Here is a 54,010-nt window from a genome sequence, read left to right on the forward strand (position 1 = left end):
GACTTCATATAGTTAGTCTCAACATCCGCGGATTTAATCGCATATAGATTATATGTATTCCATGGGATAGCTTTCTCTATGGAGTAGGTCTTATCATCTAAAACAATAATATCTTTAACGTTTAAAAGTTCATCACAATACATCTGAAAATCTGCTATTATATCTTCACCAAATGTATATTTAATAGCTTTAATATCCATCGGTTGCACATTTACTCTATAGCTATTTCCATCTTTTTTATAACCTTCTACTAGTTGTCCTATATTATTTTTCACTTTAGTTTTGATAGTAGTTTCTATAGTTTTATTTTTAAAAAATATCATATCATTCACCTCTACTAATAAAGCCTAATAAAAGGTCTAGGAAGTAATAATTTAACTTCTTCACTTATAAAAGAATTGGAGTTACTATTAAAACTAATAGATTGTCCTCCCTGAGAAATAGAGCTAATATTAGATATTCCATTATTAACTTCAATCATATTTTTATAGTTATCTATTATTACTTTAATTGCCATAATATAATTAGATTTAATATAATCATCTGTCCATTTTTCTTTACCTACAACATTCAAGTAATTTTTAATAGAATTTATTGCTATTGTTTCTAATTCTAAATCGGTGTACATTTTATCAATCTCCTCTCATATAAAAGATAGGGTAGAGGAGATTATTCCCCTACCTTTACTAATTATGTATTAAGCTTCAGTCGTTACTATTTTTACACACTTAGTTGCATCAGCAAGATATGCTACATAGTGATGAGTTCCATACCAAGTTGATTTTGCATGACCTGCATCTCTGTCTTCTTCAATGTTTGTAGCTTTCTTTAATTTAATTCCTAATGCTCCTGCTTTCACAATTACATTAGTAAATTTATTAGTTACCTTTTTAACTTTTCCTGATACAACGATTTGACATCCTGCTATTTCACCGATAACACCTGTCATAACTACTTTGTCTCCCATTTCACTTGCTCTTATAAACATTGGGTCTTTTAACATAGCAGTCTTTTGTTCTGGTGATATAAATAATACCTTTGCTTCGTCATCTTCTTCACCGAATAAACCTACACCGTCTACAATGTCATCATAAGTTAATTTTGCAACACATGTTTTAGTTAAACTAGCTGTTTTTAAAGCTGTATAACAATCACTGTCAATTCCATCAAGTATAGATTTTTCTAGTTGAGACTTTCCTTCATTTACAACTTCCTGTCCTCTTCTTCCAACTTCTTCATCAGTTAATGTAAATCCATTACCTGCTTTTACAACTTTTACGTCTTGAGAAGTCATTGTTAAGTCTGAAGTTGGAATTTGTCCACCCTCGGCTACCTTAACTGCTTCACCAATATATCCATATTTTTCAACGGTTATAGTATCCCCTGCTTGTCCTTGTAGAGTTGTATCTACTTTAGCTAAAGGAGCGAATTTTAATTTATTTGGAAGTGATGCTCCTATTACTTCACCTAATACTTTGTTATTAATTAATGTATTTGCCATATTATAATTACCTACCTTTTTAATTTTATAGTAGTTATTTTTCTTTAACGTCTAATTCAAACTTTTAAAAAGACATAAAGAAAGACAATTAATTGTGTATATATCATTTCAACACTCCTAATTGCCTACTTCATTATTTCTTCATATTGTTCAGGATTTTCATTTGCAAATTTCTGTTGTTCAATAAATCCCATATTTAATAATTCATCTTTAGTAATAGTTTTAATGTTTAAGTCTTTGTTGTTTTTAGGCTTATAACTAGCATTATTCAATCTTTCATTTACCTTCAAATTAGTATTACTAGATATTATATCAGTAAAGAACTCTATATTTTTAGTAATATCTTCTTCATTTTCAGATAAGATAAATTTCATTAGTCTAGTATCTAAACCTTTTTCACTTAAAGTATCTTTATATTTAGATTCTAAGTCTTTCATTTTCATTTGTTTTTCCATAGCTTCATACTTCTTTTGAATTTCTTCTAATGCTATTTGCTCTGGAGTTTTACCTTCATTTGATTTAGACTTTATAGCTTCATCAATTAGTTTTTGAAGGTTGTTTTCTTTAAAAGTATTAACACCTTTAGATACTGCTCTATCTTTTTCAGATGTCCAATATCCTTTTATAGTTGGATTCTCTTGCAAGAGTTTTGTAAAGTCTTCTAATGCTATTTCATTAACATTAAAGTCCTTAGCTAAAGACTTTATTTCTTCATGTTCTTTTAAAGTATCAAGCACTTCTGCTTCATCCTCTAAACTTTCTATTAACTTTAATAATTCATTTTTCTTCATTTTATAAAATCTCCTTTCGCCCTCCTAGTATTCCACCTAGAAAGTATTAATTTTTTACATAAAAATAGACCCTTTAAAGGTCTTGTTCTAATTTCCATTCTTGATAAGTTTTATAATCTATTTTCTCTTTAGTCTTGTTATCTAATCTCCTCGATGGTCTATAATTTGCACTAGGTAAACTAATATAACAACATCTACATCCAATATGAGTATCATCAATCGGCATAGGTCTACTATCATCATCAACTCTAAAAACTTTTCCGTCTAAACTAGCATCATAATCTTCTGTCTTATCATCTAGTGTAGCTGACCACATAACATATTCAATATTATGCTCCTTTTGAAATTCTTCATTGACTTGATTCATGACTCTGCTAGTTTCATTTTGAACTAACCTTTTAGTGTTATAGCCATTGCTATTAAATTTAGTTTTAATTACCTTCTCAATTTCATTCAGATTTATTTCTCCATTCAAGAACTTCTTAATTTCTACTCTTAGAGCTTTAGCAACTTTGTTTTTATTATCCCAAATTCTATCACTGTAATTTTTGCCCTTAATAGTTTTTTTAATTATCCTATTAAGTGTTTTATTAGTGACTTTTTTAAGTTTAAAATCAAGTCCTAAAGATAATGTATAGGAATTAGAATAATATTTATCTAATCCTATAGAAATTAATATATTCTTGGCTTTAGATATTTCATCTTTTGTTTGAGCTTTAAATATATCACTTATAATATTATTTAGATTCTTACTAAGTTTAATTTTTTCATGGCTGCTTAAATCTAATATATTATCTGCTACAGTATAAGTTAATATTATTTTACCTATTTCTGATAATAAAGTATCTCTGTCTTTCCTTTGTGTATTTAGAATTTTATTAATTTCATTATCTGATATGTTATATAATTCTTTATTAAATTCTTCAGTTAGATTAATATAAAATTGTTGGTCTTTACTTATTCCTTTTTTCATTTTTTAATATCCTTTTTAATTCTATATAATGGATACAATAATTTATCAATCCTCTAAAGAACTTCTTAAAATTTTTCAATTATATCAACTCCTCATTTTCATCTATATTATCTAGGTCAATCTGACCACTCTCTAAGATATCATTAATCTTTTTCTGATACTCTGCTATTAACACATCTTCTTCAAGCTTCCTTATTAACTCTTCTCTACCATTAGTAACATTTGATAACCTCTCTAATCCAGTCTGAATAGACAGTTTACCATTAAGTTGACTTACTATCTGAGCAGTTTCCACATCATTGCTAGGCAAGTTTAATTGTGGCATTATAATAACATCTTTATAGTTATAATTAGCACCGTTAGAAATATTAAGATATTTAAATAGAAACTTCAATCTAGTTCTTATACAGTTTACAAGACATTGGTTTTGAGTTGTAATTTTAATTCTCAAACAGTTCATTCTTGTAGCTAACATAGTACCAGAAGTATTAGATTGAATTTGAGTCTGATTATCTATGTGTTGAGCCACTCTATAAATATCTTCCTTGATAATATTTCTATATGTATTGTAGAAGTCAGATGATATATTCTTTACTAAAAATCCAACATCACCCTTTTCAGGTACTTGTAATATACCCATTTCTTTCATCTTTCTAGCATCTTCATCCTCTATATCTGTACCTATCATTTTCAAATAAGCTAATCTAGTATCACCTATTTCATTACTCCAATCGGACATTAATAACTCATAATTGTCTTGTAGAGATTTGATATTGTGATATAAAGTGTCACTTATACCATTGGGTAATGGTGCTATTCCAACACTACACTTTTTAAATATATGAGGAGTAGGCTCTTCCACCTCTTTAAAATCTTCATCAAAATGATATATATATTCATCATCTATAACGTCCATATATAAAGTATCATCCAAATCTTTATAATAAAAGTACATAAACATCTCAACTTCATTGGCTTGGTTTTTATAAGCTATAGAATTTAAAGGGGTATATGTACTAATCTTAAATTCTCTTTCCTCGTTCTCACCTTCTATATAATATAATTCATAGGCTTCAGAAAAAGTTAGCATAGTATCAGCTAGTTCAGTATCTAGTATTTCATTATAAACATTATTGTTTATCTCTTTTATCATTTCATTATTACCACTTTTACTACTATAAGTTATTGGCATTCCTACCATAAATGATACTTCTTCAGCAATGAATGTTTTAATATAGTTATCTTGCAACACTCTGTTACTTCTATCGGTTTTAACATAATCATTTACAATATCTGTTTTTCCTATCTTATAATTTTGCATCTTTTGATATATTTTTTGATTATCTTTATATTTCTTGTACATCTTTTCAGCAATTTCTTTATTATATAACATTTACTTCACCTCCTATTTTTTTGCATTAAAAAAGACAACTTCTATGTAATAAAGTTATCTTACTAATAGTTTTTATTTTATCTAGTCTTTGTACACATTCAGCCAAGCAATCTGGCATATCATCGTGTACACTCTTAGCACCTACATATTCTTTAATTTGTTCTATTGCTTCAGTATCCTCTTCATTGAAAATAACTTGTCCTAGATTGACTTCTCCACAAATTCCATCAATCTTATCAAATTTATTTGACCTCTGCATAGTATTTTCAAATTCTATTTTTCTATTTTTTAAACTTATATCTTCTGAAATTCCTTCTTTAATTTTATCTACATCAAACCCCATATATAAGTTTTTCTCTATCCAAACATATGATATATCTGGATAATCTTTTAATATCTCTATAGTTTTCTTTATATATTCATCTCTATCTAGTCTACCTATTATAGCTTTTCTAATATATTTTATATTTGTATCACTTTTAGAACCTACACAAAATGCACTATAGTCAGCTTTGTTAGATTTACTATTGGCAGGGTCAATACATAGAATTGTTGTCTTAAAATTGTGGTTTTCTATTTCTTCTGCACTTTCAGTGATTAATGTTTTAAATCTTCTTTCACCTTGACAAGATGTATCACCTTGTACCTCTTGTTTAAATGAAATTGGATTCTCATAATAACTTATTGCATAATCTAAACAATCCCAATATTCACTCCATAGTAAAGGATATTGCATTTCTTCTTTATGTTGAAAATAAAATTCTTTAGCATAATCAAGTGCATTTTCTCCATATTCTTTTTTATTAAATAAGATATTATGAAATTCTAACCATAAACCACTATTAAATAATTTATCTACACTATCAACTAAAACACCCTTTTCATGTCTTACTCTCCATGTAGGTAAATTTTTAAGTCTACTATAAAAACAATCATTGTTCTGTACCGTTCCCACTGCAACCATAGTACAGTTGCCCTTCTGAATAGCATATTTAACATCATCATTAAATCTTTTCCACTTCTTATCTCTTTGGTCTTGTGTAGCTATTTCATCATCTTTTTGGTAATCATCTAGTAGTAATAATTCTATTCTATGGTTAGCATAAGATTTACCTCTTAATGTGGATGAAGCAGATATAGATTGAATCATTGTGTGATTGGTTAATTCTACTTTTTCAGCATTAACAGTACACTTTTTTATATCATAGAGCTTTCCAAAAGATTTTTCTATTCTATCATTACCATCTAAAGCTATCTTTATATTTCTAATAAATGTTTCTGCTGTATCTCCTACTGCACTGGCTATAACAGTATAAGTCTTATACTTATATACACTACACCAAATCGCTAAAGCTAATGATATAAATGTACTTTTACCAGTACCTCTAGGAAGTAGATATTCTAATTTATCATAATTATTTTTTAATACAGCTTCTTCTATCTCTTTCCATATTTCTCTATGTATTATTGCTATTTCTGCTTTATCTTCTCCTACGTATATATTATGTAAGAAGTACATGCAGAAAAATTCTAATGACTTTGAGCCTAATATATATGCGTATCCATTTTGATTAAATAGATTTTGATTGTGATTATTTAGTATTATCTTAGTTTTTTTTAAAGCCTCCTCGGATTCATAGCCTTCTTCTTCTATTAAAAATTTATATGTATAATCTGCTATTAATCTAATTCCATAGTCTTCTTCTGTTTTATATTCTTTACCTTTATATTTAATCACGGCTACTCCTCCTCTCATTTAATTTTTGCATTAAAAAAGAACCTATATAAATAGGCTCTCTACTTGAATAGTTTAAATAAATCCCAAATACTAAAGGTAGTCTTTCTATATACTTTATTGTACATAGCTTTCTTAGGATTTCTAATCCATCCCATACCTTTTTTACCGTAGCCTGGTATAATAGCTTTCTTGACTTTTCTTTTTAATTGACCTGTAGTTCTGGCTTTAATTGACTTCTTTATAGATGGTTTTCTCATTCCAATTTTCATTATTATTTCCCCTCATATTCTTTTTTATATCTATAATATGTCGGCTTAGTTATTCCTAATAATCTCATGCACTCAGTTGGTTTAATATCACCAGTAAGAACTCTTTTATATTCTTTACTAAATTTATTAAAATCTAAAGCTCTTGGTCTACCATAATCCGACCATTCGTTACGAGCTTTTTTAGCTTCAATTCCTTCACGTTGTCTTTTAGACCTTTTCTCCATTTCTGCATGAGCAAATGAAGCATACATTTCCAAAAGCATATTATTTATAGTTTCCATCATCATTTTAGACATATTATTATCATTAGGTAATTCAATTAATGTAGTTGGTATTTCCAAAACCATTAATCTAATACCCCTTGATTGCATATCCCTAATTTCATTTAATGTAATTTGCTTATTTCTACCAAGTCTATCTAATTCAGTAACTATTAATGATACTTCATTACCTTGGTTAATTTGAAATAGCATTTCTTCTTTCATGCTTTTGTATCCTGGTCTTGAAAAGTTTTTTCCAGTACATTGGTCAGTAAAAATTGAATGATGAAGACTAATTTTTCTATCTTGTATAAAATCATTTATTGACTTTATACCTCTATCTAAATGCTGGTCTGCGGTTGACGTTCTATGATAAGCAAAGTATAGCATTTTAACACCTCCTTGAGTTTTAAAAATTATAAAAAATTTTATGTAGCTAACCACCACAAATTACAAGGGGTATATTTTAGAAGTACACCCCTCTATCTTTTCTTTCTACCCTTATTCTACTCTTGAGGTATCAAAATGTCAACATATACTTTCGATACTTTTTAAATTGTTTTTACCCTTTATGAATGGCTTAATTAGGTTATCATTTTATAGTATCATTAAGTATACATTATGATACTAATATTAAACTAAGCACCTTTAGTCTTTGGTCTAGGAATAATAATGTTATCTTCTTCTATCTCTGCCAACACATCATCCATATTTTTAATCTCTGTTTCTTTATTACTATCACCATTAGATTGCTCTATCTTAGTTGTAGTGTTACCTAATCTTCTATCTACTATATACTTATTAGCTTCAAATCTCTTTGGATTGTCTTTGTCATTAGCTATCTCAGCTATATTTCTAATAGCCATATCTAAGTATATTGATAATTTATTCTGTGCTTCTGTCATTCTATTATCATTAAAAACCTCTGTACGTCTTTGCAGTTCTGCCTTAAATTCACCACTATTATTTAACCAATTATAAACTGTCTTTGATGCTACTCCTACCTGCTTTGCAATCTTCTCTTTGCTAAGGTTTCCCATGATTAATAAATCTATAACTTCATTTTGTTTTTCTGTTAATGCCATTATTATCACCTCCATTTTGCTTACAAATTTACAATACAATTTCATCTATTCTATATACTATATATAGTATATAAACCCGTATTAACCACAATATATAGTATACATATTATCTATTAAACAATAATTATTATTGCTAAAAAATAAATAACACAAAAGAACCTACTAACATAACATTAATAAGCTCTATCTACTATTTATTCTATTATATTTACCCACACTCTCAAAATGCTTTTATCCTTATCATTATAAGTTATCACATTATGCTTTCTAAACTTATTATTAAACCTCTTAACCTCATCTAATGCTCTTATGTACTCAATATCATTACTATAAAAATATTCATGTTTATATGTCTTATTAATCTCACTCATATATTCACCTCAACATCACAAGTAATGAATCCATGATTATCAGCATTATAATATACAATATTATCCTCACCAAATTCAGTTTTAAATACTTCTATGTCACTCCAATACTTTTTCCAATCAGTATCATTAATAAATGTATAAACATGATGATAATACTTTCTTACCTTCATTTTAATATACCTCTATTTTTTAATATACTTTTTAAATCATCTATTTTACTATAAATGTGATACTTCTCCTTTTCCAAGTAACTAATTTTTCTTTCATATTTATAAATAGTATCTTGTAAATTACTTCTATCTACCATCCACATAACAACTATAATAAACATAATTACTATACTAAGTAACAATAATCCTAATTCCATCATTTTTACACTCCTTATACACTTTTTCTTTTTCTAGCTTGTCTACATCTATAGCATCTCTTGGGTTCTGGAAATCCTTTTTCTTCGTACCACTTCTGTTCATAATCTGCAAATATAAATACATATCCACATTCCTTACATTTTATTTCTTTGCCTACTAATTCTTTTTTATTTTCCATATCTATCTACTCACTTTCTTTTTATTATTTTTAAGATAATTTTCATGCTTTTCTTTTCTCTTAACACTTTTACTTTTAAATTCTTTTTTAAATTTTATATTCTTGCCTTCTAATTTTAACTCTAGGTCTAATAATCTTAGTTTCTGGTCTATATCTAAATATTTATAATTACGTCTTAGCTCTCTAATATTCTTCAGGAGAAAATAATATTTATTATTTATCATTTTATCAATTCCTTTTCTAATATATTTCTACTATTATTCCAACTATGTTTTTGTTCTTATCTTCTATCTCAAGGCTATGTACGTGGTCGTTTCCATATTTATTTTTTAATATGTTTATGTCATGAACTATCATCCAATAATCCTGACTTCCATTGACTTCATAATTATAGTGCTTGTACTTATCAGATTCACATTTACTCATTAGCATTTCCATTTACCTATGCTTGGAGTTATAATATTAATGCTTCTTATACGTTCTTCTTCTAGCTGAATATCATCGCACATAGTTGCTATATTTTCTAAAATACTAGCCTTTTCATCTTTTATATTTCTAGTCATCTCTTTACCATCCTTCGTTTTAATTTTAATTTTGGTTGACATATCTTCTCTTTTCACATTCTCTATAGTGTCCATATTATCTACTATCCATAATCCCATTTCTTCTTTAGTTGTGAACTCTTTTATCTCTCTACTCTTGTCTTTATAAATTATTCTTATATATTCCATTTTTCTATACCTCCATGTACTTCTTTAATTTTTCTGCAAACCCACATAATCTCTTAAAATATAAATCAAACACTTCTTCATCTTCATTCTCCAGTGCATCTATAGTTTTTTCAGTCAAACTGTTCAAATCTGGAATCAAATTTGCTAAAATTCTATTATTATGTAAATAACTTTCTAAACAATTCTTTGCTTCTCTATATGTAATTTCTTTATTATTCATTTTTTTATCCTCTTACTTTCTTTTTTAATTTATCTGTTATTTTATCTATATATTCCATTCCAATAAATCCTAGCTTTACTACTGCAAGTATTCCACAGGCTTCTATAAATACTAGTGCTATAAACATCACAAAAGTTAATATGTTTACTATTATCTCTATCATTTTTCTATACCTCTCTTTCTATAATCTTGCTCTATGTATTAAATCCTTAATTTCTCTTTCTGTTTCTAGCCACTTTGTATAATCTAAATACACTTCTCTATATCCTCTGGTGCAATCCACATAATCTGCTATTACATCTCCATATTTAGTATCATTTTCATTAGCCATCCATAAAACTGTATTAGTATCTTTATCTAATATAGGTCTTATATCTACTCCAAAATATTTTAAAAATGTTGCCTTTTTATTACTCTTAAATTTAATCATTTCTTTCACCTCTTTTTTATTATTTGATTTTCATTAGTAATTGAGAATTAAAAAATATTATAAATCCTCATTGCACATAGCTTTATATTTACACTTATAATAATCTAATCCTTCCCAAGTCTGCCATAAATCTTCTACATCTTCATCCCATTTTTCCATGTCTAAATTTTCTGCAATATTAAGCTTTGGATTATAACGTTGTATAAGATTATATTCGACTAAGTATGCGGTTTCTCGGTCACTACACAATATGTACTCTATTCGGTCTAACTCTAATAAGCTAAACCATTCTTTTAACTTTATAACATTTATCACATTACCACTCATGTAGTTGGCTATTCTAGTCTTTAAGTTTGATGTACTGCCAACTCTAAGTATTTCTAATCCATCTAAACCAACTAACCTATAGACACAAATAAACGCATCCTTATTATTGTATTCCTTCCATTTTTCCTTATTTTCTTCATAGTAATTCTTAAAGTATTTTCTTTTTTTCTCTTTAAACTCTGGATTATCTTTATTTCTTTCGTACCATTCATTTTTTCTTTTTTTCATTTTCTTTCTTTCTACACCTCTTTCTAAATTAATAAAAGAGTGTAATTAATTTTACACTCTTAAATAACACTAATATAGTTTATATACTCATATTTTTCTGTAAATACAACATAGCATTGTCCTAGTAAACAACTATCCACATCCATAACAAATTTACAGAATAAACCTTTATCATTATACTTCTCTAATTCTCCAATAGTATCTAGTATTATATTTTTTATATCTTTAAATTCTGGATTATCTAAACTTTTTTTATTATTGTTAATACATTCTTCTATAGTTTCTACTTTAAAGAAGTCATCTCCAAAATCTAAGTTTAATATATAATACAAATATTTTTCAAGTTGCTCCCTTGCAGTCATATTTTTCCAACTCTCCGTATAATAATCTTTATCCATTCCTTTTATGTATTCTTGCATTGTTAACATATATGTATTCCTTCTTTCTACTTCAATTCTTCCTCAATAGTTCCATTATAAAAATCTATTACATACCATCCATCTAGTTCATTATAAATTCTCATGATACATTCTTCGTCGTTGTATACATGAAATTCTTTGATATCTTTTAAACAAAATTCTAAATCTCCATTTGTTAACAAACCATTTAATATGTATATATCCTCAGTTTCATTTTCTTCTAACATATCTACAACTACCTTCTCTAACGTAGATGCTTTATAAGTAGTATACATTTCATTTTTTAACACATATTTAATAAGCTCTATGTACTCTTTTATTTCTAAATACTCTCTATCTCTCCATGTTAATAATTTAATTTTAACAACATCATAATTATAATTACTATTATTATAATAAATGTGAAATTCAGCTACATTATCACTGTCAACTAACCAATCAACTTTTCTTCTTAGTTCTAAAGATAAATTATCAGCGATTTCTTTAGTTATTAGCATATTGTCAATCCCCTTTTTATTTTTCTCCATCCTTACATTTAAGTTCATTTCTTTAATGGCTTTTTCTGCAATAGTCTTTCCGTCTACTTTACAACTTAATACAAATACTTCTTTTTCCATTCTTTACATCCTTCTTTCTTCTCATTTAATTTATTTTTTTATATAATAAAAGACTCTGCATTAGAGCCTTAAATATCGGTTGAAAGGTGAGGATTTTTTAGAGAAACCCTTCAAAAACTCATGAGCAATCTAGCACAATTACAACTTTTTATAGTAGGTTGTTACTACTGTCAAGTGTATTATTAAAAGCACAGTTATTAAAAACTGTATAATACATACATGTTTATATATGCAATTTACAATCTTTAAAAATCTGCACAATAAAAGGACTCCTTGCATTGGAATCCTCATGAGGTATCTTTATATATTTAATCCTAATTTTATTTCATTTAAATCCATAAGTGCTTCTTCTTTACTGCAATACCCTAATTCAAAAGCCTTATTAATAAAATTTAAGGCTGATTCATATTTTCCTAATTTAGTTAAACATCTAGACTTTAAATAATAAAGTTCACCTATTATTTTATTATTTGATTTATCTGCATTTTCAATAGCTTTTTCTATAGCACTTAAAGCTCTATCATAATCTTTTGCTATTTGAAAATTAAATTTTGACCAATTCAAGAATACTTTATAACATATTTCATTATCATTTTGGTTATTTCTTATCAAATCTGTTGATAGACAATCCATATAATAATTAAACTCATAAGCTAATATAGGAATTATACTATTTCTCTTTAATCTGTCATCAGTTTGTAAATATTCTTTCATTAAGTATTCTATATTCTTTTCCATTTTATCCATCTCTCTCACCACCTCTCACAAATTAACATTTCTACAAACAACTCACATTTCCCTTTAATTTGTCGAAAACTATTTTTATGAAAAGTATTGAACTTTACTTTTATATGATATATAATATAGTTAGGTAATTATGTTTTAAGTTAAATAAAAAATAAAATTATAAAGAGGAAGGATTTTGCCTTCCCCTAGTTGATATTTTTTACATTGTTCCAACAAACAATTATAGTTATAATTATAATAACTATTACTATATAGTAGAGAAGATTTCAATTTACTATCTACTCTCTTCCCTATTAAAGCATAATGACCTATGTGCCTCAAATCGTTACTACCACTATGTTTAAGCCACTTTTTTCTCTTGAGAATCTCCCCCTTTCACAAACATATCCAACAACTTTTTACCGTATGTACTAAACAATATTTCTAAGGTTAAAGACTCTATTCCACTTTTCTTTTTAACCTTCCCATTTTTCTTAACAGTATTAAGACATCTCTTTAATATTCCTGTCATGTCGGCTTTTGTTATCTTAATCTTCTTTAAAGTATCTATAGTTTCTTCTTTTACATAGTTAATATTTTTACCTCTATCTTTATAAGATAATTCCTCATTTGCCTTATAGCTATTTATAGTGTCATTTAAATCTTTTAGTAAATCTACAACCATATTAATGATATTTTCATTTGCACTATGCTTACTCTTTTTAATTAACTGTATTACTTGCACAGTACCTACTTTTTTCTTATTATTAACAGTATCAATTTCTGCTTCTAGCCAATCCATAGGTGTATCCATTTCTACATATATTCTATCTTTCCATTCTTCATATTTTTTATCCATATCTTTAAGCAGCTTAATTAATTCCTTATCCTTTTTATCAATCTTCTGCATTGTAATACCTTTTTCTATTGCATATTTTTCTATGGTTTCTTTATATAGTTTTCTCTTATAGTTTTTATTAACTTTATTCTTAGCTTTCTTACTTTCATTATCTCCCACATATTTAAAGAATCTTGGTTTTAATCTTCTGCTATCTAATTTACTTATTTGTTTACGTTTCTGAGAAATTAGAATTTTAAAATCAATCATTTCACCTTGTCTATAGATATTAATAACTTCAATCTCATTTTGTAATTCTAGGATTTTGATATTATCACCATTTGCTTCTTTAATTTCTCTTATTTGCTTTAATATTGGCTTTCTTAATTGTCTTCTATCTTTTAATATTTCTTTTCTTAATTTTTGTAATTCTTCTTTTAATATCTCTATATCTTTTCTAAGACCTCTTATTTCATTTTCATCAACCATAGATAAATCAGCTTTCATATTTTCTAATTCCTTAGGTACATCTAAATCCTCAAACTGTTTCTTAGCTTTATCAATTTCGACATTAGAGATAGAGGTTAATTTACTGCTCCTATTATACAATTCATTAATATATTCATTATCATAACTTTTATTATAAATTAAGTGATTCATTAGACTATTTATTTCTTGGCTAAGATTAACTACTCCACCAATATAATTTTGACTTATTATATGGTCTATTTTAGCCATATTTGTACCATTCATAACCGCTAAATTATCACCAGTATTTTTAATTCTATTAACAGATATAGGGGTTATGAATTCATCTCCATCTGTTTCTTTCTTTATTCTCTTACAAGCATTTAATATAATAGGTTCTTTAGTTAATAGTATGGAATCAATGTCAAAGTCCATGCCTGAGTATGTAGATAAAATAGGATATTTTATACTATTTATAAATACTATGTTGTTGGTACATTTGAAATAAGTTTCTAGTTCATCTATCTTTCTATTAACTTGTACACTTACCGAACCACTATTAGTATGCGGGTTTCTAAATCCAACAACTTCATCACCATCTTCAAATCTAGCACAGTATAATTCATCATTCTTTAGGCTTAGGCTATCACCATTAAACTCTCCTACTGTAGAATACAATAATTCCAATGGATTACCACAGGCAATACAGTAATCACCTTCAATCTTAACTTTACCTTTTCTTAAAGTGTTTATATAACTATTTATAAAGTTCCTTCTATAATCTTTAAATACCTGAGTATGCTGAAAATCATTATTTCTTTTAACCAACTCTACAAATGCACTATTTACATCTATACTTTTATCTACTTCCAAATCTTCATTTTCATCTTCTGTAGGATTTAAATAATTATCTTCTGTAGGACTATTAACCTCAGCCATAAAAAATTCTAAGTCATTTTTAAGTCTATTAATATATTCTATTTCTGGTTTAACTAATTGTTTCATTTCATCCTTTTTATATGGAATTGTGTTGTTCATCTGATAGCTAAGCCTTTGATATCTCCCATCTTCTAAGTGGCTAGGCTTATCTATTTTTGCAATTCCAAATCTATTATCAGCTTTATCTCTCCAATAATATAACCATGCTTTATCCCCATATTTTTCATAAGGCTTATTACCTTCAGCATCTTCCCATTCCACGCATTGTTTATTACTTTTATTAATTTTTATACTGCTAGGAGTTGTTATTAGTTCTATATCTTTTACTTTAATTAGGTTACCGAAAATATCCTTAAGCTCATAAGTTTCATAATTATAACCGTTTCTATCACAGAAACAACTATAAAACTCCTCAAGTTCTGCATTGAATCCTGCACACTTTAAAAATCTATTTCTTAAAAGTGCAACTCCATGTTCTTTAAGCCATTCATATTTATCAAATATCTTTTTACTTAAAAGTCCTTCCCCATCCCAAATTGAGTTTGATTCCATAACTTCTCTTGTTTCTGTTTCAAGTTTTTTACCCTCTAGCCATGTTTCACTCATTTTCCAGGGGAATACACTTTCAAAATCTTCTACAACTAATATATTCTTTGGATTAATTTCTATAAGTTCTTCCATAATGCTACTTAAAGGTAAACTCTCATAGGCTCTTATACTTGCTATATCTACCTTACCTGTATATTGCAAATCCATTCTGCTCCAATCTAGTGCCTTTTTACATATATCCTTTTTAATAAATAAGTCTTGTCCTACTCTAGCTTTACCACCACTTCTCTTCCAGTTTACTATTTCATTGTTATTAAAATTCAAAGAGGTACTGTATCTATAATCTTTATTCTTTCTTAGAGACTTAATTTTTCTACATTCAATAAGCATATCTTTGTCTATACTAATGGTTCTTTCTGCATAACTCCAATTTCTTAACTTCTTACTACTCAACTCTCCATCTTTTCCTTTATATATTTTTTTATATTTTACATTTATAATATCTAATGTATATAGATTACCATTATCCATTTTTTTAATTTCTATATCCTCTGGTAAATTTGACATTGCTAGTTCATAACACCAATCTAATTTACCTCTAAGTAATTTTTTTAAAAACTCCTCTTTGACTTCATAATTTCCTTTTTCCTTATTTTCCTTATATAGCCAACACGCTTCTATACTTGGTATGTATAATCCTTCTTTCAAATCTTCTATTTTTATGTTTTTCATTCTTTCTACACTCCTTCGATAATTTTTATTTTTTTGATATTTCTCTCTAATATGTACTAATTACTATGTATAAGCTCATCAAGTCTACTTTTTAATTCTTCTGATTCCTCAAATAAGAAAACAGATATGTTTATGTTATTTCTGTTAGGTTCTGTCCTGAGTAATATGTAATTTTCTTTTATAAGTGTTGTTGCTATGTCTTTTCTGAATACTTTTATGTAACGTTTCATTTTGGATCTAACCTCCCTTCTATTAAAATGTTATTTTTATTTGAGGACGTTTCAAACGACCTGTATTCTTATGGATATTTCATCCTTGAGTTAGCTACCGAACTAATTCGGTTACTAATTTTACCTGTCGTGTTTTCCGACAACGTGTTGCTCATACTCACAAACGTGTCACTCCTAGCTACACGTTATTAATATTTTATTTCCGAAGTTTAGTTCGGTTATAAGCTCTACAATCCATTCTTTTTATGTTTATAATACATTTACTCACTTTTCTAATAAGATTGAATGGTAGTCTATTTATGCCACCTATATAAGCCATTTGTAGGGGTTATAATAGTAAGTAAATTGTATTGAGCCGTTTTGGGTTTGTCTTCGTGGCTTACCTTTTGTCGGCTAGGCTAGAGGAATTATAGTTGAGGTTTACCGAAACTTTTCCTCTAGGATGGTTATACAAAAGGTAAAAGAACGAACAAGTAAAGACTGTTATTTAATATCCTTACAGGACACTATATAGTTGGGGTTTCCCCTCTTTAAAACGCTCCCTCGGAACTCGGTCACATTGTTAAATTCACCCCTACACCCCAAACCCCTTGGTGATAATACAATTCACTTTCTTTTTATACCTTTTTAGCCCTCAAACCATTGGTATTACTAGCTTTAGAGAAATTTACTAGACATTAAGGTGCATTTATAGCATCTCTATATATAATAGACTTCCTATTTTTGCACCATTGTGTCTACTAAATTCTTGTAAACCGTTGATATGACTAACCTTAAAGCCTAAAAAGGTACTAATATTTATATAGATATTTAACTTTTCCATCTTTGATAGTAGATATTTTTAATCTATTATCTTTTAGAAACTCTAGAAATTTAACATTGTTTATAATTCTGCTGAATGAACGTGAACCTATATCTAAAATATCCCTAATATCCTCTATAGCTCTTCGCTTTTTATCCCAATCATTTTCTATCCAATGTATTAACTTTTCTTCATTATTCATTCTCTTTACACCTTCCTCTTTGTTAATAGTTGGAACTTTATTTTTCTTATAAATATAAGTACCATCTTTTTTAGTTGTTTTAACAATAAATCCACATTTATCTAAATCTTTTTTAAATGTATTCCAATTAATATATTTTTTATCTGACCATTGTATTGCATATTTTTCAACTAAATATCTTTTATCTTTAGATGATAATTTCACTCCTATATACTTATCTTCTATGCAACTTGCGAGAATAATCTGACTTACACATTCACCCGTTGGGTATGTATTTTTATATTGGTCATATTCTAAAATTTCACCATTCGAATCAGTTGCCACTTTAATTCTTAAATATTCTATATTGTTTCTAACTCTATTTCTTGCTTGTATTTGAGTATCTTGTTCAAGACTATCTATAATTACAACTTGTACTTTTTCATCTCTTAAATTCCATCCAGTTTCATATGCTCCATTAATTATTAAAACATCTATGTCATCTGGCAATATACCATCGTCTAAAAGCTTGTCTTTTAATTGTATTTGCTTCTTACTCATTCTCTTTTTAATCTCACCAGTTTCTACATCTGTTATAGTATTATTAACAGAACATAGCCACTCTGCATTGTATCCATAATTGTTAAGCATCTTTTTATATTTTTTACAGCAAGATACTGTATTAGTGTAAATTAATATTTTATAGCTCTTTTTTAACAATTCTTCTCTAATAGTTCCTAGCCATTTAACTTGATTTATTGCATGGTTAAATCTAAAAATATATTTATTTGTATATCTTTTAATTGATTTTACTTCCTTTGAAGAAAATAAAGTTGTATAACTTACGCATAATTCCCTCATTTGTAACCCCTGATAAACTTTATTAGGAGTTGCACTAATGCCTATCATTAATGAATTCTGTGCCAATGTAGGCAAATAATTTATTATGGTTTCATAGGTTTTATTTTCCTCATTGTCAAATCTATTTGCATACTTAAATAGATTGTGTATTTCATCCATTATGATACATTCAAAGTATCTATTTATTATAGATTTACAAGCTTTACTTTTTAATAAAAATGACATGGATGCATAAGTAATAACTATTATATGTCCTACATTCCCCTCCAACATATCTTCAAACGTATTCTCTTTCATGGCTCTTTTCAAGTCACCTTTTTCTAGTATTTTAGTAATACCTTTGTTTTCTGTCTCTTTCAAAACGCTAGATTTAAGCATTGTTGTATCACATATGTATAAAATTTTATTAAGTTCATTTATGTATTGTTTTTTACTTCCATAGTTTATGTATCTATATGTATTTTCTAAAAACTTATTAAATATGTAATATGTTTTTCCGCTTCCCGCAGGAGCATTTATTATATTTAATGTATCAAGAGCAAACTTTTTATTAAATTCATCCATTGCCTGTGTCAACGTTAATCCTTCTTTATTCAAACCTCATTCACAACCTTTCTAATTTAATTCATATTTACACCACTTATCATAAACTTCTCTAGTATCTTCCTTATTAAATAAAAATACTAACCTATCTCTTCCATAATAAATATCTAATGGTTTTACATTATGTTTTATGTACATACTAACTTGTTTAATATTCACAATTTCAATAGTTTCCATATCCTCACATCCTTTCTTATCTCATTTAAGGTAAAATTTAATAAAGATATATCAGCATCTCTGTACTGTTTTAATAACCTCATAAATTATGTACTTAGTTTTGTTACTAACTTCTTAATAAGTTTAAAGTCATTCTTATAGTTTCATCCTTTACATTTTCATCACTGTTTATTATTTCGTTATCAAGTAAAAAATTGTATCTCCTATTTTCTTCATCCCAAAATGCATCACTAAGTCTTTCAGTTTTTCCTATACTGCATAATATCTCTGTGTATTCATCCAATTTGTTAACACTTTCAACTTTCTGTAGAATTTCCATTTCTCGGTTATACTCTCTTTCTTTTAGTTCGTTAATAATCTCAGAATTTTTCATACCACATTCTCCTTCTAGTGCAGGTCACCACCCTTAAATTTAAATCTATAATAGACTCATGCTTGTACCCTTTTTTACGAAGGTACAAAATCAACCTATTATTATTTCTCTCAAGGTAATAAATACAATTATTTCCACAGTCTCAAACCCTTGCAATCACTCATTAAATTTTCTTAAGGTTATATAATTAAATTCTGTTGACACTCCTGTAAAAATACTGTATTATATAACTATCAGTTAAATATAAAGGTTGTTTACAAGAAAAAATTTTTTTCTATAAAATATCCGTGTTAATCAGTTATTTAAATTTTTAAATAGAATTGTATTAATACGTATTTTGTGTGTCTATTCCTAGTTTACCATAATTTTAAAATATATGGTATTATTTTCGTTCGTCAAATTACGTTATTCATGAGTAGTTATTTAACTGCTCTTTTTTAATTGTGTTAAAATTTGGATTTTATTTTAGGTATTTATTACCTCTTGATTAAACAAAAATACCGCATATCCATATCTGAATAGTACGGTATCTAAAAGTCTACTATATTCAACTAACTTAATGTTTTCTCATATGTTTTAACAAGTTCACAGTCTTGTTATTGTAAGCTGTTTGACGTTCAGATTCAATTGGATATCTTTCATAACTACCTATATCTAAATTCAAACGATAAGAATATCCTGGAACTAAGACAAAAACCTCATTAAATTGCCTTTCCATATTTATTTGCCTTTGTTGCATATCTTGAATAGCTTCCATTATCATTCTATCATCTGCAGAAATATCTGAAAAAATAAATAAGCAGTTCCTCTCAAAACATATATAGTCTTTGTTCAATTTATTTAATTTATCATCAAAAGCTGATAATATAAAATTAAATGAATCTGTACCAGATGAACTCAGAATACCATTCTCTAACTTACATCCACACTTCCTTATCTCTTCCAATGCTCCCTTTTTATTACGAGCCGTATTATTTGAAATTTTTGTATATAGCCTCTCTGCCTCCAATTGTTTCTTATCTACTGAATTAGTAACTTCTATTCCGTATTCTCCATCTTCCATTTGTAAATCTGGCTTATCTTCCATTTTAAGATTTACAAATTCTTTCGGATATAGTTCTTCAAGTACAATCTTCGCATAGCATTCATAATATTTGGGTTTATTACAATTAGCCATCTTTATTATCCTCCTAATGTTTTCATTTCACAATTCATGAAAATAACAAATATCATAAATTCATTTTCGAATCATACAGTATTAATGACTATAATATCAAATTTGATAATCAATAAGCATTTTATATAGACAATCTGTAAGAAACACTAAACTCATCATGCTTTTTTTATTTATCAAATCTAATCTTTCCCCATGTAATATGTGTCTGGTTATAAATGTTGGGTCTTTTAAAGTGCTTTTGTATATATAATATTCACTCTTATTATTAAAAAATGTAACAAACAATCTATCAAACTGAGAATCTTCTCCCTTATTGAAACAATTATTTTTTAAAGTTTCTATAATCTTTCTAGTTATTTCATTATCTCCTATGCTATTTCCTGTTGCTTCTGCAGATTTTCTAATTTTATATTCTATTAATGTAAATAAATTTAAAGTAGTTGCATATAAACACTCATTTTCAAAGTTTGCTTGAATTTCTTTTATAAACTCTTTAATATGTAACTCTGTCTCGTCATCTACCCACTCATTCATACTTTCAACATAATATTTTTTTAGATTACTATCACTTAGTAAGTTATCAATACATATTGCATCTCTATATTTATTATCATAATTTATTGCATCATTTACTTTCATGCCCTTCAAAATATAGAATATAGGAGGACACACACCGTCACTTATAAATGGATTTAAAAACTTAGGATTACTCTCTAAAAAAGAAATAACTAAAAACGTATTTCTTCCTTTTTTATGTGAGATTTCGTATAGTAATTTTTCTATTTCTATTAATAGGTTCTCTGTAGTATCCTTCCAGTACTTACACATATGAGAAATTTGTTCTGGTAATTTTTTATAATGCTTAATATTTTCTTCTAATGCATTAGCCATTTTTTCACTAATACCTTGATATTGAACCGAAGCTTTCTTAGCCTGTTCAGCAAGTTGATTTCCATTAATTAAATTATAAGAATTCATATTATTATCAACCATAATAACTTTTTCCTCCAATTACCCCATTATCTTATATATATTTCATCCATATTATAACATATTTTATAACACCGCACTATTTAATTTTCAAAGAGCATATTCTAAAATCTTAAACTCTACATTACTGTTAAAAGTAAATTACCTACATAAATTCTATCAAAACTATCCTCATCTTCTGCAACTTCTGTAACTGGTAATAATATTTTATTTTGTCCATCCCATATATGTATTTCTAAGTTGTCTCTATTGCTCCAATACCAGTTAATATTAGTGTTAAATACTACAACCTCATCTTCCTCTTGGTTATCTAATACTAAGTTGTCCTCATTCTCTAAAATATTTACTAAGAAACAATCTATAATTTCTTTAATTTCCTCAAATTTTTTTATAATACTCATTTTTCTATTCCCCCTATTTTTATTTAATATATCCCATCATCATTTTTGTAATAGTCTCGGTACAATTCTTCCATTTCATCATTTGTTTGCTCTGCTAAATCTTCTAGCAGTTTATCCAATGCTTCTCTATCCCTGTTCATTTCTGCTAGTAGTTTCTTTTTTTAAAATCATTTAAGTTAATAATCATTTCCCCATCCCCTTGTTTTTTAAATTATTCTATTTAATTATCATATCCATAATTTAATATTAAACCTATTAGTTTAATATGTCAACACTTATTTTTAAATTTATAGGTTTATTTTTAAATTCATTTGCACATAATTAAATCATATTGTATATTATATATATGGAGGTGATTTAATTGGGATTGAAAGAAGAAATTAAAGGTTATATTGTTTCTAGTGGGTGGAGCATCACTCGAATTGCTGAAGAACTTAATAAAAGAAATGGTAGTGAATACACTATGCAGAATCTTAGTAATAAGATAAGAAAAGAAAGTTTAAAATATAGTGAAATTTTAGAGATAGCTAATATAATAGGATATGATATAAAGTGGATTAAGAAAGATTAATATATGAAATTTTATATGTTAACTATAATGTAGAGGGGGATTTCTTGTGAGTAGAGTGCCATTTCAAATAGTAGATGAAAACTTTTATGAATGCGTAGATACAAGTAAAGAAATTTTTTGGATGTATAATGATATAGCATCTAACTGGGGTATTGTACATAATATCGATTTTGAGCATGTTGATTATGATAAATATATTATGTGTGAGATTGTTGAAGAAAGACTCAAAAGCCCTGATTTGCAACGTATTGTAGATATAGTTAATCAAGGTTGCTTTACCGCATTAAGCTGTTATGTTCTAAATCTAATGGATGAAGATTTACGAGATAGTAATGTTATTATTCTTATCGATGATTTATTAGCAGACCGAAGAATAGATAGTATGAAATTTGAAAAAGAGTTATTGATAATTATGCGTGATGCACTTAATCAAGAGTTAACATATAATATTGATGATAATAAATATTGGACTGAATTTCCTGCTGGTAAACACTTGTATGATAAGCTAAAAGAAGTATATGCAAAATATGTAATTGGTTATTATCAATCTATGATAGAAATAGCTCGAACTGATGTATATTATATATAAAGTTATTATCACATTTTATACCTAAAGTAGAATATGTAGATGAGGATTAAGGCTGTACTAAATAGTACGTTCTTTTCTTTTCAATAAAAAAAGAGAGCCGTTAAGCTCTCTTAATCATTTCTATACTAGTATTCACGTAGTTTATACCATTATATATTTTATGGTTTTCTTACATTATTTAAGCATATCCCATGTTATATTATAACAAACCTACGGATACAAATTTATATCCTCAACTTAATTTAAATATATCTCCTGTTATATTATAACCTTAGAGTATCCATAAGTTTCAATTATACACTCTTGATTTAAATATATCTCCTGTTATATTATAACGCATTTAATACACATTCATCATCATTGGGTACGGAATTTAAATATATCTCCTGTTATATTATAACCTTCTGTGCATTAACATCTGGATGACTATACTTCTATTTAAATATATCTCCTGTTATATTATAACAATTAATAATTAAGGATAAATTAATAATAGATGAATTTAAATATATCTCCTGTTATATTATAACGTTAGCAAAATACCTAATTTTTAAAATACATTTAAATATTAAAAATGAGATATACCGCAGTAGAACCAATGCTTTTTAGCAACTCCCCTACTAACCTTTACCAAGTAAAATACTTGTGGTGGATTATCGAGTGTTAAATACCTTTAAATATAGTAATATCAATATATTTTATGCATTCACTTCTCGATTTAGGTTGGCAAATCAACCTCTATTATTTTTTAACTACATTTTACTACTTCTGTTTCTTTAATTATTATATCAATATTTGGAATAGATATATTCTTACTAGCATTTACATCTGCATTTTCCCTATGATTACAAATTGCACATTCAAATTTTTCTTGATTCTCTTTACAATTTCTATTATCTTCGTGAATACATCCACAATTGCTACATCTTTTAGATGTATACATAGGATTTACTCTAATAACCTCTATTCCTTGTTCTTGTGCTTTGCATGTTATTTTTTCTTGTAAATCGTAATAACTCCACTCTTTTAAAAATTTTTCATGTACATTTGAAGTTGCTCCACTCAAATTTTCCATTTGGATTACTCCACAATCATTTTTTACTGCAAAGTTAACTATATATTTACTTATCTTGTGGTTGTATGTGTCTACAAAGTTGCTTACATAACTATCATTTACACCTTTAACTCTTGTATTATATCCATGACCTATTCTTCCTTCCCCTGCATATTTCTTGTTTACCTGTCTCTTTCTTTTAATGTTGAATTGTTTTTGTCTAAATTTAATCAATTCTTCACCATCAATCACATTCGCCTTCCAACTAAACCACTCCCAATCACCTTTTACGCCATATTCATTAATTTTATTATTATCCCATATACTCATTGTTGCAACTTTTACAATTCCCAAATCAATTCCTAGAATTCTATCTTTATTCAACTCTTTTACTTGCGGTTCAAAGCTATAAGATATAATTAACTCTATTTTATCTTTTTTGGATATGCTTAATTGTGCAGAACCTTGTTTATACTCTCCGCTTAATATTTTGTTTATTGTAGCCTTTTTATTATTATCAAGTTTATCAATTTGGAAATCTATTCTTTTAACATCTAATTCCTTTTGTTTATCCTTGTTAAAAAGTCCTATTTCTATAAAATAACCATCTTGATTCCTTAATTTATATGCTACATTGTGAATAATGATTTTACTGTCAAGTTTATATGTTGGCAAGGTAACCTTGCCTTTTAATAAACCATCCTTTTTAGATTTATTATATTTATTCATTACATCTTGTCTTGCTTGTGCTACATTACTACTCAATGCTCCATCAATAATTTCATTCATTCTATTTTCTATCCAAGCACTTTTCGATTTACCTAAAATATCTTTTTCTGTTATTTTCGTATCATATAAATTCTTTAAATTCATGATATTGGTATCCCATAAATACAAATAATTAGTAATTATATTATATGCTTTACCATATTTATATTGCATGTCACCTATTGTTTTTTTCACCTCTTTCATATCTCTATTTAAGCATTTGTTTAATACAACTTTTATACTTTTATTCATTTAATCTCCTCCTACGCAAATAGGATATGTAAAATATATAAATATATGCATTAACAATTAAATATTTCAAAAATAAAAAGGACTATAATTAAGATAATTCCTTTATTCAATCCTCCTATTTCTCTATTACTTATTTGGCTTTTAAAACTGCATATTTTCAATGCTTCCAACCCCCAATATATACCTCTTAATACAGTACAATTTTAAAGGTATAATTTTAATTATATAAATCTCATCTATGAGCGTAAAAAAAGAGAGATTTCTCTCCCTTTAGCTTGTTTTAAGTACCTATTCAATAATTCTTCTGTAGCCTTTTGTGTAAGAGTTTTTATTTTATCACGACCTAAATCTTCTATAAGTTTAGATTGTTCTTCTTGGCTTAATTTAGACCATACAGAGAGTGCTGTAGTGTACTTTACTGTACCATCACTTATTAATTCTTGTAGGTCGGGTGATAGTGAATTTAATCTTTTCAATCTTTTTAAAGTTTCTACACTTACCCCTAGCTCTTTTGCAATATCAGATTGTGTTCGACGGTCAATTTGACCTTGGGAATTTCCTGCACTTCCCTGTCTTACTCCACACAATTTCTCATACTCACCAAACACTCTCCCTTGTTTAACTGGGTCGTTCTTTAATCTCCCAAAGTTTGTTGCAAGAAGTTTTTTAAGCTTTTCATCTTCGTCAATTAAATCTTCTTTAATGATTACTGGTATTAATTTAATACCTAAATCCTTACTTGCTTGATATCTTTGATGACCACTTATTATTGTCATGTCTGGACTTACTATGAGAGGTGTTAATATCCCATCTTCTTCTATTGATTTTTTAAATTTTATGTATTGCTCTCCTTCAATATCATCAAAAAATTCAGTATTTCTTGGATGAACCTTTAGAGTATTAATTGATATTTTTGTTATTTGCTCCATTTTCATTCTCCTTCTTATACGTTGTATTATTATGAAACGAAACAATTTGCTTGAAAAAAAGTTTCTTCATGTGTATAATATATACATAAAAGTAAATATATTTTTATTCGCTTTTAAATTATTAAGATATTGGGGGGATTTTTCATGAAAAAAAGATTTTTAAAAATTAGTGCATTACTATTATGTCTAGGTGTATCAATAACATCTTATTCATCATTAACTGCCTATGCTGAAACTCCAGTAGTTACTAATAGTTATGCTGAAGCACAATCCTACATTACTTCCGAAGAAGAAACAGTTTTACGTGAAGAGTTTGCAAAAGATGGAGTAGAATTAGCAACCATAGAAAAACTTATTAATAAAATAAAAAATGGTGAAATGTTGGATGCTGAAAATCCTGATAAGATTTCTAAAATTCCAAAAGACTATTTTATGTTTGAAAAGAGTAATAAAAGAGTTGCTAGAGAAAAGACTTATACATTCGAAGATGGCTCATATATAAAAGTAGAATCAATACCCACAATAAATACTAGGGTATCATTACAGGATTCTAAAATAAACAAAGGCTATCAAACTGACTATATAGAACGTAGTAATTATGCGACATTATATGTAGATGAATATATACAAGCAAAATATGGTACTGTAAGTAAAGTTGGCTTTTATTGTACATTTGGTTTATATAATCGGTCTAATTCAAGAATAGATAACGTTTATGATACTAGTGGTTGGGGACTTGGTTCTTGGGACTATGGTGAGCCAAAAATAATACATTCTACACAAAGTGGTTCAAGACCAGCATTAGCTACTGCTAGTGCTACTCAAAAAACAGGTATTGGTGATTTTGGTAAAACCAGTGGGTATACTTGTAAGCTTGAAGTATATAAAAGTACGTATACTATGACATTAACTAAAAATAACTAGAAAGATAGGTGATAGTTACTATGAGTGATATATTAATCACAATTTCACAAATATTTGATTTTACTATATGGTATATTATTTTATTCATAGCTATGTTTTTCATAATTAAATATTCAATTATAAGTGCCTTTAAAACTATGAAAAAGAAAAACATACTATAAAAAATAACGCATAGGATTAATTAATCCTATGCGTTATTTTTTATAGTATAAATTTATCATACCATCTTATTTAATTTCTTTTATTACTTTACTTATCTTTTAACTATGGCTATAACTTCTTAGTTTTTAATTATTAATATATTAATTATTAGGGTTACAAGCTTGTCATATCTGCCTAGAATATTAATGTCTTGGGGATATGACATATAGTTCACACATCCTATTTAAAAAAGAAAAAATAGGTTACACTCTCTTATTACAATACCATTTATTTCATGATATTGTAATAACAAAATATAACCCTATATAATGGAAGTAACTTTTTAAATTTTAAACATGACAAATAAACCTATAGCATATTTATTTTTAAAAATGCTATAATAGATTTAACAATTAATTTATTCTATTTAGTTCATGAGTCTTATCTATTTGCGGTAGAATAAGGCTCTCTTTTTATGTCCATCCGAGAAGTTTCTTCTCTAATTCTTCCATATTATAATCTCGTTGTTGATAGCTATGGAATTTATTTTTCTTTTTATTGTAATTGCTTTTAACTCTAGTAATAGTTTCTTTTACTTTAGTCACCCCACTTTCGATAATTGGCTTAAAAAGGGTATATAAATTAACATAACCTAAGTTTCTTTCTACTTTTACATAACCGACTTCTTTAAGTTTTTTAATACTTCTAGCAATAGTACGTGTAGATAGTTTCAACATAGTTCCTAAGGTCTTATAGCTTGGGAAACAAGTATCTTTACCGTTATAACAGAAAGTGCTTAAAGCCATGAATACAGCTTTGTCTGTGGTACTTAATTGTTGGTCTGCTATAACTTTAGTATAAATAGTTGTAAATCCCATATCATTTTTAGTTTGTTTACTCATTTTTCATCTCTCCCCTTCAATCACCATGTATATAAGCACTATGTTTAAAAGTGCTAATGTAATAGGTGGAACCTTTGCAACTATGAAAACTTATGGAAAAACTATAGATGATATGGTTATTAATGAGTGTACTGCTATGAAATCTGCCTTTGGAGAAAACCCTAAGCGAGTTTATAGTGGTAAAAAAGTTACTCCAAGTACTAGAATGGCTACTGCAGCTATCCTTCGTGAAAATTTAATAAAAGCTAAAAATTATGTAGAAAAACAAGAAGCCTTCAAAAATGGTAGTGATAAAGCTCCAGACTTTGACATGAAGTTAGAAGCCTTAGCAAAGGTCATTAGAAAGGAAATTCCATTGAAATCTCATGCTCATAGAGCTGATGATATTCTTACTGCTATTAGAATAGCTAAAGAATTTGATTTAGAGCTTTCTTTGGAACATTGTACTGAAGGACATTTAATAACCGAAAGCCTTAAAGATGAACATATAAAATCTATAATTATAGGTCCAAGCTTATCTGATAGAAGTAAAGTGGAACTGAAAAATTTAACATTTAAAACTCCTATGATTTTAAACAAAGCTGGAATAAAAGTTTCCATTATGACAGATCACCCCGTAATTCCACTTCAATATATATCTCTATGTGCTGCCCTTGCTGCTAGAGAAGGAATGGATGAAGAAGAGGCTTTAAGATCTATTACCATAAATCCAGCTCGTGCAATAAATGCAGATCATAGAGTTGGTAGTATTGAAATAGGAAAAGATGCAGACATTATAATATATAATGGACATCCTTTTGATCTTAGAAATACTGTTAAACTTGTAATGATTGATGGTAAAGTAGTTAAAAATCAACTTTAATTTATGTAAATAAGTAAAATATAACAGAATATTATTAGGGGGCATTCCTTATTTAGAATATACCTAGTTACATTGATATGTAGCTAGGTATATTTTATTATTACATATTCTACCTCTTCTCTTTACAATTCTACCATAACTTACATTTACAAATCTTAGGTTAATTTGTGGACTTTAGTTTTAAATTTTGTATAATACTAATTACAGCATGAAACAATCTTTTTATAGATAAAACATTATTCTTTAATCATTTTATATTGTATATATCAAATTCTATTTTATAAGAAAATATATACAAATTTTAAGGAGGTAAGATTATTGATAGATAACATTAAAAAGAATTTAATCATTATTCCTTTAAGTATTTTAGTATTATCAATTGTAGCTTTAATTTTATTAAATATAGGTGCAGCTACAATCCCCTATAAAACATATTCAGATTTTTTACTGGATTTAGAAAGTAATAATATATCTAAAGTATCCCTGTCTCAAACACCTAAAATTACTGTTATAGATAAATTGGGAAATAAATATTCTACAGATAATCCTAATAGTAATACTCTTAAAGAAACTCTTTTAAAAGAAGGTATTACAGTTCAAAGTTCTTCCACTTTACCAACAAATCAACGTATAGCAGTTATATTCCTCAGTCTTTCTGCTGTAACTACTATATTTATGACTATAAAAAGGAATAGTTCTGGTGGAACAATGACTTCTATTACTACAATTGATGGACAAAGTGTTTCTAAGGATAAATTTAGCTTTAACTCTGTAGCCGGTAATGATGAGGCTAAAGAAAGTTTAAAGGATATAGTAGATTTTCTTAAAAATCCAGAAAAATATGCTTCTTACGGCGCAAGAATGCCTAAAGGTGTAATTCTTTATGGAGATCCCGGAACTGGGAAAACTCTATTAGCAAAAGCTATAGCTGGTGAAGCTAATGTTCATTTCTATGCTGTATCAGGTTCAGACTTTGTTCAGATGTATGTTGGAGTAGGTGCAAGTAGAATTAGAAATTTATTCAAGAAAGCTACGACTCATGGTAAAGCTGTTATTTTTATTGATGAAATCGATGCTATAGGTAAAAAGCGTAGTTCTAATAAATCTGGTAATTCTGATGAAAAGGATCAAACCTTAAATGCTCTTCTAACTGAGATGTCGGGATTTAAAGAAAGTGAAGGCATTGTAGTTATAGCAGCTACTAATAGACTTGATATATTAGATGAAGCTCTTTTAAGACCTGGTAGATTCGATAGGCATATAGAGGTATCTCTTCCAGATATTAATGCAAGAGAAAAAATATTAAATCTTCACTTTAAAAATAAACCAGTAAGTGATATGAACATAAGAGATATCGCACATAATACAGCCTATTTTTCTGGTGCTAAATTAGAAAATTTAGTAAATGAAGCTGCTATAATTGCATGCAAAGAAAATGCTCCATATATCACTGGTGAACATATGGATAAAGCCTTTTCAATAGTAGTTGCTGGTCATGAAAAATTAGATAAAGATGCTCTTAAAGAAGAAGATATGAAAATTACTGCATACCATGAAGTTGGACATGCATTGATTTCCCACTTAAAGGTTCCAGAAGAAAAAATCTCTAAAATAACTATAATCCCTACCTCTAAGGGTGCAGGTGGTTACACTTTGACTATAGGTGAAGATAACACCTACCATAATCTAGATTATTTAAAAAGAAAAATCATGGTTTTATTGGGTGGAAGAGCTGCGGAAGAAATTATCTTTGGCGAAGAAAAAATAACTACTGGAGCCTTCAATGATTTAAAGAAAACTACCAATATAGTTAATAATATGGTATGTGAATATGGTATGGGAAAATCTCTAGGTCTTTTAAGACTTTCAGAAATGCAAGGAATACCTACTGATTATTATACTACAGTAGTACTAGAAGAGTGTAAATCTGTACTGGATGAATTGTATGAAGAAGTTAAAAACACCTTAAATAATAATTTAGATTTATTAGTTAAGCTATCTGAAGAATTACTTTTAAAAGAAACTCTATATACTGATGACATTCTTAATGTAATATATGGTAAAACAAGCTAATCTATGTACAATATTCTTTGAAACCTAGGGGTATTTCCTTAGGTTTTTATTTTAATGCTAATTATTGGTGTATCATTAGAATACTTGTACTTTTATATATAAAAAGGCATGAAACCATTTTAAATTTTTAGGTTTCATACCTTTTTATATTTTATATAGGTAATATTACATGTTATATACTAGATAAGTTTTACCTGAAATTAAAACTTATCTAGTTATATATCGTTTAAAATGCTATTATAGTTTAGATAGTTCTACTGCTAGTTTTGCTCCAACCTTAGCATTATTAAATACTAATTGAATGTTAGATTCTAAACTTGATCCACCTGTAATCTCTTTAACCTTAGAAAGCAAGAATGGTGTACTCTCTTTTCCTACTATTCCTTTCTCTTCCGCTTCCTTAACAGCTGTTTCTATTGCATTATTAATTGTATCATAATCCATTTCAAATTCTTCTGGTATTGGGTTTGCAACAACCATACCACCCTCTAAACCTAAATCCCATTTAGCCTTTAATGCTTTTGCAAGGATTTCTTCACTATCCACTTTATAGTCTACTTTAAATCCAGATTTTCTTGTATAGAATGCCGGTAATTCTTCTGTTTGGAATCCTACTACAGGTACTCCCTTAGTTTCTAGGTATTCACGAGTTAACCCTATATCAAGAATAGATTTACATCCAGCACATACTACAGCTACGTCAGTCATAGCTAATTCTTCAAGGTCAGATGATATATCCATAGTCTGTGCAGCACCTCTATGAACTCCTCCAATTCCACCTGTAGCAAATACCTTAATTCCAGCAAGTGCTGCAATAATCATTGTAGATGCAACTGTAGTAGCTCCATTTAGTTTATTAGCAACTATAAAAGGTATATCCCTTCTGCTAGTTTTTATTACTCCAGGAGTTTTTCCTAAAAATTCAACTTCTTCAGTTGTTAATCCAACTTTTAATTTCCCTTCAAGAATAGCTATAGTTGCTGGGATTGCTCCATTTTCTCTAATTATGCTTTCCACTTTTAATGCAGTTTCTACATTTTTAGGATAAGGCATTCCATGAGATATTATAGTTGATTCTAAAGCAACTACTGGCTTTCCTTCAATTAATGCTGCTTTTACCTCTGGGTTTATATCTAAATATTTTTCTAACATTATTTAATCTCCTCCAATTTTTTATTTATATTTTCCAAAGACATATTTGGATTAATAGTATCTTTATGAGTAATTGCCAGTGAAGAACAAGCTGAAGCAACCTTCAAAGTATGTATTAAATCAAAATTATTCATACTTGAGTATACTAATCCAGCAACAAAAGCATCCCCTGCACCATTAGCATTAACAACTTTAACTTTGGGTGGAGTAAATAATCCTTTACTTATACCATCATTATAATATACTCCTTCTTCACCTAGACTTATAAATACATTTTTTACACCTAAGTTTAAAAAGTAATCACTAACTTTTTCTACCTCATGCATAGTACTAATTTTCATTCCAGATAAAATCTCAGCTTCAATTTTGTTAGGTTTTATTGTATGAAACTTATGAATGATGTCCTTCACCTTAACTGCCTTAGATGATGATACTGTATCTAAGAAAAATTTTGTATTTTTAAAGTTATTAACTACATACTCTATTACTTCCTTAGGAATATTAGTGTCTATAATACATATTCTAGAACTTTCAATTACTGATTTTTTAGTTTTAATAAATTCTATTGTCATCTTATCATAGATATCCATGGATGAAATTGCTACCTTCATATCTCCAGAATAATCAAGAACAGACATATATACAGATGTAGATTCTCCATCTAATTTAAGGCTATGTTCTAAATCTAAACCAATTTCTCTGCCTTCATCTATAATCTTACGACCATAAATATCATTACCAATAACAGAAATTAGTTTTGTAGAAACTTCTAATCTACACAAATTTTCACCTATATTCCTACCAACCCCACCTAAAGAAAATTTTATATTTCCAGGGTTAGAATCATTAAGTCTTAACTCATCATTAGAAAATCCTACTATATCTATATTAGTTCCTCCTATTATAGACGCAAAATTTTCTTTACTCATTACATATCCTCTACCTGAGATGTATCCTTTTTTTATAAGGTTTCCTATATGTACTCCTACAGATGACCTAGTAATCTTAAGAATATCTGCTATTTCATTTTGAGATATTAAGGGGTTATCCTTTATAAGATTTAATATTTCTTCTTCTCTATTTGTCATCATTTTCTCCTCTTAATATTTGCTTATTTTATAAACATTTGCTTACTCAATTTTAGCATACTATAAAAATTAATGCAATAATATTTTATCCAAAAATTTTAATGCAATAAATTTATATTTATTTTTCCTCACTATAATATTCCTTAAAATTTGTAATTTATTACGAGTATGGAATTATATTATCTAAATTTATGTAAGTAATACCTTAATATTAGACAATGTATGCATTATTTTCTATTTAATTTTTAATTTATCCCCTATAGTTTTAATTATTCTTAAATCATATAAACAATTCAATATATTGCACCATAAAGATTTTCGAGTTATAATAAAGTTTGTACTATAGGAGTCATTAATACAATGTCTTTATAATTTATACTATAGGAATGGAGGAATATTATGGGACTATTAACTTTTAAACGAGGCATTCATCCGCCTCACGGAAAACATTTTTCAGAAAAAAAAGAAATTGAAACCTATCTTCCAAAGGGTGATTTAGTGTTCCCTATGAGCCAACATATAGGGGCTCCATGTGAACCTATTGTAAAAAAGGGAGATAAAGTTGTAGTTGGACAAAAAATTGGTGCAAGCACATCGTTTGTTTCATCTAATATCTATTCTAGTGTATCTGGAATAGTTAAAAATGTAACACCTATGCTTACGTCAAGTGGTTCAAAGGTTATGAGCGTTATTATTGAAAACGATAATATCTATGAAGAAATAGCCTATACACCACACGAAAATTATAAGAATTTATCTAAAAATGAGCTATTGGAGATAATTCAAGAAGCTGGTATTGTAGGTCTTGGAGGTGCATGCTTTCCAACTCATGTTAAGCTAAATCCACCAAAAGAATGCAATATTGATACTATTGTTATCAATGCAGCTGAATGCGAACCTTACTTAACTTGTGACCATCAGTTAATGCTACAATATTCTAATGAGGTAGCTGAAGGTTTAGAAATCCTTTCTCAAATGTTTCCTGAAGTAAAAATCTTCTTAGGTATTGAGAACAACAAAAGTGATGCTATAACAATAATGAAAGCAGTTGTAGAACCTATTAAAAATGTTGAAATAGCAGAACTTAAAACTAAGTATCCACAAGGTGCAGAAAAACAGTTAATCTATTCTGTTACTAAAAGAGAAGTTCCAACTGGAAAACTACCTGCAGATGCTGGTTGCATAGTTCAAAACGTAGCTACTATTTTTGCTATAAGAGAAGCAGTTATTTTTGGTAAACCTCTTACTGAAAGAATAGTTACTGTTACTGGAGGTGCAATAAAAACTCCAAAAAACCTAAGAGTTAAATTTGGTACAAGCTTGAGAGAACTTGTTGATTATTGTGATGGATTTAACGAAGAGCCTGTTAAAGTTCTTAGCGGTGGTCCAATGATGGGAACTGCACTATTTACTTTAGACATTCCTGCAATAAAAGGTACTTCTGGCATACTTTGCTTAACAAAATCAGAAGCTGTGCCTACTGTTGAATCAAACTGTATCAGATGTGGGAAATGTGTTAATGCATGTCCAATGTTCTTGCTTCCAAATAAACTTAATGCTCAAGTTGTAAGAGGCGATTATGAGAACTTTGAAAAGTTTGGTGGACTTAACTGCATTGAATGTGGTGCTTGTAGCTATTCTTGCCCTGCTAAGAGAAATTTAACTCAAACTTGCAAAGAGGGTAAAAAAACAGTTATAGCTAATAAAAAGAAAAAGTAGAGGTGAACATAATGTCTGGAAATTTATATAACGTATCAGTATCGCCACATATCAAATCTAAGGAAACAGTATCAACTGTAATGAGAGATGTACTAATCGCTTTAGTACCAGCTACTTTAGCAGGTATTTATTTCTTTGGGAAAGAAGCAGCCTTAGTTATGATAACAGCTATTGTTTCTGCAATGCTAAGCGAATACTTATTTAATAAAATAACTAAAAGACCAAATTCATTAAAAGATTTAAGTGCAGTTATTACTGGATTACTACTTGCTTTTAACTTGCCTCCTACACTTCCTCTTTGGATGGTTGCTGTTGGTAGTGCATTTGCTATCATTGTTGTTAAATGTTTTTTTGGCGGTCTTGGTCAAAATATTATGAACCCAGCCCTTGCTGGAAGAGCATTCTTACTTGCTGCATATCCAAGTCAAATGACTGAATGGACTATAGATGGTGTAACTAAAGCTACTCCACTTGCTATACTTCGTAATGGTGGTGGATTACTTCCTGATACTCTAGATGCATTCCTTGGTACTAACTTAGCTGGATGTATCGGAGAAGTTTCTGCTTTTGCCCTACTTATCGGTGGAGCTTATCTATTATATAGAAAAGTTATAACATGGCACATTCCTGCTACGTATATTGGTACAGTTTTTGTAATCACTACAGTATTAGGTAGAGATGGATTTATGCAGGGAAATGGAATATATGAAATATTTATAGGTGGATTAATGCTTGGTGCTATATTCATGGCTACTGATTATACTACATCTCCTATGACTAGAAAAGGTCAAATCATATTTGGTGTTGGTTGTGGTTTATTAACATCATTAATTCGTTTATACGGTGGTTATGCAGAAGGTGTTTCTTACTCAATCTTAATAATGAACTTATTAGTTCCAATGATTGATAAATGGACGAATCCACGTGTGTTCGGAGGTGCAAAATAATGAAAGAAAATTTAAAATTAGGAGGAATTCTGCTTGCAATTACTGCAATTGCTGGTCTAATCCTTGCCTTTGCTTATGATATTACTAGAGCACCAATTGAAGCTAAAGCTAAGGAGGACCAAGCTGCTGCTATGAAAGTTGTCTTAGAAGCAGAAGAATTTTCAGAATTAACAGATGGTATTGCCGATGAAAACGTAACAGGTATATTTCAAGCTAAGACTAGTGGAACTGATGCTGGTTATGTATTTCAAGTTAACTCATCAGGCTATGGTGGAAAAATTGAATTAATGGTTGGTATCGATGCTGAAGGAGCTGTTTCTGGTATTACAATTTTAAGTCATACTGAAACTCCTGGACTTGGTTCTAAAGCAAAGGATGATCCTTCTTTCGCAGCACAATATAAAGGGCTTTCTTCTGAAAAGGAACTTACTGTCGGTTCAGATATTCAAGCAATTACTGGTGCAACAATTACTTCTAAAGCAGTAACTACTGGTGTAAACACTGCTATAAATTACTACAATACAAACTTGAAAGGAGCAAAGTAGAATGAAAGAATTAGTTAATAGATTAAAGACAGGTATTATTACCGAAAATCCAGTTTTCATACAAGTACTAGCTATGTGTCCTACTCTTGCTGTTACAAGTAGTGTAAAGAATGCTGCTGGTATGGCTCTAGCTTCTACCTTAGTATTAATTGGATCAAACGCTGTTATATCTTTAATTAGAAAACTTGTTCCTGATAAAATCAGAATACCTGCTTATATAGTAGTTATCGCTACCTTCGTTACTTTAATACAGTTCTTATTACAAGCTTATATTCCTGACTTATATAAGTCTCTTGGAATATTCTTACCTCTTATAGTAGTTAACTGTGTTATCTTAGGTAGAGCTGAAGCATATGCATCAAAAAATAAAGTATTACCTTCAATTTTTGATGCTATTGGTATGGGACTTGGATTTGGACTTGCTATAGTTGTATTAGCAACCTTTAGAGAAGTACTTGGTAATGGAACATTCTACGGGTTACAATTCCTACCAAAATCTTATGTTCCAGCTATGGTTATGACGTCTGCTCCTGGAGCTTTCATAACTCTTGGTATACTTTTAGCATGCTTGAATCAATATAAGATCTCAAAAGCTAACAAATCTGAAACTACAAAATAAGGAAGGTGAAATTTAATGAAAGAATTATTTACTATATTTATAGGAGCCCTTTTAGTTAACAACGTAATATTAGGGCAGTTTCTAGGTATATGTTCCTTCCTTGGAGTTTCTCAAAAGACAGAAACTGCTAAAGGTATGGGTGCAGCTGTTACCTTTGTAATGTTACTAGCTACTCTTATTACCTTCGTGGTAAATAAGTTAATTTTAGTTCCATTTAAAATGGAATATCTATCAACATTAGCTTTTATCCTTGTTATTGCAGCATTAGTACAATTTGTTGAGATTGTTATTAAGAAAATCCAACCTGGTCTTTATAGATCTCTAGGTATCTTCTTACCTCTTATCACAACTAACTGTGCAGTACTTGGTGTTGCTGTTACAAACATAGATAAACAATATGGATTAGCTCAATCACTATCTAATACTATTGGGGCAGCTCTTGGATATGTACTAGCTATAGTAATACTTGCAGGTTTAAGAGAGAGAATGGAAGATAATACTGATATGCCAGCTGCTTTTAGAGGGTTACCAATTTCTCTAATAACAGCTGGATTAATGGCTATTGCATTCTATGGATTCAGTGGTTTAGTTTAAAGGAGGGAATTTAAATGGATTTATCAAATTTAGTATATCCAGTAGTCAGCCTAGGTGGTCTTGGATTAGTATTTGGGGCGCTATTAGGATATGCAAACAGTAAATTTAAAGTAGAAGTTGATGAAAGAATCCCTCTAGTAAGAGAATGTTTACCTGGTGCAAACTGTGGTGGATGTGGATTTGCTGGATGCGATGCTTATGCAGAAGCTGTAGTTATGGGTACAGCTGCAACTAACAAATGTAGCCCTGGAGGTGCTGAGGCAGTTGAAAAGATATCTTCAATTCTTGGGGTTGAAGCATCAACAGCTGAACCAATGGTAGCTTTTGTAAGATGCAAAGGAACTTCTGATGTTGCAAGAGAAAAATATAACTATATAGGAATTCTAGATTGTAACCAAGCTTCCGTAGCCCCTGGTGGTGGTTCTAAAGCTTGTGAATTTGGATGCTTAGGTCTAGGTTCTTGTGTGAAGGCTTGTGAATTCGGTGCACTATCCATAGTTAATGGTGTAGCTTCTATAGATGAAGAAAAATGTGTGGCTTGTGGTGCTTGTATATCTGCTTGTCCAAAAACATTGATTCATCTTGTGCCTAAAAAATCTAAGGTTAGAATAGATTGTAATAACAAAAATAGAGGTAAAGAAGTTATGGATGTTTGTGATGTAGGATGTATCGGCTGTGGTATCTGTATGAAAAACTGCCCTAAAGATGCTATCGAGATAGTAAATAATATTCCAGTATTTGATTACACAAAATGTGTTAGTTGTGGAATATGTGCAAATAAATGTCCAAAGAACTCCATATTAAACCTTAGAAAACCTGCATTAAAAAAAGAAGCAGTACCATCTCCTGCTAAGGCAGCTAATGAAGCTACTTCTTCTGAAAATAACAATGCTACAGTATAAATAAATTTAATTTTATGTTATAATATAGAAGGCTTTTTAGCCTTCTATATTTATTTGGAGGTGATTTCGTGCAAGAAGAAGGTATTATAAAGAAAATTAATGGAGATATAGCTACTGTTGCTTTTGTAAAAAAAGGTGGTTGTGGTGGTGGATGTTCCTCTTGTAAATCTGGATGTCCTAAAGATACTATATTGGTAGAATTAAAAAATACAGAGCACGCTACTGTTGGTGAAAGAGTTTTAGTATCAATGGATAATAAGGTTTTTAGTAACATGACATTTTGGGCCTATGCCTTCCCTACAATTATTACAGTAATTACTCTTATAATATGTCTATACATATTTAATAAGCTTAATTTAGCTAACTCTGAAGTATATTCAGTGCTACTAGCTTTAGTAGCCATGGTAATTTCTTATGTACTTAGTTCTAAACTAAATAAAAAACAAGATAAGTATTCTTTTAAGATGATTAAAAAGTTAAATTAAACTTTTTAAAATGTGATGAAATTTATATTAATAAAGATATATTTTACTATATAAAGTCAATAATATTCACATATAGATCATATAAAATCAATTATAACCATTAGGAGGTATAAAAATGAATATAGCATCAATGATTGATCATACTATTTTAAAAGCCGAAACAACCAAGGATCAGGTTATAAAAATTTGCAAAGAAGCAAAGGAATATAAATTCAAGTCAGTATGTGTAAACTCTTGTTATACTGAGTTGGTAGCAAAGGTACTAAAAGACTCTGGAGTACTTGTGTGCACAGTGGTAGGTTTCCCTCTAGGCGCTATGGATACTAAATCTAAGGCTTTCGAAACAGCTAGAGCTATCGAACTTGGAGCAAATGAAATAGACATGGTTATCAACGTAGGAGCTTTAAAAGATAAGGATTACGATTTTGTGAGAAATGATATAAAAGAAATTGTTGATACCGCTAAAGGAAAGGCTATAGTTAAAGTTATTTTAGAAACCTGCCTATTAACTGAAGAAGAAAAAATCAAGGCTTGTGAATTATCACAAGAAGCAGGTGCAGACTTTGTAAAAACTTCAACCGGATTTAGTACAGGTGGAGCAACTCCTGAAGATATTACTCTAATGAGAAAGGTTGTTGGACCTAATATGGGAGTAAAAGCTTCTGGTGGTGTTCGTACTACTGAAGATGCAATTAAGGTTATAAATGCTGGTGCAAATAGACTTGGTGCCAGTGCATCTATAGCAATTGTAAACAATTTATGTAATTCAGATTCTGACTATTAGAATTTATTTTCATTTTACAAATTAATTAAAATAAATTTTATAAATAGGAACACCTCTGTAAATCCCAGAAGTGTTCCTATTTATTTTTCGACTTTTTTGTTAAGTTCTTGTTAAGAACACTAATTTTGTTAAAGCTTTGTCGTATATATTGAAATTAGTCACAGTATTCTATGTGTTTACATTGGTTTCTATGTAGGAATTAATTTTTCAGTATATCCATTATACAAATTTGTAGCTACAGATATAATTAAATATAACTTTATGGCTTTTGTAACTGTAGGATTAATCCTACTACTTACCCTTACTGGATGGGACAAATTTATTCCTAAATTTGATCTACTAACAGAACCTGCTGTTAGATTAAAAAAGAAATAAACATATAACATTGATAAGGATGTATTTGTATAAAATAAGTAAATAATTCTTAAAAGATGCTATATATATTACAAAATATTAATAGCATCTTTTTTATAATATATGTTATTTTTTTAACATATAACTTGAAACATTCTTTAATACTTCAAGTTATAAATACTAAAATGTAAATTTTATTTATAATATTATTTATATACTAAATTTTTCGAAATTAATTTTAGTAAACATTTACATGAAATATATGCAAATATTTTTATTTTCAATATTGTTTCTACCTATTTCTACTTTTTAATTTATCGTTTTCATTAATTAACTCAATATTTTTAATTTTTTTATAAAAAGTTCTAAAATTTATGTATTTTTTCTGGGAAAACACTTGATATTTTTTTGAAAAGGTTTTAAACTAGTAATGTGAAAATAATGGTTAAAAAAATAACTATATTTTCATTTTAATTAATTTATAGGGGGATCATAAATGAAATTTTTAAAAGGATTTTTAAAGTTTGTACCAATCTTTGTATTGGCAGGTCTAATGATGCTTAAGGTTAATGTACTTACGGCAGCACCTATAGCAACAATAGTTGCTTGCCTTGTAGCCTACATCACAGAAAAAATTAAACTGAATGAACTTATCGATGCTTCCATCGATAATGTAAAGGGGCTTATTTTAGTATTCTTTATACTAATGTTTGCCTACGCAATGGCAAATGCATTTATGTCAACTGGAGTTGGTGCTTCTATAGTTAACATAGCATTATCTCTTGGAGTAAATGCAAGAAGTGTTGCTGTATGTGGCTTCTTAGTAACTGGTATACTTTCCGTTGCTACTGGTACCTCTTGGGGAACCTTTGCTGCATGTGCTCCTATCTTCTTATGGCTTAACCACATATTAGGAGGAAATATTCTTCTTACTACAGCTTCAATAGCTGGTGGTGCTTGCTTTGGAGACAATATTGGTCTTATTTCCGATACTACAGTTGTAAGTTCTGGTATTCAAAAGGTTGAGATACTTGAAAGAGTAAAATCTCAAGTTGTTTGGTCTGTCCTTTGTCTTGTTGTGTCTGCAATTATTATTTATGGTATGAGTGTAGCACTGAAACTGCCTACAGAAGCTGCTAATACTGCACTAGCAATTGAGTCTATTCCAGCAGAGGCATGGTCTGCTATTGAAGCTCAAAAGCCTGCAGCTGTTGAACTTTTAAATCAAGTTAAAAATGGAGTACCTGTCTATATGGTAATTCCGCTATTACTTGTTATAGGTGTCGCTGTTACAGGTGTACCTACTCTACTTTGTTTGTTCCTAGGAATTATTTCTTCTTATATCCTTGGTTCCTTTGCAGGAACAGTAGAAAGCCTACCAGTTTTCTTAGGATTAGTTCAAAGTGGATTTAGCGAGGCTGGTTCTTGGGTTATAGTAATGATGATGTGGGTTGGTGCCTTTGGTGGTATCATGGCTAAAATGGATGCCTTTGCTCCACTATCAGCTCTTGTTTTAAAAATATCTAAAAATGTAAAACAGTTAATGTTCTGGAATGGTGTTTTAAGTATAGGTGGTAATGCTGCTCTTTCTGATGAAATGGCTCAAATAGTAACTATTGGACCTATTATTAAAGAATTAGTTGATAAAAATGTTGAAGGAAGCGAAGAAGATCTTTACAAGCTTCGTCTTAGAAATGCTACCTTCTCAAGTTCATTAGGTGTTTTTGGATCTCAATTAATTCCTTGGCATGTATACATAGGATTCTATGTAGGAATACTTTCTTCAGTATATCCATTACATACATTTATAGCTACAGATATTATTAAATATAATGTCATGGCTTTTGTAACCGTAATTTCATTACTTCTTCTTACTATTACTGGATGGGATAGATTCATTCCTAATTTTGGTTTACCAAGGGAACCTAAAGTTAAACTTAAGAATCAAACTTCTGAGGCCAATTCTGATAAAGAAATTTGTGCATAATAAATAAAAAAATCTCACAATAGTTAATAATTATTGTGAGATTTTTTTATATGATAATTATACAAATTAAAACCAATTCCATAAATTTCATATGCATTTACTAATAATACCCATAAAACCCTTTACACATAATAACAATTATCCTTTTATAATACATATATTAACAATTACTCCTAAACTTCTACATTAAATTATTTAATTTATGTGTTTTTTCTGAAAAATACTTGATATTTTTGAGAAAACGTTTTAAACTAATTTTATAGTAAGACTAGTTAAATAAATAACTAGTTTTTCTTGTAAATTTTTTATAGGGGGATATAAAAATGAAATTTTTAAAAGCAACCTTTAAGTTTGTACCAATATTTGTATTGGCAGGACTTATGATGATGGAGGTAAATGTACTTACAGCTGCTCCAATAGCAACTATATTTGCATGTGTTGTAGCCTACATCACAGAAAAAGTTAAATTCAGTGATCTTATCGATGCAGCAGTCGATAATGTAAAGGAACTTATTTTAGTATTTTTTATACTGATGTTTGCCTATGCAATGGCAAATTCTTTCATGTCAACAGGAGTTGGTGCTTCTATAGTTAATATGGCTCTATCTCTTGGATTAAATGCAAGAACCGTTGCTGTATGTGGCTTCTTAGTAACTGCTATTCTTTCAGTTGCAACTGGAACTTCTTGGGGAACATTTGCTGCATGTGCACCTATCTTTTTATGGCTTAACCATATAGTTGGAGGAAATATTCTTCTTACTGCAGCTTCAATAGCTGGTGGTGCTTGTTTCGGTGACAATATTGGTCTTATTTCTGATACAACAGTTGTAAGTTCTGGTATTCAAAAAGTTGAGGTTATTGATAGAATCAGAACTCAAGGAGTTTGGTCAGTAACATGTCTTATTATAACTGCAATTATTATCTTTATTGTTAGCTTAGCTATGAAACTGCCTACAGATGTAGCTAATGCAAAATTAGCTATCGATGCTATTCCAGCAGAAGCATGGTCTGCTATCGAGGCTAAAAAACCAGCAGCTGTTGAACTTTTAAATCAAGTTAAACATGGAGTTCCTTTCTATATGGTAATTCCTCTTATACTTGTTATAGCTGCAGCTATCATGGGAGTACCTACTCTACTATGTTTATTCTTAGGAATCGCTTCTTCATTTATTTTCGGTTCTTTTGCAGGAACTGTAGAAAGCTTATCTTCTTTCCTAGGTTTAGTTGAAAGTGGATTTGGTGAGGCTGGTTCTTGGGTTATAGTAATGATGATGTGGGTTGGTGCCTTTGGTGGCGTCATGGCTAAAATGGATGCTTTTGCTCCAATATCAGCTCTTGTTCTAAAAATATCTGGAAATGTAAGACAATTAATGTTCTGGAATGGTGTTTTATGTATAGGTGGTAACGCTGCCCTTGCTGATGAAATGGCTCAAATAGTAACTATTGGACCTATCATTAAAGAATTAGTTGATAAAAACGTTGAGGGAAGCCAAGAAGATATGTATAAACTATATCTTAGAAATGCAACCTTTGGTGATGCTCTTGGAGTATTTGGATCTCAATTAATTCCTTGGCATGTATATATAGGATTCTATGTAGGAATTGCTTCAGCAGTATATCCATTACACCAATTTGCAGCTTTGGATATAATTAAATTTAACTTTATGGCATTCGTAGCTGTAATTTCAATCCTATTACTTACTCTAACTGGATGGGATAGATTTATTCCTAAGTTTGGTTTACCAAGTGAACCAACTGTTAGACTTAAAAAAGGAAATAAAAACTTAAATGCTGATAAAAATACAGCAATATAAATAAATAAAAAGATAACCTTTTAAATTAAGGTTATCTTTTTTCATTTAATTATACATGTTTATATTATTTTCTCATCTCTTCTTCAAATATTTTATCATATTCTGCAACAACTTTATCAAATTCAGCTTCATCTTCAACCATTTCATATGAAGCTGTTGCACCTTCTCCAATTACCTTATATACATAAGCTTCATCTTCTTCGTCAAGTGGCGCTAAAATAACATAGTGATCTCCATCTATAGTTAAATCTTCAACTATTTCTAGTTCTACCTTTTCCATTGTTTCTGAGTCAGTAAGTGTTATTATATTCATTTCTTCCATTTTCATGTCCTCCTAAATTCTTTCAAATAAATCTTATTTCATTATATAGCATATAAACCTATAAAACAATGCCATATTAAAAATATAAAACTTAATCATATTACTATCTAATTTATACTATTTATTAGTAGACATGTATATATTATTTTTACATAAATTTTAAATATAAAATCTAGTATCTGGATCTATGAGATTATCTTTTATTTCTACACCAAATAATCCATTTATTAAAGTAGCACTTTCAATATGGTGAGCATCCTGCACATCTCTATTTAAAATTTGTACTTGATCTATAGTACTCTTTTGTGATGGTTTAATTTGATTATTCTTTTTATTTTTCTTATTCGATTTGCTCATGTTATTTCATCTTCCTTTCTTATATAATACAAATTATTTAAAACAAAGGATGGTTAATCATTTTTTTGCATTATAGGCAGTTAAAACTTGATTGAACTCTTTACCTGCTCCTACAGAAGCATATTCAACCATACCATTTTCTCTACTTACAACCTTATATGCACAAGCTTCATTTGAATCCTTGGGACCTGCAATTACATATTCATTTTTACCTACATTAATCACATCAATAAATTCTAATTCTACTATTCTTCCATCTTCCCCTGAAACTTTTATACACTTATTATTGCTCATCTTATAACCTCCAACTATTTTTAAATCTTTAGTAAAAATATATAAATTTTAAGTTATACATTTTTAGCTCTTAACTCCACTTTATTTTAAAAATATATTACCTATTTATAAGATGTGCATAATACAAAAAATTATTTATATTTTAAATTTTATTTTTTTAAAGTATCTAATCTATCCTTTATACGTTTTTCATACCCCATTGATGTTGGAGAATAATATTTTTTCTTAAGTAACTCCTTAGGCATATATTGCTGTCTAACATAATGATTTTCATAATCATGAGGATACTTATATCTTGATCCTTCATTTAAAATATTAGATCCGCTATAATTGTTACCTCGCAGATGTAAAGGAACTCTACCTACTTCTTCCTTCTCTATGTCTTCAAGAGCTAAATTAATAGCATTATAAGATGCATTACTTTTAGGTGCTCCAGCTAAATATATAGTTGCCTGAGCTAGAGGTATTCTAGCTTCTGGCATTCCTATAAACTTCACTGCATTTAGAGCCGCATTAGCTATTAAAAGCGCATATGGATCTGCATTGCCTATATCTTCTGATGCTGATATTACAAGTCTTCTAGCTATGAATTCAGGATCTTCACCACCTGATAGCATTCGAGCAAGATAATGCACTGAAGCATCAGGATCACTTCCCCTAACACTCTTTATAAAGGCAGATATTATATCATAATGATAATCTCCACTTTTATCATAAGTAACTTGTTTTTTTTGTATACACTCTTCTACTACATCTAGAGTTATATGTATTATACCATCTTCTCTTTTATTAGTAGTTAAAACAGCCAATTCTAAAGCATTTAATGCTCTTCTTCCATCGCCGACAGCATTATCACATATAAACTCTTCTGCTTCTTTATATAATTTTATATTAATATTTCCATAGCCAAACTTTCTGTCTTTAAGTGCTCTATTTAATAATGATACTATATTTTCTTTTGATAATAGCTCTAATTTAAAAATCATTGATCTGGATAAAAGTGCTTTATTAACTTCGAAAAAGGGGTTTTCTGTTGTAGCACCAACTAAGGTTACTATTCCCTTTTCTACATGAGGTAATAAACTATCTTGTTGGGTTTTATTAAACCTATGTATTTCATCTATGAAAAGTATAGTTTTCTTTCCACTCATAGAAATTTCTCTCATTGCTTCATCTATTACGTTCTTTATATCTTTAATTCCAGAAGTTACTGCATTTAACTCAACATAGTTACACTTTGTAGTTTTAGCAATAATTTTTGCTAGACTGGTTTTTCCAACTCCAGGAGGGCCATAAAATATTAAAGATGTAATTCTATCACCTTTAATGCTTCTATATAATAGTTTATCCTTGGCTAATATATGGTCTTGGCCTACAAATTCATCTAAATTGCTGGGTTTAAGCCTTTGTGCTAAAGGTTCATTACTATTTAAATCTATATTATTATTTTTTTCTTTTGTTTCTTCTAAATCAAATAATGATATATTATATTCTCTTTCCATTCACATCATCCTTCAATAAATATTTATCATATCATTTAAAGCTAATTTTCATTTTATAATATATTAAATATAACATAAAGCCTTCCAGAATAAAATCTTTATCTCTGGAAGGCTATTATTTCTGTTAAAAGTAATTAAGGTAATAATCTGCATATTTGATATAGTAATCTAATATTATAATTAATTAAGAAAATTAATTATAATTATACTAAATTATTAATTATAGTAAGTTTTTGCTTTTCTTTTCATTGTAATCATCTAAACACTTTTTAACCCCTGCAGATAACGCTAAAAGGGCAAGTAAGTTAGGGAATACCATTAATCCATTAAAAGTATCTGCAAGCTCCCAAACTAAATCAACTTTCATACCAGCACCTAAGAATATAAATATCATAACTAATATTCTATATGGAGTTATTCCTTTATCACCAAATAAGAATTTTATATTAGCTTCCCCAAAGAAATACCATCCAATAATTGTAGAGAAGGCAAAGAAGAATAATGCTACTGATATGAATATTCCTCCAAATTCCCCACCCATACCATTAACAAAAGCAGTTTGAGTTAATATTATTCCTGTTTCTCCACTATCCAAGGCTCCAGTAGTCAATATTACGAGAGCTGTTAAAGTTAATATAATGAAAGTATCTATAAATACTCCCATCATGGCAACTAACCCTTGCTCTGATGGATGATTAACCTTTGCTACTGCATGAGCATGTGGAGTTGAACCCATCCCTGCTTCATTTGAAAACAATCCTCTAGAAACTCCATATCTAACAGCTTGTCTAATTGTAACTCCAACAACTCCTCCAGCTATAGCTTGAGGATTAAATGCTCCAACTACAATCATTTTTAAAGCAGGTAATATATTTGCATAGTTCATTACTATTATAAATAAGCTACCTATAATATATAATAGTGCCATTACTGGAACAACTTTTTCTGTAAAGGATGCTATACGAGAAACCCCTCCTATGAAAATTATACCAGCTAGTATAGCAACTACCACACCTACTATTCTAGGATCAATGCTAAAGGATTTTGAAAAAGCACTTCCGATAGAGTTTGCTTGTACCATATTCCCAATAAAACCAAGAGCAAGTATAATAGTTATTGCAAAAAATATAGATAACACCTTTGCTATATTTTTATTCTTTAACCCATTTTTAATGTAATAAGCTGGACCACCAGTAACTTGTCCATTTACTACAGTCTTGTATTGCTGAGCTAAAGTTGCTTCAGCGAATATAGTTCCCATTCCAAAGAAGGCACTAATCCACATCCAAAAAATCGCGCCAGGTCCTCCCATTGCAATAGCTGTAGCTGCTCCGGCTAAATTCCCTGTGCCTACTTGCGCAGCTATTGAAGTAGCTAAAGCTTGAAATGAAGACATTCCATCAGCACCTGCTTTTTTCCCAAATTTTATTTTACCAAAAACAAGTTTAAAGCTTTCTCCAAATTTTACAACTTGAACAAACTTTAATTTAAATGTAAAATAAATTCCTGTTCCACATAGTAAAAAAATCAATACATAGTTCCAAATAACTCCGTTGATACTCTTAACTATCTCTAGTAAATTATCCATAATATCCTCCCCATGATGTTACAGTTTACTACCTTATATTCATTGTAAGTTTATTTTGTGAATTTTTCAACAATTTCGAATAACCTTGTATATTTGAATATGTAATGATACTATTTGATATTTAAATAGATAAGATTTAAGTTATCATATAATCTTATAAGATATTAAAAATAAATAAAAACAATGAAAAGCATTAGGCTCCTTCCCATTGTTTTGTTGGTGCAGATGGCGGGATTTGAACCCGCACGAGAATTCTCTCACTACCCCCTCAAGATAGCGTGTCTGCCGTTCCACCACATCTGCATAATAATATAATTTTACTCAATTATTATATCATCATGTATCACTAGATTCAACAACTAAAATCAACTTAGTTAAATCAATTTAATAAACAAACCCAAATTAATTTATAATAAACTAAATTGGGTTTAATACTATAGCTATTGCAATATATGTTTTACTCTGCCTTTTGACCTAAATTGTATAGATATTTATATATTCTATGATTAAATTTAACCTTTTGAACATAACTTTTAGTTTCCTTAAATGGAATCTCATGAAGATTTTCTCCATCGCTAGAATATTTCTCATCCTCAAGCCACTTAGTAACATTTCCAGGACCACCATTGTAAGCCGCTAATACAAGAATATAGTCCCCGTTAAAATCCTCACTCAATTTTTTCAAATACCAAGTTCCCATTCTTATATTAATCTCAGGATCTGCTATTATTTCTTCATTAAAGTTACTTATTTCTAGTTTTTCTGCAATCCACCTTCCCGTATCTGGCATTATCTGCATTAATCCTATTGCTCCCTTTGATGAACTTGCATCTACTACAAATTTACTTTCAGTATTAATTACTGCTGCTACTAAATTCGGATCTACATTGTACATCTCACTATATTCAATAATACTTTTTTCATACTCTAACGGAAAAAAGCTTTTTAATATAACTTTAAAATTAACAATAATAATTACAGCTATAACTATTATCAATATATTCTTCCTGGTCCTTTTATTAGATTTATAAGTCATTTTTCCCCCTAATCTATTTAAGCTTGCTTATTACTTTCATCACTTTAATCCTAGTTTCTTGCAGATTCCCACTATTATCAATGATAAAGTCTGCAAACTTACATTTTTCTTTTGTACTCATTTGATTATTTATTCTTATAGTTGCTTCTCCTATTGAAAAATTATCTCGTCTCATAACTCTCTCTAACTGTATTTCTTTACTGGCAATAACAACTATTATCTTATCCATATAAGTATGAAGTTTACTTTCTATTAATGTAGGTGCATCTACTATGCACATTTCTTCTCCTATATCATTATATTTATTTATTTCACTAAATATATCATGAAAAATATGAGGCATTATTATATTTTCATATTGAGCTTTTTTACTTTTATCAGAAAATATTAGATTTCCCATTTTACGCCTTAGAAACTCACCATTTTCATCAAAATATTCATCGCCAAAAGCTCTTCTTATTTCTAATAAAATATTGGGATGATTCACAAGTACTTTTCTAGCAATTTCATCTGCATCAATAACAGGAATATTGTTTTCCCTTAAAATCATACTTATGGTACTCTTTCCACATCCAATGCCACCTGTTAAACCTACCCTTAATATATTATTTTGCTTCATACCAAGTGTCTCCTATAGAAATATCTACATCTAGGGGAACTTTAAGATCTAGTACATTCTCCATTTCCTTCTTAACTATATACTTTACTAAATCAAGTTCATCCTTATATACATTAAGTATAAGTTCATCATGAACTTGTAAAATTAATCTACTCCTAAGTTGTTTTGATTTAAGCTCATTAGCAACATTCACCATGGCAATCTTTATAATATCTGCTGCACTACCCTGAATAGGTGCATTCATAGCTAATCTTTTTCCTAAAGCTTTTACAATTTTATTAGAAGATTTTACTTCTGGAATATATCTTTTTCTATGAAGAAGTGTTGTCACATAAGAATTTTCTTCAGCTTCTTTAATTACTCTATCCATATACCTTTGTACATTCCTATATCTTTCAAGGTATGTATCAATATACTTTTTAGCCTCTCCTCGTGTTATCCCTAAATCTTGAGACAAGCTGAAATCACCTATTCCGTAAACAATTCCAAAGTTAACAGCCTTTGCATTACTTCTCATTGTCTTAGTTACATTTTCAATTGGCACATTGAATACTTCTGATGCTGTAGAAGTATGGATATCTAAACTATTTTTAAAAGCTTTTATCATATTTTCATCTTCAGAAATATGCGCAAGAACTCTAAGTTCAATTTGTGAATAATCCGCTGACAAAATTACTGAATCTTTATTGTGTGGTATGAAAACTTTTCTTATTGATCTTCCATTCTCATTTTTGATTGGTATATTCTGAAGGTTAGGTTCTGTACTAGATAATCTGCCAGTAGTAGTTACAGTTTGAGTAAAGTTGGAATGTATCCTTCCATCTTCATCTATTACATTTTTAAGTCCCTCTATATAGGTAGAGTATAGTTTTGTAATTTGTCTAAAATATAAAATTTTATTTATTATCTCATGTTTATCCTTTAAAGCATCCAGTACTTCCGCATTGGTGGAATAACCTGTTTTAGTTTTCTTTATTACTGGTAGGTCTAGTTTTTCAAATAATATTTTTCCAAGTTGCTTAGGCGAATTTATATTAAATTCTTCCCCTGCCAAATGGTATACTTCTTTTGTAAGAGTATCAATCTCTCCACTAAATTTAGTTCCTAGATTCTCCAATTCTTTTCTATTGATATTAAACCCTTCATATTCCATATATGATATAACTTTAGTAAGAGGTTGCTCTACTTTAAACAGTAGTTCTTCCATATCATCATTTTTAATTTCCTCTTTTAAGATTGTATATATTTTCTCAAGAGCTACAATTTCACTGGCTTTAAGGGAGTCTTCCTCTCCGTGAAATGTCTTTCCTAGCCTTTCTTCGTAAAGTGTTTTTATGGAATACTCTGATTTTGATGAATCTAATAAGTAAGCTGCTATTTCCACATCAAAATTTACTAGGTCTAAATCAATACCAAGCTTTAAAAAAGCAGTATATCCATATTTAATGCCATGGGTAATTTTTTCAAGGCTAGAATTATGAAAAATTATCTTCATTGCATTTATAAAGCCTTTGCTATCTTCTTCTAGCAATTTATCACAATAAAGTAGATACACCTGACCTTCTGACAATATGCCTATGGTCTTAACCATAATTTTAGCAAAATTACTTGTATCCTCCACATATAACTTTACAAAAGCCCTATTTTTTATATTAGGTATAACATCATTCAAATCTTTAATTTCATTTATAACTTTATAATCAACAACTTCTAATCTTTGATTTTCTGGAGTTTCAGAACTATCTTGTGAAAGATTTTCAAATTTATTAAGAAGAGATTTAAATTGCAATCTTAGACACATATCTCTAACTTCACTATTGTTAAAGTTTCCTTTAGTTCTTAACTGCTCCACAGGTATTTCTACAGGAACTTTAGTAACAATTGTAGCTAACTTCTTACTAAAAATTGCTTGTTCACTATACTCTTGAAGAGACTCTTTGAGTTTTTTACCACTTATATTAGATATATTCATCAAAACATCTTCTATGCTACCATATTCCTTAATTAGCTTAAATGCAGTCTTCTCCCCTATCCCCGGAACTCCTGGAATATTATCTGATTTATCTCCCATTAGGCCCTTCACATCTATATATTGAGTAGGTGTTACTCCAAAATCTTCAATAAATCTTTCTTTATTATATATCTCTTTTTCTGTAATTCCTTTTTTATTTATAACTACATTAACGTTATCTGTGGCTAGTTGAAGAGCATCTTTATCTCCTGTTACCACATAAACTTCCATTCCTTCTTCTTCTGCTAAAACAGATATAGTACCTATTAAATCATCTGCCTCATATCCCTCTAACTCAAATACGCTTATTCCCATCTTGGATAATATTTCTCTTATTATAGGAAATTGCATGGAAAGCTCTGGAGGTGTTTTCTTCCTTCCTGCTTTATAATCTTCATATTCCTTATGTCTAAATGTATTAGAAGATTTATCAAAGGCAGCTACAATATAATCTGGATTTATATCTTCTTTAATTTTAAGAAGCATATTTAAAAAACCATATACTCCATTAGTATAAACGCCTTCTTTTGTTGTAAGTTCTGGTATAGCATAAAATGCTCTATATAGTAAGCTATTTCCATCTAAAACAGCTAAGCTTTCTCTATTAATTTTAATCACATCCATTCAAATTATTTAATCACTTTTATTGAATTCCTTAATTTTTTCTTATTATCCCCTATATTATTCTTTACTTTTTTGAGCCTAAAGTCAAGTAAATAAACAGGATTCTTTTGATAAATGATTATATCATTACTTCATGGTATTAACAATAAAACTTGTAATTTTTAAATATAAGTTTTCATTCATCTTCATTATAATTATAATATAGATTTCATTTAATAAAATAGAATTTAATAAACCTTCTAAGATANNTATCTTAGAAGGTTTATTAAATGCAAAAATATATTTCTAAATACAACTAAGTATTTATATAAACAAATAAATACTAACTAATTAAAAAATTGCTGGTAAATAATTCTTAACTTTAAATCTTGATATCTTCATCATATTTAAGGCTAAGGCAATAATTAAAAGTGAACCAACACAAGTCATTTCTGCAATAGATGTATTTTTATCCTTACATTGTTTTTCAACTTCTAAAATATGCTTAAATCTAATTCATGGGATAATTTTTCTAGAATTTTAATTCCACCTATGCTATTTCCCTGAGCATCAAGAGCAGGACCTACAACTCCAATTCCCATCCTCCTAGGTACTGCAGCCATTATTCCACCACCTACTCCACTCTTTGCTGGAATTCCTATATGTACAGCAAACTTACCAGATGCATCATACATGCCACAAGTAACCATTATGGTTTTAACTATTCTGCATGCCTCTCTGGATATAACTCTTTCATTATTTATAAGAACTCCATCATTGGCAAGCATAGCTCCTATCCTAGCTATATCTTTGCAAGTTATCTCCATAGAACAAGCTTTAAAGTAGACATCTAAAATTTCCTCTACATCCCCTTCTATTATACCATTACCCTTCATGTAATAAGCTAATGCTCTGTTTCTATTTCCTGTTTTCTTTTCACTCTCATACACATTGTAATTTATACCTATCTCATCATTTCCAGTTATTTTTCTAGTAAAGTTAAGTATTCTATTTATTTTTTCATCAGCTGTTTCTCCATTAATTAAAGACACTGTTGCAATTGCTCCTGCGTTTATCATAGGATTCAATGGTTGTTTTTGTTCATGAGTTTCCAAATTAGTTATAGAATTAAATCCTGACTCTGTAGGCTCCATTCCCACTTTAGTGAAAACGTATTCTGTACCATTATCTAAGATTGCTAACATTAGAGTTATTACTTTAGACATACTTTGTATTGTGAATTTAATATCCCAATCACCTGCAAAATATTCTTCTCCACCTAAATTGGTAACCCAAATACCTAGAGCTTCTGGATTAGCTTTTGCAAGTTCTGGTATATATGAAGCCACCTCACCTTTACTTGTCCATTTTCTGCAATCTTCAATTATATTTTCCAAGATCCTCTTCATTATCATGTCTCCCCTCTGATTTAATTACTTACAGTTTTATTATATTAATCAAGTATCTATTTTTCAATACTTAAGTATTAACTTCTACACTATCCTTATCTAATATAAAAATACTATTGTAATCATTAGGATATTGTGGTAAAATACTAAATGTACTAGCCGGTGTGATGGAATTGGCAGACGTGCGGGACTCAAAATCCCGTGGTGGCAACACCGTACCGGTTCGACCCCGGTCACCGGCACCAGTAAAAAAGGGGCTGTATCAAAA

Annotated in this window: 62 protein-coding genes, 2 tRNA genes and 1 CRISPR repeat array; of the genes, 16 read left to right on the forward strand and 48 right to left on the reverse strand. The window is 29.0% G+C overall.

Annotated features, from left to right (window positions below):
- From B2694_RS15130 to B2694_RS15285, 32 genes are all read right to left on the reverse strand, one after another.
- On the reverse strand, positions 1 to 323 hold a 323-nt coding region (locus B2694_RS15130; RefSeq protein ID WP_414632737.1), incomplete at its 3' end, for a hypothetical protein.
- Positions 324 to 337: 14 nt separating this feature from the next.
- On the reverse strand, positions 338 to 628 hold the full coding sequence (locus B2694_RS15135; protein ID WP_346886447.1) for a hypothetical protein: 291 nt from the start codon (positions 626 to 628) through the stop codon (positions 338 to 340).
- A gap of 69 nt (positions 629 to 697) precedes the next feature.
- Positions 698 to 1,501, reverse strand: coding sequence for a N4-gp56 family major capsid protein (locus B2694_RS15140; RefSeq protein ID WP_346886448.1), 804 nt, complete (start codon positions 1,499 to 1,501; stop codon positions 698 to 700).
- A 125-nt stretch (positions 1,502 to 1,626) separates the two neighbouring features.
- Complete coding sequence (locus B2694_RS15145; RefSeq protein WP_346886449.1) at positions 1,627 to 2,292, reverse strand: capsid assembly scaffolding protein Gp46 family protein; 666 nt, start codon at positions 2,290 to 2,292, stop codon at positions 1,627 to 1,629.
- 73 nt (positions 2,293 to 2,365) lie between these two features.
- The gene (locus B2694_RS15150) at positions 2,366 to 3,265 is read right to left on the reverse strand and encodes a minor capsid protein (RefSeq protein WP_346886450.1); all 900 of its coding nucleotides are present in this window, start codon (positions 3,263 to 3,265) and stop codon (positions 2,366 to 2,368) included.
- Positions 3,266 to 3,344: 79 nt separating this feature from the next.
- Positions 3,345 to 4,658, reverse strand: coding sequence for a phage portal protein (locus B2694_RS15155; protein WP_346886451.1), 1,314 nt, complete (start codon positions 4,656 to 4,658; stop codon positions 3,345 to 3,347).
- 25 nt (positions 4,659 to 4,683) lie between these two features.
- A complete protein-coding gene (locus B2694_RS15160) occupies positions 4,684 to 6,396 on the reverse strand; it encodes a hypothetical protein (protein WP_346886452.1) in 1,713 nt (570 codons plus the stop codon).
- 59 nt (positions 6,397 to 6,455) lie between these two features.
- Positions 6,456 to 6,665 (reverse strand): hypothetical protein, encoded by a 210-nt coding sequence (locus B2694_RS15165; protein WP_346886453.1) that lies wholly within the window; start codon positions 6,663 to 6,665, stop codon positions 6,456 to 6,458.
- Positions 6,666 to 6,667: 2 nt separating this feature from the next.
- Positions 6,668 to 7,315 carry a recombinase family protein gene (locus B2694_RS15170; RefSeq protein ID WP_346886454.1) on the reverse strand — a complete coding sequence of 216 codons (648 nt, stop codon included), beginning with the start codon at positions 7,313 to 7,315 and terminating at the stop codon, positions 6,668 to 6,670.
- A gap of 248 nt (positions 7,316 to 7,563) precedes the next feature.
- Positions 7,564 to 8,055, reverse strand: a complete 492-nt coding sequence (locus tag B2694_RS15175; protein WP_414632738.1) for a phBC6A51 family helix-turn-helix protein — start codon at positions 8,053 to 8,055, stop codon at positions 7,564 to 7,566.
- Between the two features lie 149 nt (positions 8,056 to 8,204).
- Positions 8,205 to 8,381 (reverse strand): hypothetical protein, encoded by a 177-nt coding sequence (locus B2694_RS15180; protein WP_346886456.1) that lies wholly within the window; start codon positions 8,379 to 8,381, stop codon positions 8,205 to 8,207.
- Positions 8,378 to 8,551 (reverse strand): hypothetical protein, encoded by a 174-nt coding sequence (locus B2694_RS15185; RefSeq protein ID WP_346886457.1) that lies wholly within the window; start codon positions 8,549 to 8,551, stop codon positions 8,378 to 8,380. Before B2694_RS15185 ends, B2694_RS15180 begins: the two co-directional genes overlap by 4 nt.
- Positions 8,548 to 8,751, reverse strand: a complete 204-nt coding sequence (locus tag B2694_RS15190; protein WP_346886458.1) for a hypothetical protein — start codon at positions 8,749 to 8,751, stop codon at positions 8,548 to 8,550. The genes B2694_RS15185 and B2694_RS15190 overlap by 4 nt, the downstream gene beginning before the upstream one ends.
- An 11-nt stretch (positions 8,752 to 8,762) precedes the next feature.
- Entirely contained in the window at positions 8,763 to 8,927 is a 165-nt protein-coding gene (locus tag B2694_RS15195) for a zinc-ribbon domain containing protein (protein WP_346886459.1), read from the reverse strand.
- Between the two features lie 2 nt (positions 8,928 to 8,929).
- The gene (locus tag B2694_RS15200; protein WP_346886460.1) at positions 8,930 to 9,151 is read right to left on the reverse strand and encodes a hypothetical protein; all 222 of its coding nucleotides are present in this window, start codon (positions 9,149 to 9,151) and stop codon (positions 8,930 to 8,932) included.
- A 16-nt stretch (positions 9,152 to 9,167) separates the two neighbouring features.
- Entirely contained in the window at positions 9,168 to 9,353 is a 186-nt protein-coding gene (locus B2694_RS15205; RefSeq protein WP_346886461.1) for a hypothetical protein, read from the reverse strand.
- Positions 9,353 to 9,658, reverse strand: coding sequence for a hypothetical protein (locus tag B2694_RS15210; protein ID WP_346886462.1), 306 nt, complete (start codon positions 9,656 to 9,658; stop codon positions 9,353 to 9,355). The genes B2694_RS15205 and B2694_RS15210 overlap by 1 nt, the downstream gene beginning before the upstream one ends.
- 4 nt (positions 9,659 to 9,662) lie before the next feature.
- A complete protein-coding gene (locus tag B2694_RS15215; protein WP_346886463.1) occupies positions 9,663 to 9,878 on the reverse strand; it encodes a hypothetical protein in 216 nt (71 codons plus the stop codon).
- Between the two features lie 4 nt (positions 9,879 to 9,882).
- Entirely contained in the window at positions 9,883 to 10,041 is a 159-nt protein-coding gene (locus B2694_RS15220; protein ID WP_346886464.1) for a hypothetical protein, read from the reverse strand.
- Positions 10,042 to 10,059: 18 nt separating this feature from the next.
- The gene (locus tag B2694_RS15225) at positions 10,060 to 10,308 is read right to left on the reverse strand and encodes a hypothetical protein (RefSeq protein ID WP_346886465.1); all 249 of its coding nucleotides are present in this window, start codon (positions 10,306 to 10,308) and stop codon (positions 10,060 to 10,062) included.
- A gap of 57 nt (positions 10,309 to 10,365) precedes the next feature.
- Positions 10,366 to 10,863 (reverse strand): GIY-YIG nuclease family protein, encoded by a 498-nt coding sequence (locus B2694_RS15230; protein ID WP_346886466.1) that lies wholly within the window; start codon positions 10,861 to 10,863, stop codon positions 10,366 to 10,368.
- A 59-nt stretch (positions 10,864 to 10,922) separates the two neighbouring features.
- On the reverse strand, positions 10,923 to 11,291 hold the full coding sequence (locus B2694_RS15235; RefSeq protein WP_346886467.1) for a hypothetical protein: 369 nt from the start codon (positions 11,289 to 11,291) through the stop codon (positions 10,923 to 10,925).
- Positions 11,292 to 11,308: 17 nt separating this feature from the next.
- Complete coding sequence (locus tag B2694_RS15240) at positions 11,309 to 11,899, reverse strand: hypothetical protein (RefSeq protein ID WP_346886468.1); 591 nt, start codon at positions 11,897 to 11,899, stop codon at positions 11,309 to 11,311.
- A 300-nt stretch (positions 11,900 to 12,199) separates the two neighbouring features.
- Entirely contained in the window at positions 12,200 to 12,646 is a 447-nt protein-coding gene (locus tag B2694_RS15245) for a tetratricopeptide repeat protein (protein ID WP_346886469.1), read from the reverse strand.
- A gap of 340 nt (positions 12,647 to 12,986) precedes the next feature.
- Positions 12,987 to 16,151, reverse strand: a complete 3,165-nt coding sequence (locus tag B2694_RS15250; RefSeq protein ID WP_346886470.1) for a hypothetical protein — start codon at positions 16,149 to 16,151, stop codon at positions 12,987 to 12,989.
- 56 nt (positions 16,152 to 16,207) lie between these two features.
- Positions 16,208 to 16,381, reverse strand: a complete 174-nt coding sequence (locus B2694_RS15255) for a hypothetical protein (protein ID WP_346886471.1) — start codon at positions 16,379 to 16,381, stop codon at positions 16,208 to 16,210.
- A gap of 791 nt (positions 16,382 to 17,172) precedes the next feature.
- On the reverse strand, positions 17,173 to 18,822 hold the full coding sequence (locus B2694_RS15260; protein ID WP_346886472.1) for a DEAD/DEAH box helicase family protein: 1,650 nt from the start codon (positions 18,820 to 18,822) through the stop codon (positions 17,173 to 17,175).
- 18 nt (positions 18,823 to 18,840) lie between these two features.
- Positions 18,841 to 19,005 (reverse strand): hypothetical protein, encoded by a 165-nt coding sequence (locus B2694_RS15265; protein WP_346886473.1) that lies wholly within the window; start codon positions 19,003 to 19,005, stop codon positions 18,841 to 18,843.
- A 106-nt stretch (positions 19,006 to 19,111) separates the two neighbouring features.
- On the reverse strand, positions 19,112 to 19,378 hold the full coding sequence (locus B2694_RS15270; RefSeq protein WP_346878997.1) for a hypothetical protein: 267 nt from the start codon (positions 19,376 to 19,378) through the stop codon (positions 19,112 to 19,114).
- Positions 19,379 to 19,934: 556 nt separating this feature from the next.
- Positions 19,935 to 20,555, reverse strand: a complete 621-nt coding sequence (locus tag B2694_RS15275) for a hypothetical protein (RefSeq protein ID WP_346886474.1) — start codon at positions 20,553 to 20,555, stop codon at positions 19,935 to 19,937.
- A gap of 96 nt (positions 20,556 to 20,651) precedes the next feature.
- On the reverse strand, positions 20,652 to 21,548 hold the full coding sequence (locus tag B2694_RS15280; RefSeq protein ID WP_346886475.1) for a hypothetical protein: 897 nt from the start codon (positions 21,546 to 21,548) through the stop codon (positions 20,652 to 20,654).
- A 116-nt stretch (positions 21,549 to 21,664) separates the two neighbouring features.
- On the reverse strand, positions 21,665 to 21,946 hold the full coding sequence (locus B2694_RS15285; protein WP_346886476.1) for a hypothetical protein: 282 nt from the start codon (positions 21,944 to 21,946) through the stop codon (positions 21,665 to 21,667).
- 361 nt (positions 21,947 to 22,307) lie between these two features.
- Here B2694_RS15285 and B2694_RS15290 point away from each other — a divergent pair, with 361 nt between their 5' ends.
- Both B2694_RS15290 and B2694_RS15295 read left to right on the forward strand, forming a co-directional pair.
- Positions 22,308 to 22,517 (forward strand): LLM class flavin-dependent oxidoreductase, encoded by a 210-nt coding sequence (locus tag B2694_RS15290; RefSeq protein WP_346886477.1) that lies wholly within the window; start codon positions 22,308 to 22,310, stop codon positions 22,515 to 22,517.
- Positions 22,518 to 22,563: 46 nt separating this feature from the next.
- Positions 22,564 to 23,106 (forward strand): hypothetical protein, encoded by a 543-nt coding sequence (locus B2694_RS15295; RefSeq protein WP_346848182.1) that lies wholly within the window; start codon positions 22,564 to 22,566, stop codon positions 23,104 to 23,106.
- A 176-nt stretch (positions 23,107 to 23,282) separates the two neighbouring features.
- Positions 23,283 to 23,636: a CRISPR direct-repeat array (repeat unit 30 nt; unit sequence ATTTAAATATATCTCCTGTTATATTATAAC).
- 218 nt (positions 23,637 to 23,854) lie between these two features.
- On the opposite strand, the gene B2694_RS15300 is transcribed toward B2694_RS15295, so the two are convergent.
- The gene (locus tag B2694_RS15300) at positions 23,855 to 25,180 is read right to left on the reverse strand and encodes a transposase (protein WP_346886478.1); all 1,326 of its coding nucleotides are present in this window, start codon (positions 25,178 to 25,180) and stop codon (positions 23,855 to 23,857) included.
- A 236-nt stretch (positions 25,181 to 25,416) separates the two neighbouring features.
- Positions 25,417 to 26,109 (reverse strand): ParB/RepB/Spo0J family partition protein, encoded by a 693-nt coding sequence (locus B2694_RS15305; protein ID WP_346886479.1) that lies wholly within the window; start codon positions 26,107 to 26,109, stop codon positions 25,417 to 25,419.
- Between the two features lie 144 nt (positions 26,110 to 26,253).
- Between B2694_RS15305 and B2694_RS15310 the strand changes: the two genes are divergently transcribed.
- Positions 26,254 to 27,033 (forward strand): hypothetical protein, encoded by a 780-nt coding sequence (locus B2694_RS15310; protein ID WP_346886480.1) that lies wholly within the window; start codon positions 26,254 to 26,256, stop codon positions 27,031 to 27,033.
- A 614-nt stretch (positions 27,034 to 27,647) separates the two neighbouring features.
- On the opposite strand, the gene B2694_RS15315 is transcribed toward B2694_RS15310, so the two are convergent.
- Positions 27,648 to 28,076, reverse strand: a complete 429-nt coding sequence (locus tag B2694_RS15315) for a helix-turn-helix domain-containing protein (RefSeq protein ID WP_346886481.1) — start codon at positions 28,074 to 28,076, stop codon at positions 27,648 to 27,650.
- A gap of 25 nt (positions 28,077 to 28,101) precedes the next feature.
- Here B2694_RS15315 and B2694_RS15320 point away from each other — a divergent pair, with 25 nt between their 5' ends.
- Both B2694_RS15320 and B2694_RS15325 read left to right on the forward strand, forming a co-directional pair.
- Positions 28,102 to 28,938: an amidohydrolase family protein gene (locus B2694_RS15320; protein WP_346886482.1), complete on the forward strand. Its 837-nt coding sequence runs from the start codon at positions 28,102 to 28,104 to the stop codon at positions 28,936 to 28,938.
- 321 nt (positions 28,939 to 29,259) lie between these two features.
- Positions 29,260 to 31,011: an ATP-dependent metallopeptidase FtsH/Yme1/Tma family protein gene (locus B2694_RS15325; protein ID WP_346886498.1), complete on the forward strand. Its 1,752-nt coding sequence runs from the start codon at positions 29,260 to 29,262 to the stop codon at positions 31,009 to 31,011.
- Between the two features lie 237 nt (positions 31,012 to 31,248).
- Here B2694_RS15325 and B2694_RS15330 read toward each other — a convergent pair whose 3' ends face one another.
- Together B2694_RS15330 and B2694_RS15335 are read right to left on the reverse strand one after the other, a co-directional pair.
- A complete protein-coding gene (locus B2694_RS15330) occupies positions 31,249 to 32,163 on the reverse strand; it encodes a pseudouridine-5'-phosphate glycosidase (protein WP_346886483.1) in 915 nt (304 codons plus the stop codon).
- Positions 32,163 to 33,251, reverse strand: a complete 1,089-nt coding sequence (locus tag B2694_RS15335) for a PfkB family carbohydrate kinase (RefSeq protein WP_346886499.1) — start codon at positions 33,249 to 33,251, stop codon at positions 32,163 to 32,165. Before B2694_RS15335 ends, B2694_RS15330 begins: the two co-directional genes overlap by 1 nt.
- 399 nt (positions 33,252 to 33,650) lie before the next feature.
- Here B2694_RS15335 and rsxC point away from each other — a divergent pair, with 399 nt between their 5' ends.
- From rsxC to B2694_RS15385, 10 genes are all read left to right on the forward strand, one after another.
- Complete coding sequence (rsxC, locus tag B2694_RS15340) at positions 33,651 to 34,970, forward strand: electron transport complex subunit RsxC (protein ID WP_346886484.1); 1,320 nt, start codon at positions 33,651 to 33,653, stop codon at positions 34,968 to 34,970.
- 11 nt (positions 34,971 to 34,981) lie between these two features.
- Entirely contained in the window at positions 34,982 to 35,917 is a 936-nt protein-coding gene (locus tag B2694_RS15345; RefSeq protein ID WP_346886485.1) for an RnfABCDGE type electron transport complex subunit D, read from the forward strand.
- Positions 35,917 to 36,462 carry an RnfABCDGE type electron transport complex subunit G gene (locus B2694_RS15350; RefSeq protein WP_346846544.1) on the forward strand — a complete coding sequence of 182 codons (546 nt, stop codon included), beginning with the start codon at positions 35,917 to 35,919 and terminating at the stop codon, positions 36,460 to 36,462. Before B2694_RS15345 ends, B2694_RS15350 begins: the two co-directional genes overlap by 1 nt.
- A gap of 1 nt (position 36,463) precedes the next feature.
- Positions 36,464 to 37,081, forward strand: coding sequence for an electron transport complex subunit E (locus B2694_RS15355; protein ID WP_346886486.1), 618 nt, complete (start codon positions 36,464 to 36,466; stop codon positions 37,079 to 37,081).
- A gap of 15 nt (positions 37,082 to 37,096) precedes the next feature.
- Entirely contained in the window at positions 37,097 to 37,675 is a 579-nt protein-coding gene (locus B2694_RS15360) for an electron transport complex protein RnfA (protein ID WP_035133663.1), read from the forward strand.
- A 14-nt stretch (positions 37,676 to 37,689) separates the two neighbouring features.
- Positions 37,690 to 38,577 carry an RnfABCDGE type electron transport complex subunit B gene (gene rnfB / locus B2694_RS15365; RefSeq protein ID WP_346886487.1) on the forward strand — a complete coding sequence of 296 codons (888 nt, stop codon included), beginning with the start codon at positions 37,690 to 37,692 and terminating at the stop codon, positions 38,575 to 38,577.
- Between the two features lie 68 nt (positions 38,578 to 38,645).
- Positions 38,646 to 39,062 carry a SoxR reducing system RseC family protein gene (locus B2694_RS15370; RefSeq protein ID WP_035133667.1) on the forward strand — a complete coding sequence of 139 codons (417 nt, stop codon included), beginning with the start codon at positions 38,646 to 38,648 and terminating at the stop codon, positions 39,060 to 39,062.
- 115 nt (positions 39,063 to 39,177) lie between these two features.
- On the forward strand, positions 39,178 to 39,846 hold the full coding sequence (gene deoC / locus B2694_RS15375) for a deoxyribose-phosphate aldolase (RefSeq protein ID WP_346886488.1): 669 nt from the start codon (positions 39,178 to 39,180) through the stop codon (positions 39,844 to 39,846).
- 850 nt (positions 39,847 to 40,696) lie between these two features.
- Positions 40,697 to 42,187, forward strand: a complete 1,491-nt coding sequence (locus B2694_RS15380) for a Na+/H+ antiporter NhaC family protein (RefSeq protein WP_346886489.1) — start codon at positions 40,697 to 40,699, stop codon at positions 42,185 to 42,187.
- Positions 42,188 to 42,510: 323 nt separating this feature from the next.
- Complete coding sequence (locus B2694_RS15385; protein ID WP_346886490.1) at positions 42,511 to 44,001, forward strand: Na+/H+ antiporter NhaC family protein; 1,491 nt, start codon at positions 42,511 to 42,513, stop codon at positions 43,999 to 44,001.
- Between the two features lie 64 nt (positions 44,002 to 44,065).
- Here B2694_RS15385 and B2694_RS15390 read toward each other — a convergent pair whose 3' ends face one another.
- The 11 genes from B2694_RS15390 to glsA form a co-directional block, all read right to left on the reverse strand.
- Entirely contained in the window at positions 44,066 to 44,323 is a 258-nt protein-coding gene (locus tag B2694_RS15390) for a DUF1292 domain-containing protein (protein ID WP_346886491.1), read from the reverse strand.
- Positions 44,324 to 44,482: 159 nt separating this feature from the next.
- A complete protein-coding gene (locus B2694_RS15395) occupies positions 44,483 to 44,680 on the reverse strand; it encodes a hypothetical protein (RefSeq protein WP_346886492.1) in 198 nt (65 codons plus the stop codon).
- Between the two features lie 57 nt (positions 44,681 to 44,737).
- Positions 44,738 to 44,974, reverse strand: a complete 237-nt coding sequence (locus tag B2694_RS15400; protein WP_346886493.1) for a DUF1292 domain-containing protein — start codon at positions 44,972 to 44,974, stop codon at positions 44,738 to 44,740.
- A gap of 149 nt (positions 44,975 to 45,123) precedes the next feature.
- A complete protein-coding gene (locus tag B2694_RS15405; RefSeq protein WP_346886494.1) occupies positions 45,124 to 46,476 on the reverse strand; it encodes a replication-associated recombination protein A in 1,353 nt (450 codons plus the stop codon).
- Positions 46,477 to 46,696: 220 nt separating this feature from the next.
- Positions 46,697 to 48,064: a sodium:alanine symporter family protein gene (locus tag B2694_RS15410; RefSeq protein WP_346886495.1), complete on the reverse strand. Its 1,368-nt coding sequence runs from the start codon at positions 48,062 to 48,064 to the stop codon at positions 46,697 to 46,699.
- 217 nt (positions 48,065 to 48,281) lie between these two features.
- A tRNA-Leu gene (locus tag B2694_RS15415) sits at positions 48,282 to 48,367 on the reverse strand.
- Between the two features lie 154 nt (positions 48,368 to 48,521).
- Positions 48,522 to 49,100, reverse strand: a complete 579-nt coding sequence (locus B2694_RS15420; RefSeq protein ID WP_346886496.1) for a lytic transglycosylase domain-containing protein — start codon at positions 49,098 to 49,100, stop codon at positions 48,522 to 48,524.
- Between the two features lie 13 nt (positions 49,101 to 49,113).
- On the reverse strand, positions 49,114 to 49,719 hold the full coding sequence (coaE, locus tag B2694_RS15425) for a dephospho-CoA kinase (protein ID WP_346886497.1): 606 nt from the start codon (positions 49,717 to 49,719) through the stop codon (positions 49,114 to 49,116).
- On the reverse strand, positions 49,706 to 52,339 hold the full coding sequence (polA, locus tag B2694_RS15430; protein ID WP_346886500.1) for a DNA polymerase I: 2,634 nt from the start codon (positions 52,337 to 52,339) through the stop codon (positions 49,706 to 49,708). The genes coaE and polA overlap by 14 nt, the downstream gene beginning before the upstream one ends.
- Before the next feature lie 345 nt (positions 52,340 to 52,684).
- Positions 52,685 to 52,849 (reverse strand): DUF554 family protein, encoded by a 165-nt coding sequence (locus B2694_RS15435; protein WP_346886501.1) that lies wholly within the window; start codon positions 52,847 to 52,849, stop codon positions 52,685 to 52,687.
- Positions 52,828 to 53,742, reverse strand: a complete 915-nt coding sequence (gene glsA / locus B2694_RS15440; protein ID WP_035133689.1) for a glutaminase A — start codon at positions 53,740 to 53,742, stop codon at positions 52,828 to 52,830. Before glsA ends, B2694_RS15435 begins: the two co-directional genes overlap by 22 nt.
- A 158-nt stretch (positions 53,743 to 53,900) precedes the next feature.
- Here glsA and B2694_RS15445 point away from each other — a divergent pair.
- Positions 53,901 to 53,987 (forward strand) — tRNA-Leu (locus B2694_RS15445).
- Positions 53,988 to 54,010 lie beyond the last annotated feature (23 nt).

It is taken from the genome of Clostridium sp. UBA4395, from assembly GCF_002390995.1.
Taxonomy (GTDB): domain Bacteria; phylum Bacillota; class Clostridia; order Clostridiales; family Clostridiaceae; genus Clostridium_J; species Clostridium_J sulfidigenes.

Coding starts and splice junctions, on each gene's coding strand:
- B2694_RS15135 (WP_346886447.1), bottom strand. CDS start 628: ATGTACACCGATTTAGAATTAGAAACAATAGCAATAAATTCTATTAAA.
- B2694_RS15140 (WP_346886448.1), bottom strand. CDS start 1,501: ATGGCAAATACATTAATTAATAACAAAGTATTAGGTGAAGTAATAGGA.
- B2694_RS15145 (WP_346886449.1), bottom strand. CDS start 2,292: ATGAAGAAAAATGAATTATTAAAGTTAATAGAAAGTTTAGAGGATGAA.
- B2694_RS15150 (WP_346886450.1), bottom strand. CDS start 3,265: ATGAAAAAAGGAATAAGTAAAGACCAACAATTTTATATTAATCTAACT.
- B2694_RS15155 (WP_346886451.1), bottom strand. CDS start 4,658: ATGTTATATAATAAAGAAATTGCTGAAAAGATGTACAAGAAATATAAA.
- B2694_RS15165 (WP_346886453.1), bottom strand. CDS start 6,665: ATGAAAATTGGAATGAGAAAACCATCTATAAAGAAGTCAATTAAAGCC.
- B2694_RS15170 (WP_346886454.1), bottom strand. CDS start 7,315: ATGCTATACTTTGCTTATCATAGAACGTCAACCGCAGACCAGCATTTA.
- B2694_RS15175 (WP_414632738.1), bottom strand. CDS start 8,055: ATGAAATTGTATTGTAAATTTGTAAGCAAAATGGAGGTGATAATAATG.
- B2694_RS15180 (WP_346886456.1), bottom strand. CDS start 8,381: ATGAGTGAGATTAATAAGACATATAAACATGAATATTTTTATAGTAAT.
- B2694_RS15185 (WP_346886457.1), bottom strand. CDS start 8,551: ATGAAGGTAAGAAAGTATTATCATCATGTTTATACATTTATTAATGAT.
- B2694_RS15190 (WP_346886458.1), bottom strand. CDS start 8,751: ATGATGGAATTAGGATTATTGTTACTTAGTATAGTAATTATGTTTATT.
- B2694_RS15195 (WP_346886459.1), bottom strand. CDS start 8,927: ATGGAAAATAAAAAAGAATTAGTAGGCAAAGAAATAAAATGTAAGGAA.
- B2694_RS15200 (WP_346886460.1), bottom strand. CDS start 9,151: ATGATAAATAATAAATATTATTTTCTCCTGAAGAATATTAGAGAGCTA.
- B2694_RS15205 (WP_346886461.1), bottom strand. CDS start 9,353: ATGAGTAAATGTGAATCTGATAAGTACAAGCACTATAATTATGAAGTC.
- B2694_RS15210 (WP_346886462.1), bottom strand. CDS start 9,658: ATGGAATATATAAGAATAATTTATAAAGACAAGAGTAGAGAGATAAAA.
- B2694_RS15215 (WP_346886463.1), bottom strand. CDS start 9,878: ATGAATAATAAAGAAATTACATATAGAGAAGCAAAGAATTGTTTAGAA.
- B2694_RS15220 (WP_346886464.1), bottom strand. CDS start 10,041: ATGATAGAGATAATAGTAAACATATTAACTTTTGTGATGTTTATAGCA.
- B2694_RS15225 (WP_346886465.1), bottom strand. CDS start 10,308: ATGATTAAATTTAAGAGTAATAAAAAGGCAACATTTTTAAAATATTTT.
- B2694_RS15230 (WP_346886466.1), bottom strand. CDS start 10,863: ATGAAAAAAAGAAAAAATGAATGGTACGAAAGAAATAAAGATAATCCA.
- B2694_RS15235 (WP_346886467.1), bottom strand. CDS start 11,291: ATGTTAACAATGCAAGAATACATAAAAGGAATGGATAAAGATTATTAT.
- B2694_RS15240 (WP_346886468.1), bottom strand. CDS start 11,899: ATGGAAAAAGAAGTATTTGTATTAAGTTGTAAAGTAGACGGAAAGACT.
- B2694_RS15245 (WP_346886469.1), bottom strand. CDS start 12,646: ATGGATAAAATGGAAAAGAATATAGAATACTTAATGAAAGAATATTTA.
- B2694_RS15250 (WP_346886470.1), bottom strand. CDS start 16,151: ATGAAAAACATAAAAATAGAAGATTTGAAAGAAGGATTATACATACCA.
- B2694_RS15255 (WP_346886471.1), bottom strand. CDS start 16,381: ATGAAACGTTACATAAAAGTATTCAGAAAAGACATAGCAACAACACTT.
- B2694_RS15265 (WP_346886473.1), bottom strand. CDS start 19,005: ATGGAAACTATTGAAATTGTGAATATTAAACAAGTTAGTATGTACATA.
- B2694_RS15270 (WP_346878997.1), bottom strand. CDS start 19,378: ATGAAAAATTCTGAGATTATTAACGAACTAAAAGAAAGAGAGTATAAC.
- B2694_RS15275 (WP_346886474.1), bottom strand. CDS start 20,555: ATGGCTAATTGTAATAAACCCAAATATTATGAATGCTATGCGAAGATT.
- B2694_RS15280 (WP_346886475.1), bottom strand. CDS start 21,548: ATGGTTGATAATAATATGAATTCTTATAATTTAATTAATGGAAATCAA.
- B2694_RS15285 (WP_346886476.1), bottom strand. CDS start 21,946: ATGAGTATTATAAAAAAATTTGAGGAAATTAAAGAAATTATAGATTGT.
- B2694_RS15300 (WP_346886478.1), bottom strand. CDS start 25,180: ATGAATAAAAGTATAAAAGTTGTATTAAACAAATGCTTAAATAGAGAT.
- B2694_RS15305 (WP_346886479.1), bottom strand. CDS start 26,109: ATGGAGCAAATAACAAAAATATCAATTAATACTCTAAAGGTTCATCCA.
- B2694_RS15310 (WP_346886480.1), top strand. CDS start 26,254: ATGAAAAAAAGATTTTTAAAAATTAGTGCATTACTATTATGTCTAGGT.
- B2694_RS15315 (WP_346886481.1), bottom strand. CDS start 28,076: ATGAGTAAACAAACTAAAAATGATATGGGATTTACAACTATTTATACT.
- B2694_RS15320 (WP_346886482.1), top strand. CDS start 28,102: ATGTATATAAGCACTATGTTTAAAAGTGCTAATGTAATAGGTGGAACC.
- B2694_RS15330 (WP_346886483.1), bottom strand. CDS start 32,163: ATGTTAGAAAAATATTTAGATATAAACCCAGAGGTAAAAGCAGCATTA.
- B2694_RS15335 (WP_346886499.1), bottom strand. CDS start 33,251: ATGACAAATAGAGAAGAAGAAATATTAAATCTTATAAAGGATAACCCC.
- rsxC (WP_346886484.1), top strand. CDS start 33,651: ATGGGACTATTAACTTTTAAACGAGGCATTCATCCGCCTCACGGAAAA.
- B2694_RS15345 (WP_346886485.1), top strand. CDS start 34,982: ATGTCTGGAAATTTATATAACGTATCAGTATCGCCACATATCAAATCT.
- B2694_RS15350 (WP_346846544.1), top strand. CDS start 35,917: ATGAAAGAAAATTTAAAATTAGGAGGAATTCTGCTTGCAATTACTGCA.
- B2694_RS15355 (WP_346886486.1), top strand. CDS start 36,464: ATGAAAGAATTAGTTAATAGATTAAAGACAGGTATTATTACCGAAAAT.
- B2694_RS15360 (WP_035133663.1), top strand. CDS start 37,097: ATGAAAGAATTATTTACTATATTTATAGGAGCCCTTTTAGTTAACAAC.
- rnfB (WP_346886487.1), top strand. CDS start 37,690: ATGGATTTATCAAATTTAGTATATCCAGTAGTCAGCCTAGGTGGTCTT.
- deoC (WP_346886488.1), top strand. CDS start 39,178: ATGAATATAGCATCAATGATTGATCATACTATTTTAAAAGCCGAAACA.
- B2694_RS15380 (WP_346886489.1), top strand. CDS start 40,697: ATGAAATTTTTAAAAGGATTTTTAAAGTTTGTACCAATCTTTGTATTG.
- B2694_RS15385 (WP_346886490.1), top strand. CDS start 42,511: ATGAAATTTTTAAAAGCAACCTTTAAGTTTGTACCAATATTTGTATTG.
- B2694_RS15390 (WP_346886491.1), bottom strand. CDS start 44,323: ATGGAAGAAATGAATATAATAACACTTACTGACTCAGAAACAATGGAA.
- B2694_RS15395 (WP_346886492.1), bottom strand. CDS start 44,680: ATGAGCAAATCGAATAAGAAAAATAAAAAGAATAATCAAATTAAACCA.
- B2694_RS15400 (WP_346886493.1), bottom strand. CDS start 44,974: ATGAGCAATAATAAGTGTATAAAAGTTTCAGGGGAAGATGGAAGAATA.
- B2694_RS15405 (WP_346886494.1), bottom strand. CDS start 46,476: ATGGAAAGAGAATATAATATATCATTATTTGATTTAGAAGAAACAAAA.
- B2694_RS15410 (WP_346886495.1), bottom strand. CDS start 48,064: ATGGATAATTTACTAGAGATAGTTAAGAGTATCAACGGAGTTATTTGG.
- B2694_RS15420 (WP_346886496.1), bottom strand. CDS start 49,100: ATGACTTATAAATCTAATAAAAGGACCAGGAAGAATATATTGATAATA.
- coaE (WP_346886497.1), bottom strand. CDS start 49,719: ATGAAGCAAAATAATATATTAAGGGTAGGTTTAACAGGTGGCATTGGA.
- glsA (WP_035133689.1), bottom strand. CDS start 53,742: ATGAAGAGGATCTTGGAAAATATAATTGAAGATTGCAGAAAATGGACA.